Origin of the sequence: Tianweitania populi (assembly GCF_014652875.1) — a bacterium.
GTDB classification, from domain to species: domain Bacteria; phylum Pseudomonadota; class Alphaproteobacteria; order Rhizobiales; family Rhizobiaceae; genus Tianweitania; species Tianweitania populi.
This window is the reverse complement of record NZ_BMZQ01000001.1, coordinates 1,354,909-1,411,989: the sequence shown is the minus strand read 5'-3', so window position 1 is coordinate 1,411,989 and position 57,081 is coordinate 1,354,909. Positions and strand designations below refer to the sequence as shown.

The window sequence follows — 57,081 nt, the reverse complement described above, 5'->3', positions numbered from 1 at the left end:
CGCGCCCCAGCGGTCGCAGGTGAATTCGCAGGCGCGCGAATAGGCTGAGCCCAGGAACGGCATGATGCGGCCGGGCGCCGTCAGAAGCTGCCAGTTAAGATGGCCCGACCGAAGATGGCCGATTTCGTGACCGATGATCATGTCCCGCGCAGTTGTGTCGTCGCCGCAGGCTTCCAGCAGATCGGTATAAAGGGTGACGATCCTGCTGCGGAAGAACTTGGTCGCAAATGCGTTCAGCCCGCCATCGGCCTGGAACAGGTAGGCATCGGGCGTCTTCTTCAATCCAGCCTTGGCCGAAAGCTCGACCACACGATGATAGATCTCGGGAAACTGGTTGGGCCCAAGCTGGATGGCGCTGCCGCGCAGATGCATGATCAAGGCAAGATGCGCGAAGAAGAAGATCAGCCCGAAGAACAGCGCATAGATCAGGCCGATGCCCACCGTTCCGAAGATGATTGCGATCCACAAGATGATGGATACAACGAGGATCACGACGAAAAGCGGTATTTCGCTCGGCCATCGCTTGATCAGCACCGGTTGCTGATTGATCGAGACACGCTCTTGCATGCAAACCCCTCCTGCACACTGCATTAGTCATGCTGCATAGAACCAAACCTTGATGACGAACAAGCGCAGCAACGGAAAAGAAGAGCAAAGTCCTCTGCTTTTATTCCGCTTCTTCTCTGTTTTTGACCAGTTGATAAAAATTTCCGACGTGGTAGCCTCCTTCAAAAGCCAGCGTTAAAGCCAGCTACGGGGAACATCGATGGACGCACGCCTTTCAAGGGAAGGCATTGTGGGCGCACGGCTCTCGCCGGCCCAGCTTGCCGAAAATTTCGCCGATCTCCATCCGCCGCTCGACCGCCACGAAGCGCTTGTTGAAAGCGATCGTTGTTACTTCTGCTACGACGCGCCTTGCATGCAGGCGTGTCCAACGTCGATCGACATTCCGCTTTTCATCCGTGAGATCTCGACCGGCAATGCCGTGGGTGCAGCCAAGACGATCTTCGACCAGAACATCATGGGCGGCATGTGCGCCCGGGTTTGTCCGACCGAGACGCTGTGCGAAGAAGCCTGCGTACGCGAGATTGCCGAAGGCAAGCCGGTCAAGATCGGCATGTTGCAGCGCTATGCAACCGATATTGCCATGGCGCAGAACAAGCAGTTCTACAACCGCGCGCCCTCGACGGGTAAGCGGGTCGCCGTGGTCGGTGCTGGCCCGGCCGGTCTTGCCGCCGCTCACCGCCTTTCTATGCATGGCCATGATGTCACGATCTTCGAAGGTCGTCCAAAAGCCGGCGGCCTCAACGAATACGGCATCGCCACCTACAAGAGCACCAACGACTTCGCACAGGCCGAGGTGGATTATGTGCTGGGGATCGGCGGCATCGAGATCAAGCATGGGCGCATGCTCGGTCGCGATTTCTCCCTGTCGGAGCTGACAGCCGATTACGACGCGGTCTTCCTCGGCATGGGGCTGGCCGGCGTCAACGCCTTGCGAGCAGAAGGCGAAGACGCGGCGGGCACTGAGAACGCGGTCGATTTCATCGCTGCGTTGCGTCAGGCCGAAGACAAGACCGTGCTGCCGATCGGGCGGCGCGTGGTCGTGATCGGCGGCGGCATGACCGCCATCGACGCCGCCATTCAGGCCAAGTTACTCGGCGCGGATGAGGTCACCATCGCCTATCGCCGGGCTAAGGAGAACATGAACGCGTCGGAATACGAGCAGGATCTGGCGACCGCCAACGGCGTGGTGATCCGCCACTGGCTGGCACCCAAGCGCGTTCTAAACGAAGGCGGCAAGGTCGTTGGGCTGGAACTCGAATACACAATTATCGATGGCGATCGCCTGGCTGGTACGGGTGAGACGCTGGCCATTGAAGCCGACCAGGTCTTCCGCGCCATCGGCCAAAGCTTCCGCCCGGAGGTGCTCAACGGCTCCGGCGCTTCGACCGCTTTCGAAGGGGGCAAGATCCGCATCGACGCCGAAGGCCGCACTTCGCTCGCCAAGGTGTGGGCGGGCGGCGACTGCGTTTCCCTTGGCGAAGACCTAACAGTGTCCGCCACGGCTCAGGGTCGAGACGCCGCCGAGAGCATCCATAAGTCGTTGATGGGCTGAGGCATGCTGTGTTCGTTTTCCATCACGAAGAGGATCGGGGTCACCATGGCAGCTTGTGTGCTGATCGGTCTCGCGACACCTCATGCACACGCTCAGGATGCCTGGCTGCACGGCCAATGGTGTGATGCCGACAGCGGCGAGATGATGATCGTTGAAGCCGATAGCTTCGGCTTCAACGAAAACACGGTCTGCAAATGGCTCGACAAGCCTCAAGCCGGATCGAGGATCGAAGCGCGCATCAGCTGCGTCACCCATCATCCGGATGGCAGCAAGGACGACGCGTGGAGGCCTGTCCTCAGGATCGTCAATACCGGTCCGCGCTCCCTTTCGCTGCGCTTCGGCAAGGGCAACGCAGTCGCTTACGCGAAATGCTGAAGATGAGATCAGCCAAAGGAACATGACCCATGGCAGACATCCGCAATAACTTCATCGGCATCAAGTCACCCAACCCGTTCTGGCTCGCATCAGCGCCGCCCACCGATAAGGCCTATAATGTCATCCGCGCCTTCCAGGCCGGTTGGGGCGGTGTGGTTTGGAAGACGCTGGGCGAGGAGGGGCCGCCAGTCGTCAATGTGAACGGCCCGCGTTACGGAGCGATCTGGGGTGCCGATCGCCGTTTGCTCGGCTTGAACAATATCGAACTCATCACCGACCGGCAGCTGCAGCTCAATTTGCAGGAGATGAAGCAGGTCAAGAAGGCGTGGCCGGATCGCGCCTTGATTGCCTCCATCATGGTGCCCTGCGAAGAAGAAAGCTGGAAGGCCATTCTGCCGCTGGTTGAAGAAACCGAATGCGACGGCATCGAACTCAACTTCGGCTGTCCGCACGGCATGAGCGAGCGCGGCATGGGCGCAGCCGTGGGGCAGGTGCCCGAGTACATCGAAATGGTGGCGCGCTGGTGCAAGCAATACAGCCGCATGCCGGTGATCGTGAAGCTCACGCCCAACATCACCGATATCCGCTATCCCGCGCGCGCTGCCAAGCGCGGCGGTGCCGATGCGGTGTCGCTGATCAACACGATCTCGTCGATCACCTCCGTCAATCTCGACAGCTTCTCGCCCGAACCGTCCATCGACGGGCGCGGCAGCCATGGCGGCTATTGCGGCCCAGCGGTGAAGCCCATCGCGCTCAACATGGTGGCCGAAATCGCGCGCGACCCGGAAACGCACGGCCTGCCGATTTCGGGCATCGGCGGCGTCACGACCTGGCGGGATGCAGCCGAGTTCCTGGCGCTCGGTGCCGGCAACGTGCAGGTCTGCACGGCGGCGATGACCTACGGCTTCAAGATCGTCCAGGAGATGATCGAAGGTCTCAAGAACTGGATGGACGAGAAGGGCCACGCAACGCTTGATGACGTCATCGGTCGCGCCACGCCCAACGTCACCGACTGGCAATATCTCAACCTCAATTACGTCACCAAGGCGCACATCAACCAGGATCTGTGCATCAAGTGCGGCCGCTGCCACATCGCCTGTGAAGACACCTCGCACCAGGCGATCACCAACATCGTGGACGGCCTGCGCCACTTTGAGGTGATCGAGGAGGAATGCGTCGGCTGCAATCTCTGCGTCAATGTCTGCCCGGTTCAGGACTGCATCGACATGGTGCCGCTTGCCGCGGGGCAGCTGGACAAGCGTACGGAGAAGGTGGTGTCGCCGGTCTACGCCAACTGGACGCAGCACCCGAACAACCCGATGCACAAGCCCGCACCCGTGCAAGTGCCGGAGCCGGCTGAGTAGGGGTACAAAGGTCGTCGCGCCGACCGGTTCTGAACTGGAGGCAGATCAGTCCTTCGGCCGCAACCCATCCATGAACAACTGCTCCAGAAATCGCGCCGCATCCTCGTAGCGGCCGGCCGCGCCCTTGTCGGGGCCGAGCACCGCGCGCACCTGGACGTCGAAATCGGCATAATGCTGCGTGGTAGCCCAGATCGAGAAGATAAGGTGATGCGGGTCGGTGCGGGCGATCTTGCCGGCCTTCATCCAGCCGCGGATTACCAGCACCTTTTCATCCACAAGCGTCTTCAGTTCGCCGGCGATGAGCGGCATGATGCGCGGCGCACCTTCCAGAATCTCGTTGGCGAAAAGGCGACTTTCCCTGGGATAATCGCGCGACATTTCGAGCTTCCGGCGGATGTAGCCGCGTAGTTCCGTCATCGGATCGCCGATATCGTCCAGCTCGCGCAGCGGCTGCAGCCAGGTGTCGAGAAGCCGGTGCATCAAGGCAGAATAAATGTCGTCCTTCCGACGGAAATAATAAAGAAGGTTCGGCTTCGACATGCCGGCCGTTTCGGCGATGCGGTCGATGGTCGCGCCTCGAAAGCCGAAGCGGGAGAAAACATCGAGCGCGGCTTCGAGGATCAGCTCGCGCTTTTCGATCTGAATGCGCGTTCGAGGAGCAACTGCATCCACAATGATCACGAAGCTCCATCGATCTGCTTAAGCGTTGAGCCCTGGACCAATCGTCTGGCCCAGTTGATTGCCTGGAGTGGCGCGCCCGCTCCCCGTTCCGGCTCGATTAGTATTCCCTTGACCGCCCCTGCGGCAATGCTAACCTTTGTCCGTTCGGTCAAAATTGCCGGCGAAAATGGTGTGGAATCCCAAGCCATTGCCGTGGTGCGCGCACGGGGTGAGAGCAAGGAGACTGAAGCATGCTGAACCGGGTTAACGCACCCAACGACCTTTCCGCTTTCTGGATGCCATTCACATCCAACCGGCAGTTCAAGCAGTCGCCGCGCATGCTCGTGGCGGCCAAGGACATGTATTATACGACGGCCGATGGCCGCCAGGTTCTGGACGGCACCGCAGGCCTTTGGTGCGTCAATGCCGGCCACTGCCGGCCGAAGATCACTGAGGCAATCCAGCATCAGGCTGCCGAGCTCGACTACGCTCCGGCCTTCCAGATGGGGCATCCCATCGCCTTCGAATTCGCCAACCGTCTTGTCGATATGGCGCCGGATGGGCTGGACCATGTGTTCTTCACCAACTCCGGCTCCGAGTCGGTCGAGACCGCGCTGAAAATCGCGCTGGCTTATCAGCGGGTCAAAGGGCAGGGCTCGCGCACCCGTTTGATCGGCCGCGAGCGCGGCTATCACGGCGTGAACTTCGGCGGCATCTCGGTTGGCGGCATCGTCGGCAACCGCAAGATGTTCGGCACGCTACTGACCGGCGTTGACCACCTGCCGCATACGCATCTGCCGGCCAAGAACGGCTTCACCAAGGGCGTGCCGGAGCATGGCGCTGAACTCGCCGACGAGCTGGAGCGCATCGTCACGCTGCATGATGCCTCCACCATCGCGGCCGTGATCGTTGAGCCGGTTTCGGGCTCCACCGGCGTGCTCATTCCGCCAAAAACCTATCTCGAGAAGCTGCGCGCCATCTGCGACAAGCACGGCATTCTCTTGATCTTCGACGAGGTCATCACCGGCTTCGGCCGCCTCGGCACGCCGTTTGCGGTCGACTATTTCGGCGTGAAGCCGGACATCATGATCACCGCCAAGGGCGTCACCAACGGCGTCATTCCGATGGGCGCGGTGTTCGTCACCAGCGAGATCCACGACGCCTTCATGAGCGGCCCCGAGCATCTTATCGAGTTCGCCCACGGCTACACCTATTCCGGCAATCCGATTGCATGCGCGGCCGGTCTCGCGACGCTCGAGACCTACAAGGAAGAGGGTCTTCTTGAACGCGGGCCTGAGCTCGCTCCATACTGGGAGGAAGCGCTGCATTCGCTGAAGGGCGAGCCGCACGTCATCGACATCCGCAATATCGGCCTGGTCGGCGCGATCGAGCTGGAGCCGATCGCCGGCGAGCCGACGAAACGGGCTTTCTCCGCCTTCATCAAGGCCTTCGAGCGCGGCGCGCTGATCCGTACGACCGGCGACATCATCGCTCTGTCGCCGCCGCTGATCATCTCGAAGGTACAGATCGACGAGCTGATCGACCATGTCTGCGCGGTGCTGCGGGCGGTGGACTAAAGGGGACAATCGCTGCGGCGGACCATCGTGCCGCCGCAGCGATGAGACTGCAACGAAGTTGCTTTGGGGAGCAATGAATGGCCGCGCCCGGCGAGAACCTTCGCATCAATTCCGACCGGCTTTGGGACAGCCTGATGGACATGGCCAGGATCGGCCCTGGCATCGCTGGCGGCAACAACCGCCAAACGTTGACCGATGAAGACGCGGAAGGTCGCAAGCTCTTCCAGTCGTGGTGCGAGGCTGCCGGCCTTTCCATGGGCGTGGACGAGATGGGCACCATGTTCTTCCGCCGCGAAGGTACGGATGCGGATGCCCTGCCGGTCTATGTCGGCAGCCATCTCGATACGCAGCCCACCGGCGGCAAGTTCGACGGTGTACTAGGTGTGCTGGGCGGGCTCGAAGTCATCCGCTCGCTTGATGATCTCGGCATCAAGACCAGGCACCCGATCGTCATAACCAACTGGACCAACGAGGAGGGCGCCCGTTTCGCCCCGGCAATGCTCGCGTCCGGCGTGTTCGCTGGCGTGCTGGAACAGGACTATGCCTATGACCGTACCGACGCCAAGGGCAAGCGCTTCGGCGACGAGCTGGAGCGGATTGGCTGGAAGGGCGAGGAGCCGGTCGGCGCGCGCAAGATGAAGGCGTTCTTCGAGCTGCATATCGAGCAGGGCCCGATCCTCGAAGACGAAGGCCTTGACATCGGCGTCGTCACCCACGGCCAGGGTCTGAAATGGCTGCAGGTCACGCTTACCGGCAAGGAAGCGCATACCGGCTCGACCCCCATGCCCAAACGCCGCAATGCCGGCCTCGGCATGGCCCGCATCACCGAGCTCGTGCATGAGATCGCCATGGACTACCAGCCGGACGCGGTCGGCGCGATCGGCCATATGGAAGTCTATCCGAACTCCCGCAACATCATCGCAGCCAAGACCGTCTTCACGATCGACATCCGCTCGCCCGACAAGGAAACGCTGGACGAAATGGATGCCCGGATCCGTGACGGCATCGTGACCATCTGCGAGGCGCTGGAAATCACCGCCGAGGTCGAGCAGGTCGGCCATTTCGATCCGGTCACCTTCGACGAAACCTGCGTCAAAGCCGTGCGCGATGCCGCCGACCGGCTCGGCTACACCCATCGCGACATCGTTTCAGGCGCTGGCCACGACGCCTGCTGGATCAACCGCGTCGCACCAACCGCAATGATCTTCTGCCCTTGCGTGGATGGCTTGAGCCACAACGAGGCGGAGGAGATATCGAAGCAATGGGCAGGGGCGGGCTGTGATGTGCTGTTTCATGCCGTTTTGGAAACGGCGGAGATCGTGGGGTAGGGGCGGCTGATGATGTTTGGAGCTTGGCGCGAAGGAACCCCCACCCTTTATCCCTCCCCTCAAGGGGGAGGGAGGCGTCACCGTCGCGCTTCGCTGAGCAACGTCTTCGACTGGCAGTTCGACCTCCACATGGGTCATGATCATCGTCCAACGTCTCAGGGGGTAGGGCGGCTGACGATGTTTGGAGCTTGGCGTGAGGCTACCCCCACCCTTTATCCCTCCCCTCAAGGGGGAGGGAAGCGTCTCCGTCGCGCTCAGCTCGACAGTGTATTCGTCTGGCGCTTCGGCCCCAGAATCCCCCTCCCCCTTGAGGGGAGGGGTAAGGGGTGGGGGTCCCTGAAGCGCACCACCTCTCCCACCAAGGCGCAGGCATCCTGATGCCCACGGAGATAACCACCCAAGCCATCAAGCGCGCCCGGCAATTCCGCCGATCCATGACCGACGGCGAAAAGAAACTCTGGGCAGAGCTAAAACAGTTCCGCCAATGGTATGGCATCCATGCCCGCAAGCAGGTTCCGCTCGGTCCCTACACCGTTGACTTCGCCATCCACGCGCATCGACTGGTCATAGAAGTCGATGGCGAGCATCATTTTACGCCCTCCGGCCTTCGGCGTGATGCCGCGCGCGACGCCTGGCTGCGAAACGCTGGCTATCGTGTCCTGCGGTTCACAACCGGCGAGATTTCAGACGAGTTCGACGGTTGCGTGGAGCAGCTTCTATCCGAACTCGCCGTCACCAGACGCTTTTCACCTGTCTTCCAAGGTGTCGCTCACACACCAGCCAACCTCGCTCCAACCTAGCGAAAGCGACCATCTTTGACGGGCAATAAAAACACGGGGAACTCCATGTCCAAAGTCATCAAGAACGGCACGATCGTCACCGCAGACCGCACCTACAAGGCGGATGTGCTGATCGAGGGCGGCGTCATCAGCAAGATTGGCCAGAACCTGTCCGGCGACGAGAGCTTCGACGCGACCGGCTGCTATGTGATGCCCGGCGGGATCGATCCGCACACCCATCTCGAAATGCCGTTCATGGGCACCTATTCCGCCGATGATTTCGAAAGCGGCACGCGTGCCGCCCTTGCCGGCGGTACCACGATGGTGGTGGATTTCTGCTTGCCCAACCCCGGCCAGTCGCTGCTTGATGCGATCAAGATGTGGGACAACAAGTCGGTAAAAGCTGCGACCGACTACACCTTCCACATGGCGATCACCTGGTGGGGCGAGCAGGTCTTCAACGAGATGTCGCAAGTGGTCGATCGCGGCATCAACACGTTCAAGCACTTCATGGCCTATAAGGGGTCGCTGATGGTGGATGATGACGAGATGTTCTCGTCCTTCCAGCGCTGTAGCGACCTCGGCGCGCTGCCGCTGGTTCACGCCGAAAATGGCGATGTGGTCGCGGCGCTCAGCCAGAAGCTGCTTGCCGCCGGCAACAACGGGCCGGAAGCCCATGCCTATTCACGCCCGGCGGAAGTCGAGGGCGAGGCGACCAACCGCGCGATCATGATCGCCGATATGGCCAACTCGCCGCTCTATGTCGTGCATGTCTCCTGCGAGCAGAGCCACGAAGCCATTCGCCGCGCGCGCCAGAAGGGCATGCGCGTTTTCGGCGAGCCGCTGATCCAGCACCTCGTGCTCGACGAAACCGAGTACTTCAACAAAGACTGGGACCATGCCGCGCGGCGCGTGATGAGCCCGCCCTTTCGCAACAAGCAGCATCAGGATTCGCTCTGGGCCGGCCTGCAATCCGGCTCCCTGCAGGTCGTCGCGACCGATCACTGCGCCTTCACGACCGAACAGAAGCGCACCGGCCTCAACGATTTCACCAAGATCCCGAACGGCACCGGCGGCTTGGAAGACCGGCTCCCGGTTCTGTGGACACGCGGCGTCGTCACCGGGCGGCTGACCATGAACGAGTTCGTGGCGGTGACCTCCACCAACATCGCCAAGATCCTCAACATGTATCCCAAGAAGGGCGCGATCCTTGAGGGGTCGGACGCCGACATCATCGTGTGGGATCCGAAGCGCTCCAAGACGATCTCGGCCGGCAACCAGCAGTCGGTGATCGATTACAACGTCTTCGAAGGTGTCGAAGTCACCGGCCTGCCGCGCTTCGTGTTCACGAGGGGCGAGTTGGCGATCACCGAAGACAAGGTCGACGCCAAGCCCGGTCATGGCGAGTTCGTGGCGCGCGAGCCTTTCGCCGCCGTCAACCGCGCGCTGTCGACCTGGAAGGAAATCACAGCACCGCGCAAGGTCGAGCGCGCGGGCATTCCCGTGTCGGGAGTTTGACAACCCTTCATGGACATGCAGGCCAGCCAACCCAGCCACGCCACCGTCTCTGCGCCCTCCGTCATTTCGGCGGCGGGGCTTGGGCTCACCTTCCAGACCAATGACGGCCCGGTGCGCGCGCTTTCGGACGTCAATCTTACCATCAACAAGGGCGAGTTCGTTTCCTTTATCGGCCCGTCGGGCTGCGGCAAGACAACCTTCTTGCGTGTCATCGCCGATCTCGAACAGCCGACCGACGGCACGATCAGCATCAACGGCATGAGCCCGCGTGAAGCGCGCGAGCGGCGTGCTTATGGCTATGTCTTCCAGGCGGCGGCACTTTATCCCTGGCGCACGATCGAAAAGAACGTCGCGCTACCCCTGGAGATCATGGGCTTCTCGGATGCGGAAAAGCGCGAGCGTATCGCCCGCACTTTGGCGCTGGTGAACCTCACCGGCTTCGAGAAGAAGTTTCCGTGGCAGCTCTCGGGCGGCATGCAGCAGCGCGCCTCCATCGCCCGCGCTTTGTCGTTCGATGCCGATCTTCTGCTGATGGACGAACCCTTCGGCGCGCTGGACGAGATCGTGCGCGATCACCTCAACGAGCAGCTGTTGCAGCTTTGGGCGCGCACGGAAAAGACGATCTGCTTCGTGACCCACTCCATACCGGAAGCCGTTTATCTCTCAACGCGCATCGTCGTGATGTCGCCGCGACCGGGGCGCGTGACGGATGTGATCGAGTCCACCCTGCCGCGTGAGCGCCCGCTCGATATCCGCGAAACGCCAGAATTTCTCGCCATCGCCGCGCGCGTCCGCGACGGTCTGCGCGCCGGCCATTCCTATGATGATTAGGCGCGTAAAGCCATGAGCGAGGCACGCGGCAACAGGATCATCCCCGTTCTGGTCATGCTGATCGCGATCGTTGCGATCTGGTATGCCGGCACTTACTTCATGAATGCGCCGTTCCAGCGCGACCTCGACCGAAGGGCAGGGGTGACGCGCTCCAGCGGTGACTTGTTCATCGCGACCATGACGCAGCCCAAGCCGACGCTGCCCGCGCCGCATCAGGTCGCCACCAACTTCTTCGAGAACACGTTTCTTCGGAAGATCACCAGCAATCGCAGCCTGATCTATCATGCGGGCGTGACACTTTCTTCGACCCTGCTCGGCTTCGTGATCGGCACGGTGCTGGGCATCCTGATCGCCGTCGGCATCGTGCATTTCACCTCGCTCGATCGCAGCCTCATGCCCTGGATCATCGCGTCGCAGACAATCCCCATTCTGGCGTTGGCGCCCATGATCATCGTGGTTCTGGCGGCGGTGAACCTCACCGGCCTGCTGCCCAAGGCGCTGATCTCGACCTATCTGTCCTTCTTCCCCGTCGCGGTCGGCATGGTGAAGGGCTTGCGCTCGCCCGAGATCATCAATCTCGATCTCATGCACACCTATCATGCCTCGAAAGCGCAGACCTTCTGGAAGCTCCGACTGCCGGCTTCCGTGCCGTTCCTGTTTGCGTCCATGAAGGTGGCAATCGCGGCGAGTCTCGTTGGCGCCATCGTCGGCGAATTGCCCACGGGTGCGGTCGCCGGCATCGGTTCCAAGCTGCTCGCCGGCTCTTATTACAGCCAGACGATCGACATGTTCGCGGCCCTCGTTGCCGGCAGCCTCGTGGCCGTGCTTCTGGTTACCGCAGTCGATGTCGTCGGCGCCATCGTGCAACGCCGAATGGGAGCGCGACCGTCATGATGCGCGCTTTATCGTGGCAATCCCTCGTCGCCGTGCTCCTCCTTCTGGCGGCACTCTTCCAGCTGCCCTTGGCCAATGTGCCGATCGCCATGACGGCGCCGGCGGTCGCATGGACCACGCTGATCCTGGTCTACGGGTTTCTCTTAGCCGGCATCGGGGCCGATACCTTCATGCGATCGCGCTTGTGGCGTGGCATTGTTTTGTTCTTGTGCGCCCATCTCGCCACCGTCTTTCTTTTCACCCTCATTTCGGATGAAAACGGACTGGCGCGGCCGGGTTTTTATGTTGTTCTCGCGGCCTGCTGGCTGCTTGCCTGGCGCTGCGTTGAGATCTTGTCCGGCCTTCAGCCGCGCAGCCGTGCCGGGCGCATCATCCTTGCGCTGATCATCCCCGCGATCTTCGGCGCCTGGATCCTGATCATCTGGGAAGCGGTCACGCGCGGCCTCGGCATCCCCTTCATCCTCCTCCCGCCACCAAGTGCCGTATTTACTAAGCTGATATTCTCGCTATCGGTCATAGCGGCAGACGTGAACCAGACCATCTTCAAGGCGGTGCTTGCCGGCTACCTCATGGGCTGTGCATCGGGCTTCGTCGCGGCGATCCTTGCCGACCGCTTCCCGTTCATGCGGCGCGGCCTGCTGCCGATCGGCAACCTCGTTTCGGCCCTGCCCATGATCGGCATCGCGCCGATCATGGTGATGTGGTTTGGCTTCGACTGGCAGTCCAAGGCCGCCGTCGTGGTCATCATGACCTTCTTCCCCATGTTGGTGAACACGGTAGCGGGGCTCGCCGTCACCTCCACCATGGAACGCGATCTGATGCGCACCTATGCGGCTGGCTACTGGCAGACCTTGTTCAAGCTGCGCTTGCCGGCCGCCGGCCCGTTCGTTTTCAACGCGCTCAAGATCAACTCGACTCTGGCGCTGATCGGCGCGATCGTGGCTGAGTTTTTCGGCACGCCTGTGGTGGGCATGGGTTTCCGCATTTCGACCGAAGTCGGGCGCATGAATGTCGACATGGTCTGGGCGGAAATCGCAGTGGCCGCGATCATCGGCTCGCTGTTTTATGGCGGGGTGGCTTTGGTGGAGAGAGCCGTCACGTTCTGGCATCCGTCTTTCCGGAACGGGAAGGCGTAACTTCAGAGGGAACAAGAAAAATGAAGCGTCTGACGGGAATTCTGATGGCGAGCGCGCTGTCGATGGCGGCCCTGCCGGCCTTTGCGGCCGACGAGGTCACCTTGCAGCTGAAGTGGGTCACGCAGTCGCAGTTCGCGGGTTATTACGTGGCCGAGGAAAAAGGCTTCTACGACGAGGAAAACCTCGACGTCACGATCAAGCCGGGTGGGCCGGACATCGCGCCGGAACAGGTGATCGCCGGTGGCGGCGCCGATGTGATCGTGGACTGGATGGCCCCTGCACTCGCTGCGCGCGACAAGGGCGTGAAGCTGATCAACATCGCGCAGCCTTACCAGAAGTCTGGGCTGGAGATGATCTGCCCCAAGGATGGTCCGGTGAAAACCGAGGCTGACTTCAAGGGCAAGACGCTTGGCGTCTGGTTCTTCGGCAACGAGTACCCGTTCTATGGCTGGATGAACAAGCTCGGACTATCGACCGAAGGCGGGCCGGACGGCGTGACCGTTCTGAAGCAGTCCTTCGACGTGCAGCCGCTCGTCCAGAAGCAGGCCGACTGCATCTCGGTCATGACCTACAACGAATACTGGCAGGCGATCGATGCCGGCTTCAAGGCGGAAGACCTGCTCGTCTTCAACTACACCCAGCTCGGCAACGACATGCTGGAAGACGGCCTCTACGTCATGGAAGACAAGCTCTCGGACGCGGCCTTCAAGGACAAGATGGCGCGCTTCGTGAAGGCCTCCATGAAGGGCTGGAAATACGCCATGGAAAACCCGGACGAGGCTGCCGAGATCGTGGTCGACGCTGGCGGCCAGGACGAAAACCATCAGAAGCGCATGATGGGCGAAGTCGCCAAGCTGCTTGGCGACGCATCCGGCAAGCTCGATCCGGCCGCTTACGAGCGCACGGCCAAGCTGGTGGTGGACCAGAAGATCGTGAGCAAGGCGCCGGAAGGTGGCTACACCACAGAGATCTTCGACGCCGCCAGCAAATAGGCCAGTGCTTCATCAATCAAAGAAAAGGGCGGCTCCAGGCCGCCCTTTTTGCATCTTCGTGCTGTGATCCACCCGGATCAGTGCGCGGCGGCCGCGCCCGGACCGTGGATGCCAGCCCAGCCGAGATAGGTTTCAAGGAAGCCAAGCTGCTCCGGAAACTCGCCGATCGCGCCTTCAGCCAGCATCTTGATCGCGACATACAGAATAACCAGCAGGCCGAGCCAGGCGATCCAGCGATACTTGTGCAGGAGCCGCGCGACAAAGGTTGCCGCGAATCCCATCAAGGCGATTGAAAGCACCAAGCCTACGATCAGAACGGTCGGATGCTCCATCGCCGCACCAGCCACAGCCAGCACGTTGTCGAGGGACATCGAAACGTCGGCGATGACGATCTGCCATGCGGCTTGGGCGAAGGTCTTGCGCTTGCCATGTGGAATGCCGTCGTCGCGACCTTCGAGCGCCTCATGCGCTTCGTCTTCTTCCGCTGGAGAAACGCTCAGTTCGCGATACATCTTCCAGCAGACCCAGAGCAGCAAGAGACCGCCGGCAATCAGCAAGATGGGCCCGATGGCAAGCAGCCAGGACGTGATGAGCGCAAAGCCGATGCGCAAAACGGTTGCGGCAATGATGCCGACGAGAATGGCTTTCTTGCGCTGGTCTGCTGGAAGGCCAGCGGCCGCCAGGCCTATGACGATCGCATTGTCGCCTGCCAAGACCAGATCGATCGCCATGACTTGAAGCAGGGCCCAAAAGCCGGCGGCGGTAAAGATTTCCATTAGTCGCTTTCACCCCTCACGTCAGTCTCACGTGGCCTGACATCTGTGTGAGGCTTTTAACGGCGGATCGAGGCAAGTGCCAAGATCAAATGCGAAGGAAGATCTCCAAATCTTGACCCAAATTACCGCCTGTTCCGTATGTCGCTCAAGGTCCGGGTCGGCGTCAGCGCTTCTGGATCCAGCTTGATCTCGATAACTGCCGGCTTGCCGCTTGTTCTCGCCCTCTGAAAAGCCGGTGCGAAGTCGGCGGTCGTCTCGACCGTCTCGCCATGCCCGCCGTAAGCCCGCGCCAGAGCGGCGAAGTCCGGATTGTTGAGCGTCGTGCCGGAGACGCGGCCCGGATATTCCCGCTCCTGATGCATGCGGATCGTGCCGTAGATGCCGTTGTTCACGACGATCACGATGATCGGCAGGTCGTACTGGATGGCGGTAGCGAACTCCTGTCCGTTCATCAAGAAGCAGCCGTCGCCGGCAAAGGCGATCACGTCGCGTTCCGGGAACAGGCGCTTGGCGGCAACGGCGGCCGGCGTGCCGTAGCCCATCGAGCCGGATGTGGGGGCGGCTTGCGTGGCATAGCGGCGGAACTTGTGGAAGCGGTGGATCCAGGTCGCGTAGTTGCCCGCACCGTTGCACAGAATGGCGTCCTCGCCGAGCACCTCGCCGAGATGCTGCATAATCGGTCCCATCTGCACCGCGCCGGGGCCGGTCTGCGGCGGCGTCGACCAGGCGAGATAGGCTTGATTGAGCGCCTTGGTGTTCTCATTCCAAGCCGGCGCCGCCTTCGGCTTCAGCGCGGCAAAGGCTTGTGCGAAGGCCTCCGGCGAGGCGTTGATGGCGAGCGTCGGACGATACACGCGGCCAAGCTCATTGGCGTCCGCATGCACATGCACCAGCGTCTGATCGGGGTAGGGGCTTTTGATCAGCGTGTAGTCGGAAGACGGCATCTCGCCGAAGCGCCCGCCAACCAGCAGCACGAGATCGGCCTGCTTGATCGCGGCTGCCAGCTTTGGGTTCGGCCCAATGCCGACATCGCCGGCATAGTTTGGATGGCTGCTGTCGAACAGCATCTGGCGGCGGAAGGAGCAGCCGACCGGCAGGTTCCAGCTTTCCACGGCCTTGGTGAAGGCGGCAACGGAACTCTCGCTCCAGCGCGTGCCGCCGAGAATGACGAAGGGTCGCTCGGCCTTTTCGAGCAGCGCCTGCAACTCGCTCATCTGCCCCGCACCCGGCACGGTTTCCACCGGCGTATAGGGCAAGGCCGCCGGCGCCTCGACCTCGTCCAGCAGCATGTCTTCGGGCAAAGCGATGACGACCGGTCCGGGACGGCCGGAGGTGGCCACGGCAAACGCGCGCGTCACGAGTTCAGGAATGCGCGCTGCGTCTTCGATCTCGACAACCCACTTGGCCAGCGATCCGAACACCGCCTTGTAGTCGACTTCCTGAAACGCCTCACGATGCCTGATGCCACGCGCGATCTGGCCGACGAACAGGATCATCGGCACCGAATCCTGCATCGCGATGTGAATGCCGGGCGAAGCGTTGGTGGCGCCGGGGCCGCGCGTCACGAAGCAGATACCGGGCCGGCCGGTCAGTCGGCCTTCGCTGTCGGCCATCATCGCCGCGCCGCCTTCCTGGCGGCAGATGATAGTGTCGATAAGGGAATCATGCAGCGCATCAAGGACGGCGAGGTAGCTTTCGCCCGGCACGCAATAGATCTGTTTGACGCCGTTTGCCTCAAGTGCGTCGACGATAAGCTGTCCGCCGGTCTGCATGCTGGTCCCCCCACAAGCTCTGATGGTGCTTGCCTAACAAGCCTGAAGCCGGCTGTCACCGCGTTGCGGTGACGCGATCCGCCCAGGCCAGGAAATCAGCGGTGATGATGTTTCGATTCAACTCGTTGAGGGATTCGTGGCGCGTTCGCTCGTAAAGCCTTGTTTTCAGATTCGAAAAGCCGAGCTGCTCCAGCCTTTCTGCCAGAGCGCGCGTGGCCTTTCCGTCCTCGGTCGCGGGATCTTCCAGCCCGCCGACCAACTGCAGTGGCAGGGTTCTAGGCACTGACTTGAACCCGGCATCATCCGCGCCGGCAAAGATCAGCGCGAACAGGTCCTGCCATAGAGACACACTAGCGTCCCACCCGCAAAGCGGATCGGCAATGTAAGCGTCGACCTCGGAGGCATCGTGGCTCAACCAGTCGAACTCCGTGCGGGCATGCGGAATGGCCTTGCCCCAGGCGCGAAAAGTCAGCCGAGGCAGGATCTGCGAGGGCACGTCCGAGCCCATACGAAAGCGCTCCAAGCCAAGCAGGGCACGGGCGAGGCGGCCCTGCAGACCGGCTGAAAAATTGGCGTTCCAGATTGCAGCGGCCTGCATCTTTTCGGGAAAGCGCTGCACGAGGTTGAGCGCGATCAGCCCGCCCATGGAATGGCCGAAGCAGATCACCAGCAGTCCAGGATAGTCCTTGGCGGCCAGATCAAGCACGGCCGCCGCATCCTCCAGCACCAGCCGCGCGCCGTCAGTCTGCGCGAAGCGGCCGAGCGGCGCGCCAGGTGCCGTGGTCGCACCGTGTCCGCGATGATCATGCGCCAGCGTATGATAGCCGCGTTCAGCCAGCGCTTGAGCAAACCGCGCATAGCGCCCGGCATGTTCAGCAAGGCCGTGGTTGATCTGCACCACGCCGCGCGGCTCCTGCGCCTCCTTGCGATAGAGCCGCAAAGCCGCATCGGACGGCGTGTGGAACGTCTCGACCCGGTCGAAACTCATACCCGGTTCCCACAGGCGTGCCGCCATCTGCCCTTACGCATTGCCCCGATCCTCCCTTTGGCTTACATAGCGCGCAATTCACCGCACGATCAGGGATTGGAATAGCGCGCAATGGCACGCCAGTTCATCTATCATATGTCCGGCCTGTCCAAGGCCTATGGCACCAAGAAGGTGCTCGAAAACCTTCATCTGTCTTTCTACCCGGATGCCAAGATCGGTATCCTCGGCCCGAACGGCGCCGGTAAGTCGACCGTCCTGAAGATCATGGCCGGCCTCGACAAGGAGTGGACCGGCGAAGCCTGGCTCGCTGAAGGCGCGACCGTCGGCTATCTGGCGCAGGAGCCCGAGCTCGATCCGGCGCTCAACGTCAAAGGCAACGTCATGGAAGGCGTCGCCAAGAAGACGGCGATCATCGACCGCTACAACGAACTCATGATGAACTACTCGGATGAAACGGCCGACGAGGCCGCCAAGCTGCAGGACATCATCGACGCCCAAAATCTGTGGGATCTCGAACAGCAAGTCGAGATGGCGATGGAAGCGCTGCGCTGCCCGCCGTCCGATGCTGACGTGACGCAGCTTTCGGGTGGCGAACGTCGCCGCGTGGCACTGTGCCGCTTGCTTCTGCAGCAGCCGGACCTGCTCCTCCTCGACGAGCCGACCAACCATCTGGACGCCGAGACCACCGCCTGGCTGGAAAAGCACCTGCGCGCTTATCCTGGTGCGGTGATGATCATCACCCACGATCGCTACTTCCTCGACAATGTCACAGGCTGGATCCTCGAGCTCGATCGCGGCCGCGGCATTCCTTACGAGGGCAACTACACCAAGTATCTCGATGCCAAGGCCAAGCGCCTGATCCAGGAAGGCCGCGAAGACGATTCGCGCCAGAAAGCGATCTGGCGTGAGCGCGAATGGATCGCATCCAGCCCCAAGGCGCGTCAGACCAAGTCAAAGGCCCGCATCAAGGCCTATGAGGATCTGGTTGAACAGGCAGACAGCCGTCGCCCCACCGATACGCAGATCGTCATTCCGGCCGGCGAGCGTCTCGGTCAGGTCGTTATCGAGGTCACCGATCTCGACAAGAGCTTTGGCGATCGTTTGCTGATCGAGGACCTGAACTTCAAGCTGCCTCCGGGCGGCATCGTCGGCGTCATCGGTCCGAACGGCGCGGGCAAGACCACGATGTTCAAGATGATCACCGGCCAGGAAACGCCCGATGACGGCACGATCCGCGTCGGCGAGACCGTGAAGCTCGGCTATGTCGATCAGAGCCGTGACGCGCTCGACCCGAACAAAACCGTTTGGGAAGAGATTTCCGGCGGCGCCGAAGTCATCAAGCTCGGCAAGCACGAAGTGAACAGCCGCGCTTACTGCTCGTCCTTCAATTTCCGGGGCGGCGACCAGCAGCAGAAGGTCGGCAACCTGTCGGGTGGTCAGCGCAACCGCGTCCACCTCGCCAAGATGCTGAAGAACGGCGGCAACGTCCTGCTGCTCGACGAACCGACCAACGATCTCGACACCGAAACCCTCGGCGCGCTCGAAGATGCCCTGGAAGCCTATGCAGGCTGCGCGGTGATCATCAGCCACGATCGCATGTTCCTCGACCGCATGGCCACCCACATGCTCGCCTTCGAAGGCGACAGCCATGTGGAATGGTTCGAAGGCAACTTCGAGGAATACGAGAAGGACAAGGTCCGCCGCCTTGGACCGGAAGCGGTGAACCCAAGCCGCGTTACCTACAAGCGGCTGACGCGCTAAAGCGACATTGCGAGGCGCCCCTTAGCGCTATACCTGTATAGCAAATTGGAGCGCCTCTCATGTTAGCTTTGCGACTTCCAGCCGAACTGGAACAGCGTTTGGAAGATCTTGCCCGAAAGACCGGTCGGACAAAGAGCTTCTACGCGCGTGAAGCCATCGTCGAGCACATCGATGATCTGGAGGATCTGTATCTCGTTCGTGAGCGGCTGAGCGACGATCCGGAATACGTTTCCTTTGACGAGGTCGTAGAGAACCTGGGTCTTGATCCCGCCGACCTGAAGCGCAATTAGCGGTGGGCTGGAAGGTCCGCTTCGAAAAGCGCGCCGAGAAAGACCTTCGGCGTCTCGGGCACACCGCTCAGGTCCGGATTCTGCAATTCGTCCGAGAGCGCTTGGTTGAAACGGATGATCCACGCGCAGTCGGCGAAAGCCTGCATGGACCACTCGGCGAGTACTGGAAATATCGCGTGGGTGAGTATCGTTTGATCGCGGCGCTGGAAGACGACATCGTCACGATCTCGATCATTCGCGTCGGTCACCGTGGAGACGTTTACAGATGACGATGACGCGCGACTGGTCCGCTGCGCAATATCTGCTTTATGCCGATGAGCGCACGCGGCCGGCGCGCGATCTTCTGGCCCAGATCCCGGTCGACGATGCTAGGCACGTCGTCGACATCGGTTGCGGGCCGGGCAATTCCACCGAACTCCTCGTCGCCCGCTGGCCTCAAGCTGAGATCAGCGGCTTCGACACATCGCCGGCGATGCTGGCGGATGCCCGCAAGCGGTTGCCGGATGTCGCCTTCTTCGAGGGCGACGCGGCGACGTGGATGCCGGACGACGGCACTGACGTCACCTTCGCCAACGCGATCTTTCAATGGTTGCCGGATCACCAGCAGGTTCTCGCTCGCATCCTCGGCGGCATGAAACCCGGCGCTGTCCTGGCCGTGCAGATGCCTGATAATTTGGCCGAGCCCACGCACCGGCTGATGAGCGAAACCGCTCGTGCCATGCCGTTCGCCGCCAAGCTCGCGGGTGCCGCGCGCGATCCACTGCCGCCGGTTTCTACCTATTACGATGCGCTGACTGCCTGCGGTGCATCGGTCGATATCTGGCACACCATCTACAATCACCCGATGAAGGATGCGGCGGCGATCGTGGAGTGGGTGAAGAGCACGGGCTTGCGGCCCTTCCTCGCGCCGCTGAATGACGGTGAACAGGCGCTGTTCCTGCATGCCTACCAGACGGCGATCGACGCGGCCTATCCGTCGACCGCCGATGGCACGCGGCTGCTGCGCTTTCCGCGCCTGTTCATAGTCGCCCGCAAGAGCTAGCTCCGCATTGCCTGTCATGGTTAAAGCCGCTTAAATAAGCCTGACATGAATTAGCTCGCACTTGATCCCAAGCTTGTGCGAGGTCAGGAAGAACAAGCATGAAGCGCGTGGTCATCAGCGGCATCGGGGCCGAAATCCCGACGGCCTCCATCAGCAATGATGAACTGGTGGCGACCTTCAATGGCTGGGTCGAGCGGGAAAATGTTGGCCGCACAGAGCGGGGCGAGCAGCCGCTGCCGGGCTCAACCAGCGCCTTTATCGAACACGCCTCCGGCATCCGCGCTCGCCGCGTGCTTTACCCCGAAGGCGTGCTCGACATCGACCGGATGGCGCCAGTCATGCCGCGGCGCGAAGACCATGAAGTGTCCATTCAGTCTGAATTCGGTGCTGCTTCCGCACGCAAGGCGCTGGCGGATGCGGGCCGGGCGGCTGCCGATGTCGACATGGTCATTTGCGCCTCCTCGCATCTGCAGCGCATGTATCCGGCGGTCGGCATCGAGATCCAGCAGGTGCTGGGAACGTCGGGCTCGGCGATCGATCTCAGCCTTGGCTGCTCTTCGGCAGCCGGCGGTCTGCATACGGCCTTCAACCTCGTGCGCTCCGGTGCGCAGAAGTGCGTGCTGGTTTGCACGCCCGAGCTGATCACCGGCCATCTCGACTTTCGCGACCGGCAAACGCACTTCATCTTCGGCGACGCATCCGTTTCCATGGTGGTGGAAGCGCTGGAGGATGGCGAAGAGCGCGAAGGCTGTTTCGAGGTGCTGGACACCCGTCTTTGGACGCAGTTTTCCAACAATATTCGCTCCAACTTCGGCTATCTCGCCCGGCTCACCCAGGCCAACCCGTCCGTGCTCGACATGGAAGGGCTGATGATCACGCAACTCGGCAACAAGGTGTTCAAGGAAGTCACCCATGCCGGGCATGAGTTCATCATCGACTTCCTGCGCGACAATGGCCAGACGCCGGAAGATATTCGCCGCTTCTGGCTGCATCAGGCCAATGCCCGCATGAACGGCATGATCCTGCGCCTGGCTTTCGGTAGGGATGTGGACAACGACCGTGCGCCCATCGTCCTGGGCGATCTCGGCAACACCGCTGCGGCTGGTGTTATCGTGGCGCTGGATATGCATCATCGCGACATGCAGCGCGGCGATTATGGCCTGATCTGCGCGTTCGGCGCTGGTTATTCGATCGGCGGTGCGCTGTTGCGCAGACTGTGATCCACATAACGAGCTGATGGGTCATTCAGCGCAATTGGCTGGACAGTCAAGTGCTGTCGCTTCATGGATGAAGCTCGCTCAACCGGACCGCTCCCGATGCACGATCTGTTTCCGCGCACGCTCGACGACTTCAAGATCATGCCTGGCAAGCAGCTGAAAGGCCGCGTCGCCGGCCTGTTCGTGGCGCCGGATCGCGACTTCGTCACGCAAGCCGTCGACAGCCTCGACCTCACCTTCGAAGGCATTCCCGGCGATTACCATGAGGGCTTTACCCGCCGCTCGGGCGGGCGCGAGCCGTGGTATCCGCGCAAGACCACGATGCGCAACGAGCGCCAGTTGTCCCTCGTCGCGCCCGATGAGCTGGCCGAGATCGCCCGCCGCATGGATCTGCCGGAAGTGCGCTCCGAATGGGTCGGCGCCAACCTCCTGATCGACGGCGTGCCGCATTTGTCCATGCTGCCGGCCGGCACGCTGATGTTCTTCAAGAACGGCGTGACGCTGAAGATCGACGCGCAGAACGGTCCGTGCAGGGATGCCGGTCGTGCCGTGGGTGAGGGCGCCGGCGTGGCTGATGTGCAGGGTGCTGCGCTGCTCTTCCCGAAGGTCGCAAAGCGTTTGCGCGGCATTGTTGCCTGGGTGGAAAAGCCCGGCACGATCCAAACAGGCGAAACGGTTTCGCTTCGCCTGCCCGAACAGTGGATCTATTGAGCTTCAAGCCTTGCGGTTGCTGCCCGCACCCTGGGCGAGAACCGCGACGTGGTCCCATTCCTCCCAAAGCGCGATGCGCTTGGCATATTCCTGCTTGATCATTGGCAAACCGACATCGCCGAAGAACACGCGCAGCGGCGGTTCGGCCGCATCTACAACCTTGAGGATCGCCTCAGCCGTCGCTTCAGGATCGCCTGCCGCCGTGTTGCCACGACGCGCCTTGCTGTTTTCGCGCACGCTGTCATAGGCGGCAATCGACTCGGAGTGCTTGGCCGAGGGACCGCCCCAGTCCGTCGAGAAGCCCGACGGCTCGACCAGCGTTACATGGATGCCGAACCCTGCCACTTCCTGTGACAGCGTCTGGCTGAAGCCTTCCAGCGCCCACTTCGAGGCGTGGTAGAGGCCGACGTTCTGGAAGGCGTTGACGCCGCCGATCGAGGACACCTGGATGATGTGGCCCGCCTTCTGTTCGCGCATGATCGGCAGGGCTGCCTGCGTCACCCACAAGGCGCCGAACACATTGGTCTCGATCTGCGCACGCGCGTCTTCTTCCGACACTTCTTCAACCGCGCCAAACAGGCCGTAGCCCGCATTGTTGACGACGATGTCGAGCCGACCGAAGTTGGCTTGCGCCTCGGCGATGGTGGCGTTGACCTGCGCTTTGTCGGTCACGTCCAGTGTGAGCGCCAGGACGCTGTCGCCATACTGGTCGACCAGCGGCTGTAAGGTCGAAGCGTCGCGTGCCGTGGCGGCAACCTTGTCGCCGCGTGCGAGAGCGGCTTCCGCCCAGATGCGGCCGAAGCCCTTGGATGATCCCGTGATGAACCAGACTTTCGATGCCATGATGAAAGGCCTTTCTGAAAGTCGCGCCTGAAAAAAGGCGCGTGAGGAATGAATGATGTGAAAAGCGGTTTTTGGCCGCAGTCCGTAGATGCGACCTCAGCGCAGCGGTTCAAGGGGCAGGGTGCGAACCGGCGTCAATCGCTCTCATCGGCATCGAGCAGCCGCGTTGCGCGCCACGTCGTCAGCACCTCGTTGACATTATCCAGCACGAAGAAGCGCGCCGCGTCCCGATCGTAGCCCTCATCCATCAGGGCATCATACTCGGTGTGCTGATGGCGCACATGAGCAAGCGTGGTCAGCCACACGGCGATCGACGGCGGCAGATCGGCCATGCGCCGCTGACTTGCCTCAAAACGGATCGCCTCGATATCGGCATAAGGCGCGCCGGGCAGAAGCAGCGTCAGTGCCTTGGCGATCGCCTTGTGCCGGCCGGTGGCAAAGCGCACCATCAGCCCTCAAGATCCGGTCGGTCGCTCGACGCGAAGTAAGGCTTGATGTCGATCACCGGCGTGCCGTCCAGTACATCAAGCGCTTCCAGAACGAGCCGGCCCTCCGCCATATCAACCGAAACCAGCCGTGCCACATGCAGCCCGATCGGGTTGGGCCGAACCGGCGAGCGCAAGGCGAAGGTGCCACGCGGTTCTTCGGCATGGCGCGGCTGCTGCACGATCAGATCGCGCGCGCTGCGATGCAGCCAGGTTAGGATGATGACGTGGCTATGAGCCTCAAGCCCGAGCAACCCCTCCCGATAATCCTCATCGACCAGCACCTGTGCCTGCACGTTGCGCTCTCGGGCTTGTCCCATGTTTTTCGGGCAATCTCCGCGTTGCGTCCACGCTGTCTCCGCCTTGCCGATGAACACCAGATGCGCATCGGGCGCACGCGTGCCGGGATCGAACGGCAAAGCGCGTTCGCCCGCGCGGATCGTCGTCAGCACGGCGGTGTCAGGATCGTCAGTCATTTTCTGCCTTCACTGCGACATAGCCATTGCAACTCACCATGACATGACATAAACATATCTTTATGTCTCTTACTCATTCGGGAGATCGTTGATGTCAGACAAGCTCGAACTGCTGACCCTTGTAGATACGTTGAAGGCAGCGGCCGAATCCAGCCGTTTGCGGATTCTGTTTCTGCTGGCGTCCGGCGATCTCACCGTCAGCGATCTGACCGCGATCCTCAACCAGTCGCAGCCGCGCGTGTCCCGCCATCTCAAGCTCCTGCAGGAAGCGGGCCTTGTCGATCGCTACCAGGAGGGCTCCTGGGCCTTCTTCCGGCTGGCGGAATCCGATGGTGCGCGCGAACTGATCCTCGGCCTGCTCGCCCGCATCGCCGATGACGATCCGCTGGTGGAGCGCGACATCGAGCGCCTATTCGGCGTGCGCCAGAAGCGGCAGGAAAAAGCGACGCATTATTTCCGGTCCAACGCATCGAGCTGGGATGAAATCCGCTCTTTGCATGTGCCGGACAAGGCCGTTGAGGCCGCTCTGCTCGATCTCGTCGGCACGCGGCCCTTCCAGTCGATGGTCGATCTCGGCACCGGCACCGGCCGTCTGCTCGAACTGTTCGCGCCGCTGTATCGCCGTGCCGTTGGCATCGATATGTCGCGCGAAATGCTCGCCGTCGCCCGCGCCAATCTGGAACGCGCTGGCATCACCAATGCACAGGTGCGCCAGGGCGACGTTTATGCCCCGCCGGTGGACCGCGACGCTTTCGACCTCGTGACCGTCCATCAGGTGCTGCATTATCTTGATGATCCCGCTTCCGTTGTGAAGGAAGCCGCCAAGCTGCTCCGTCCGTCCGGCCGTCTCGTCATCGTCGACTTCGCGCCGCACAGCCATGAGTTCCTGCGCGAAGAGCACGCCCACGCCCGTCTCGGCTTTGCTGATCGGCAGATCGAGGACTGGCTGACCGAAGCCGGCCTTGAACTGGAAGACACGCTCACCTTTGCACCCGACAACGGCAATCAGGGCCTCACGGTCAAGCTCTGGCTCGGTCGCGACCGCCGCCTGCTGATCGCCGACACCGCCGCCGCACAGTCAGCACGTCACCCCCAAGCAAGCGAGACGGTTTGATGAACCAGCCCAGCTTTTCCCGCCGTCCGGATATCGGTGAGCGCGTCCGCGTTTCCTTCGAGTTCTTCCCGCCGAAGACGGCCGAGATGGAGACCCGCCTTTGGGATACGGTGAAGCGGCTTGAGCCCCTGCAGCCGCATTTCGTATCCGTGACCTATGGCGCCGGTGGCTCGACCCGCGAGCGCACGCTGCGGATCGTCCGGCGCATCATCGCCGAAACCGGTCTGGCACCAGCGGCGCATCTCACCTGCGTGGATGCATCGCGCGCCGAAGTCGATGAGGTCATCGCCAGTTTCCTTCAGGCTGGTGTTACACGCTTCGTGGCGTTGCGCGGCGATCCGAGCGCCGGCGTCGGCGCGACCTATGAACCGCATCCCGGCGGCTACACCAACGGTGCGGAACTCACCGCCGCTCTCCAGCGTCAGGGTGCAACCGACATCTCCGTGTCCGCCTATCCGGAAAAGCATCCGGAAAGCCCGGACTTCGCGACCGATATCGATATGCTGAAGCGCAAGGTCGATGCGGGCGCGACGCGTGCCATCACGCAGTTCTTCTTCGAAAACGACGATTACGAGCGCTATGTTGAGCGGGCGCGCCGGGCTGGCATCTATATCCCGATCGTGCCAGGCATCCTGCCGATCGAGAATTTTCGCCAGGTCGCGAACTTCGCCGGCCGCACAGGTGCGACGATCCCTGCCTGGGTTGCGCAGCGCTTCGAGGGGCTGGAAGAGGATCGGCAAACGCATGCGCTGGTCTCGGCTGCCGTTGCCGCCGAGCAGGTGCTGGATCTTGTCGAACGTGGCGTGGAAGACTTCCACTTCTACACAATGAACCGCGCCGAACTCTCCTTCGCCATCTGCCATCTGATCGGCGTTCGTCCCGTCGAAGCAGCGGCGGTTCAGCCGGCGGCAGCAGCTGCCTAAGCCGGCTAGTCGGCAAAACAGGGTCGACGCTTCTCCCCAGCGCTTTATGTTCACCCGAACGAAAGCCCGGAATGAAGCAAGGACGACCCTGATCTGATGCAGCGTTTCAACACCGCACGGGATGCCGCTATGAAGCTGCGTCCCGACGATCCCATCTACTGCTTCCATCCCGAAGTCCTGAAGGCAGACACCAGGCGGTTCATGGGGTTCTTCCCCGGCAAGACCGCTTATGCTGTAAAGACCAACGGCGAAGAACTGGTGTTGAAGACGCTGGCGGAAGCAGGCGTCCAGACTTTCGATGTCGCGTCACCGGCCGAGTTCAAGGCGGTCCGGAACGTCGCACCGGATGCTGAGATGCTCTACATGCATCCGATCAAGGCGCAGTCCGACATCCGCCTCGCGCTGGAAACCTACGGCATCCGCGTCACGGTGGTCGATCATGAAGACGAGATAACCAAGCTGACCCGCGTGGTCCGCGCGCTCGACATTGACCCTGGCCAGATGACCGTGTTCGTGCGGCTACAGACCAAGGGCCATGCGGCCTATGAATTGTCGAAGAAGTTCGGGGCAGGGCCGGCTCATGCGGTGGAACTGCTGCAGCGTCTGTCGCGCACCGGCTACAAGGTCGGTCTGTGCTTCCATGTCGGTAGCCAGATCGAAGACCCGGACACCTATGAGCGCGCGCTGGCTTCCGCCGACTGGGTCCGCAACCGCGCCGGGGTGCCGATTGTCGAGCTTGATGTCGGCGGCGGCTTTCCCGCCGAATACGGTCACGATCCCAACCGCAAGACGCCGAACCTGCCATCGCTCGACGAGCTGATGGCGCAGCTGCGCGGCGACATCACCGAATGGGGTTTTGGCGACATGCCGCTGGTGGCCGAACCCGGCCGCGTCATCGTCGCCCGCGCTTTCTCCCTGATCGTGCGCGTCCTCCTGCGCAAGGGTCGCCGGCTCTACATCAATGACGGTATCTGGGCGTCGCTGTCGGACAGCTGGACCGGCAAGATCACGCTGCCCGCCCGCTTCATCCCCGATCCGGCCATCCGTCAGCGCAATGGCGATGAAACCAAGATCGTGCCCTTCAAGGTCTGCGGCGCGACCTGCGATTCCGTCGACATCCTGTCGCGGCCCTTCTGGCTGCCGGAAACCGTCGACACCGGCGACTGGATCGAAATCGGCCACATCGGCGCCTATTCCCTGTCGCTGCGCACCCGCTTCAACGGCTTCTACCCCGACACCTTCGTGCAGGTCGACACCCCCTTCCACGAAGGAGACGCCCCTCAAGGGTTCGCGAGCCTGGAGACGATGGCGGACTGAGCCTCAGTCCGCGTTCCGGCGCTTCAAGGCCGAGACCGCTCGGGAGCCGTAAACCTCGCGGCGATGCGCGAGGTAGATCACGAGCACAGTCTGACCGTCCTGCTCACGAAGAGACGTGACGAGGCGGTAGTCACCGACGCGGAGCTTCCAGTATCCAGCCAGCTCAGCGCGATAGGGGATGAGCTTCGTTCTGACATCGTCCATCGCTTCGAGCGACGTCAGCACGCGCTGGATGCGCGTCTGGACTGCGCGGTCTAGTTCCGCAAACTGCTCGAAGGCACGTGGGTGCCATTGAACGACGGCCATTCAGTGATCGAGCCGCAGCCTGCGCATGACCTCGACATTGGAGATCGGCTCGAAGCTTTCTTCTGCAAGACCTTTGACGACCGGCGCATCGTCGATTTCTTCGATCCGGTCGAGCAGCGCCTCGCGCACTAGCTGCGATGCGCTGACAGATGACGATGACAGCACCTTGTTGAGAAGCGCTTCTGTCGCGTCGTCGAGATCGATGGTGATGCTGGCCATGCCGATGCTCCCTAGAACAACAGTTTAGCACGGCCGCTAAAACTAAGGAAAGCGCCGGCCGCTTCCCTCAGCTCGTGTGCTTGGCGACCCAGGCGCGCCATTCGTTTTGCGTGCCGTTGAAGACGTTGATGTCGGCGTCACCCTTGATGCCCGGCACCTTGCCCGTGCCCGTATATTGCCAGAACAGGAAGTCCTTGGTGCCGTAGCGGATATGCGGATGCGCCGATACCGAGCGCAGCCACCAGTCATAGCCGGTGAACAGGTCGAGGCGGTTGTCTTCGTAGAAGTCGATCGACGTGTAGATGATCGGCTTCTTGCCGTAATGCTTGGTGAGGCGCTCGAGGAAGATCTTCATTTCCGCGCGCACGACAGATGCCGGCGGCCGCTTCTTGCAAGTCGGCGACATGTGGTTCCATTCCATGTCGAGCACTGGCGGCAGGGAGTTCTTCTCCTTTGGCACGTTGCGGATATACCAGTCGGCCTGGTCCTGCGCCGTGCGGCAGAAGTAATAGAAATGATAGGCCGCGCGCGGAATGCCTGAGGCTTTGGCCTCCTGCCAGTGCGTGGCGAACATGTCGTCGACGCGGTCGCCGCCCTCGGTGGCCTTGATGAAGGCGAAGGACACGCCGCTTTCGCGCGCGATGCCCCAGTCAACCGAACCCTGATATTTCGAGACGTCCGTGCCGTGGATGGCGTAGGAGGTCGGCGCCAGTGCCTTGTCCCACGGATGCGGCTTGCGGTCGTTGAAACGGGGATAGGCAAGCCCGGTCTGGAACGAGGTCGTGGTGGTGCGTGTTGCCGTCGGCTTCACATCCGCGAAATCGTAGCTCGTGGTCGAGCAGGCCGCGACCGAACCCAACATGGCGAGACCAAGGAGGCTGCGCAGGATCGAAAGTTTCAAAGCCACACCAGCTTCCCTTGTTGAACTCAGGCCATCAATGCCGCGAGATGGTAACCAAAGTCTTGCCCGTTTGCACCTTCGTTGCACGGGAAAGCTGCTTCTATCTTGCAGCACGGTCTCCGATAGCTGATTTTTCCGTGATCATGGCGCAGAGCGTCACAGCAACCTTTTCCGCAGTGCGATCAACTTTATTTGTGATTTGCTAATATAAGGAAGGTTAAGAAGCGGCGGGGTCAGCATCGCCATCGGAATGACAGCATGAATACCACCTATGCCGGCCTTGCCGAGGGTGATCGGGTCTCGCTCGCGGTTGCCGAGATGAGCCGCGTGCGCGTATGGCGGGCCGAGGCGGATGGCACCCTGCGCAATGGTTTCGGCTGGAAGACAGCCGATGGGAAAGTCGCAACCGCCGACGACTGGGCTTCGTCCATCCACCCGCAGGACCTGGAAACGATCACCGGGATCTGGTTCGACGCCTTCCGCAAGGGTTCGCCCTTCGAGCTTCTATTTCGCGGCCAGCAGGCTGACAAGACCTATCATTGGTACAAGTCAAACGGCCTCCCGCTGCGGGGTGCGAACGGGGACATCGAGGAATGGATCGGGGTCGTCCAGGACATCCAGGATGATCTCGACGCGGCCGACACCGCCCGCGTCAGCGAGGAACGTCTCCGTTTGGCGCTGGAAAGCGGCAATTACGGCGTTTGGGATCACGACCTGCAAACCGGCGAACTCTGGGGCGCCAATGCGGTTGCCCGGTTCATCGATCTGCCAAGCCCGATCGCCAATCTGGAAGACCTGCTGGAGATCGTTCATCCGGACGACCGGCACCTCATCCTGAGCCGGGTTTCCGCTCAAGGTGCGAGTGAAAACCCACACTTCCGCAATGAATTCAGGATCATCGATCCGAAGACGCAAAGTATTCGCTGGATCGAAGCCATCGGAACGCTCATCGCGAATGGCGATAATCCGCCCACCCGCAGCCTCGGCCTCATCCGCGAGATTACGGGCGAAAAGATCCAGCGCCAGCGTCTGGAATATGAAGCGCGGCACGATCCGCTCACCGGCCTGCCGAACTGGCGATCCGTGGCGGCTGAACTGCTGGCGCTTTCCATGGCGAAGCGCTCGGCTGCCCTGATCCTGGTGTGGATCGAAGGTCTTCGCGAAGCCAGCGAGCTTTATGCGCGCAACACCGGCTGGAGCCTGCTGCGCGAAGTGGCGGATCGCTTTCGCAGCGTGTTGCCGAACGGTGAAATGATCGCGCGCACCTCGACGGAACTGGCCGTCGTCGTGCCGGATGCCTCCAGCCAAACGATCGGAGCCGTTGCCGAGCGTCTTCAGGACATGTTGGAACTGCCCTTCGAGGTCGGCGAAGCGCAGGTCGCGCTCAGCGCCCATATGGGCATCGCCCTTTTGCCGGATGATGGCATGATCGGTTCCGAACTGCTTCTTTCGGCGGATCTGGCACTTGCAAAGGCGAAATCCGGCATGGTGGGTACGACGTGCCTGTTCACGCCCGCTTTGCGCAATGATGCGCGCCAGGAACATGCGCTCAGCGCGGAATTGCGCCAGGCCGTGCGCGGCGGTGAGTTCGAGCTGTTTTATCAGCCGCAGGTGCGCATGGATGATCATCGCATCATCGGGCTGGAAGCGCTTTTACGGTGGCACCACCCGCAAAAGGGCATGTTGGCTCCAGCCGCGTTCCTGCCCGTGCTGAAGAAGAGCCCGATGGCCAATCATCTCGGCAAGTGGGTGATCGAGCAGGCTGCGAGAGACATTGCTGCTCTCAATCGCACCAGAAGCGTCAGCGAGAAGATCCGCGTCGCCGTCAACCTTTTCTCGCGCCAGTTCGCCACGGGCGATGTTGCCGGCCAGATCGCCGATGCGTTGGCGAGCCACGAGGTCGCGCCGGATCTATTCGAGATCGAAGTCACCGAACGCGTTATCCTGAGAAACGACGACGGCACGATCCGCTCCACGCTGACCAGGCTGCGCGATCTTGGCTGCCCCGTGGCGTTCGATGATTTCGGCACCGGCTATGCCTCGCTCAGCATGCTCAAGAAGTTCCCAATCACGCGACTGAAAATCGATCGCGAATTCGTGGAGAACCTGGAGCGCTCGCCCGAGGACGGCGCGATCGTGGATGCGGTTCTGTTTCTTGGCCGCACCTTCGGCTTGTCGATCACGGCGGAAGGCATCGAGTGCAAGACGCAAGCTGCCATCCTTCAGGAGCGGGGCTGCGAGGAAGGGCAGGGCTATCTTTTCGGCCGCCCCATGCCGTTGAACGAGGTGAGAACGCTGCTCGGCGCGCATTGAGCTTAGTTAAGACGCAGTCTTCCGAGATCCCCTACATTCATCATCAGCTGTTTCCCCGGCGCTTACCAACGCATGGAAGGTTTGCGCTGCGCGGGCCCTCCCGATCTTCCGGTCGGGAGTTGTTTCCGTTAGAGGTCAAGCATGGATTCGGTCTGGTCTCGTCTCGGCGCCGCTTTGTTGAGCCTTCCGGCACGCGGTGCGTCCGGCATCGGTTCGCTGCTTGAGGCGATCCGCACCATGTTTGTGGGCGATCCCGCGCTGAGACGCCAGGTCGGCTTTTCCGTCGCGATGATCGCATTGTCCGCCAAGATGGCGCGCGCCGATGGCGTGGTGACGCAGGACGAGGTCCGCGCCTTTCACAGGATCTTCGAGATCCCGCCCGACGAGATGCGCAACGTGCAGCGCCTTTACAATCTGGCGCAGGCTGATACGGCCGGCTTCGAGACCTATGCCTATCAGTTGGCCAATCTGTGCGGCAGCGGCGACGACAATTGCCTGCTTCTGCAGGATATCTTAGACGGCCTATTCTATATCGCAGAAGCCGACGGCATCGTGCATGAGCGCGAAGTGGCGTTTCTCCGCCGCGTTTCGGAAATCTTCCGCATCGATGCATTGCATTTCGAGCGGCTGCTCGCGCGCCACGCCCGTCCGATGGGGGCTGATCCCTATGCCGTGCTCGACCTTCCGATCAACACGGAGTTCGGCGCCGTGCGCAAGCGCTACCGCACGCTAGTTGCCGAGAACCATCCCGATCGCCTGATCGCGCGCGGCATGCCGGCCGACTTCATCGCCATCGCCACGAACCGGCTCGCTGCCATCAACAGCGCCTATGAAATGATCGAAAGAAGCCAGGTTCCGGCGTGAGCGCGTTCCCGCCCGACTTTGCACGGGCAATGGTGCGGCCATCGCCGAATTTCGGACTGCGCCGCGATTGCGAGCGGCCGAGCCTCATTATTCTTCATTACACCGGCATGATCACGGGGCAGGCGGCCGAGGACTGGCTGTGCACGCCTGAAAGCGAGGTGTCTTCGCATTACCTCGTTCATGAAGATGGTTCTGTCGTGCAGATGGTGCGCGAAGCGGGCCGTGCCTGGCACGCCGGGCGCAGCATTTGGGGCGGAAATGCGGACATAAATTCGCATTCCGTGGGCATTGAGATCGTCAATCCCGGTCATTTTCTCTGCTACACGCCGTATCCGGATGATCAGATCGCTGCCGTGATCGACCTGTGCCGCGACATTGCGACACGTCACGGGATGCTTCCCGAAGGCATCCTGGCGCATTCCGATGTGGCTCCTGGACGCAAGATCGATCCGGGTGAACTCTTCCCCTGGGCCGTGCTTTACGAAGCCGGGATCGGCCACTTTGTGCGGCCTGAACCGGTCGGCGATGACCTCCCGTTCGGCCTCGGTGCAACGTCGCCTGCCGTGGCTGAAACCCAGCAAATGCTAGCCGACTACGGTTATGGCATCCAGGTCAGCGGCGTGCTGGATGAGGCGTCGCGCATCGTTGTGGAAGCCTTCCAGCGGCACTTCCGACCGGAACGTGTTGATGGCCTGATCGACCGCTCGACCCGTCTCACTCTCAGCCGATTGCTTAGAAACCTACCTATACCACCGTTGGCCTGAGCGATCACGCAATATTACATAAAAGCGATCAACGTTACTTTCTGCACCATTTTTGATGCAACTTTTCCCGGCATCTCACAACTCATCCGACGCCGGGCTGGGTTCTGACCCCCTCGGCCAGTGCAGCGTAGACCGGCAGCGTCCGGCAGTCAGATCAGTACAGGGTTCAATGACAAGCAGGACCGTTTTTGCGGTGGCCGTGGCCGCCGGTGTGTCGACTTTTGCCTTCTCTTACTCCGCTCAAGCCGAAGGTGGACGCGCCTTCAATCCTAGAAACGTCGATACGATGACAACAGGCTCGATCGGCAAGGAAGCCAAGGGGAAGGATGTTGCCGAAACGGTTACCACGACGACCTCTTCCAAGGGCTATGCCAACGCACACCGTCCCGCACTCACGGCTGTGGAACGCTCCAGCCAGAAGAAGTTCTCCGCATTGCCAGGCGTGAAGCCCCTGTCCCTAGAAGATGGCGACGTGCCGGTTGCCGAAAAGGCGGTGGTGAACGGGCGCAAATATTCCACGATCGTGTCACGCTACGCTTCGGCCTATGGCGTGCCCGCCAACCTGGCTCATGCCGTGATCAGCGTTGAAAGCAATTACAACGAGGCCGCTCGTGGCAGCGCCGGTGAAATCGGCCTCATGCAGATCAAGCCGGCAACGGCGCGCATGCTCGGCTACACCGGCAGCGCCAAGGGGCTCTACGATCCCGACACCAACATCAAGTGGGGTATGAAATATCTCGCCATGGCCCATGATCTGGGCGGCGGCACCACCTGCGGCACGATCCTGAAATACAATGCCGGCCATGCCGCAACCCGCATGAATCCGATCTCGGCAGCTTACTGCGCCAAGGTGAAGCGCAAGCTCGGCAGCGCCTGAGTTCACGGGGAAGGCTTGCTTTTCGCTGGCGGTCAGCCTTTAAGGCACTGCCAGCCGGCCGGGCGGCCGCAGCCGCAAGCACCGAAAGGTCGCGGCTGAGGAAAGTCCGGGCTCCGGGAAACACGGTTCCGGCTAACGGCCGGCGGGGGCGACCCCAGGGAAAGTGCCACAGAAAGCAAACCACCTCGGCACCGGCCGCAAGGCCGTTCCTGCCGGGGTAAGGGTGAAAGGGTGGGGTAAGAGCCCACCGCGAGCCTGGCAACAGGATCGGCACGGTAAACCCAACCGGGAGCAAGACCGAATAGGGATGGCGCGAAGGGCAACCTTCGGGGCGGTTTCCAGCCTTGTCATCCGGGTAGGTTGCGTGAGGCGCATGGCAACATGTGTCCAAGAAGAATGGCCGCCACGTTTCTGCCTTTGCGGGCAGGGGCCATACAAAACCCGGCTTATAGGCCGGCTGGCACTTCCATCTCCCTCATCCTCAAAGCCGCGCATCCTCCGCTGGGGGATGCTCCCGCGCGCCGTTCTTTCATCGAAGCAGCCGCCGCCTTTTCTGCTGATCGCAACACTTTGTTAGCCTTAACGGCGGATAAACGGGGTCCGCCTGCTTCAACGGAGACGCGCGTCCAGACTCAGCCTCGCACCAGCCACAAAGCCCCGTTCCCATTGACGCCCATAGGGCCCCATGGTATCCCAAATGCAGTTTCGTTTGTTGTCCCAGTATCCTCAGGAAGCGAAGGCGATCCGGTTGCCGCACAGGCCGCTGGAGGGTCGAGCCGCGTCTGAAATGTGGTCTAAAACAAGCGGTTGCGGGAAGGTTGGCTGCAGCGTCGACGCAATGACGGGCAGCCTCAGGAGAATGGTTTCGGCGCGGCATGCAGCGGTTTCTGTCCAGCGCGGTAAACAAGATCGACGCGAAAAATCGCGTGTCGGTGCCCGCGCATTTCCGACAGATCATCCAAAGCCGCGGTTACGCGGAACTCTACGCGCTGCGCTCGCTGGATACGCCGGCGCTGGATGTCGGTGGGCCGGACCTGCTCGACCAGTTCGAAGCGCGTATCGCGCAGGAAGATCCGCTGCTGCAAACGGCGGACGATCTTTCCTTCTTTTATCATGGGGACGGCGCCTTCCTGCGCTTCGACAGCGAGGGGCGCATCAGCGTGACGGATTTCATGCGCGACCATACCGGCATCACGACGGACGTGGCCTTTGTGGGTCGTGGCAACTGGTTCCAGATCTGGGAACCGGCACAGCTGGCAAGCCATGCCGCCACCGTTCGCGCCCGGCTTCTGGCGCGCAAGCGCCGCGCGGACGTATCTGGCAATCAGGATGCTTCTGCATGAGCGCGGATCACGGTTCCCTCGAGGCCGACCACATCAGACACGTTCCGGTTCTGCTTCAGGAAGTTCTGGCAGCGCTCCAACCCGCGGCCGGCAAGACCTTCATCGACGGCACTTTCGGCGCGGGCGGTTATACGACGGCGCTGCTGAATGCCGGCGCTGATGTCATCGCTATCGACCGCGACCCTGACGCCATTGCGGCTGGCCAAGCGCTGGTCGAGCGCGCGAACGGCCGTCTTCGTCTCGTGCAGGACGTCTTCTCCAACCTCGACGCCCATGCCAGCGGCTCCGTAGATGGCGTGGTGCTGGATGTCGGCGTATCCTCCATGCAGCTCGATCAGGCAGAGCGCGGCTTTTCCTTCCGCGGTGATGGTCCGCTCGATATGCGTATGGCGCAGACCGGCAACACGGCTGCCGATGTCGTCAACACATACAAGACCACCGATCTCATCCGCATCTTCGGCATTCTCGGCGAAGAAAAGCAGGCAAGCCGCATTGCGCGCATGATCGAACAGCGCCGCGCCGTGCAGCCGTTCGAGCGCACGCGTGATCTCGCAAATGCCATCGAAACGCTGGTGGTCCGCAATCCCAAGGTGAAGATCCATCCGGCGACCCGTGTATTCCAGGGCCTGCGCATCTTCGTCAACGACGAGCTCGGCGAACTCGCCAAGGCGCTGTTTGCAGCCGAGCGCGTGTTGAAGCCGGGCGGCGTGCTGGCCGTGGTCAGCTTCCATTCCCTGGAAGACCGCATCGTCAAGCGCTTCCTGGCCGACCGCTCCACGCAATCCGGCGGCTCGCGCCATTTGCCGGCCGTTGGTTTGCAGACGCTGACCTTCGAGCGCCCGGCACCGGCCGTTGCGCCGTCGGAAACGGAAGAAGACACCAATCCGCGTGCGCGTTCGGCGCGGCTGCGCAGCGCGCGCCGCAGCGATGCCGCTCCACGCGATGCCGATTTCTCATTGTTCGGCCTGCCCAGGCTGCCCGACATTCAGGTCGAGAGGGACCGCTGACATGATGTTCCGCACCACCGACATGGTAATGATCGGCTTGATGGTGGCGGCTGCGGCCTTCACCTACAAGACCAAGCACGAGGCCGAGAACCAGTTCGATCTTCTGGCCAAGACCGAAAGCCAGATCCGCTACGAGGAAGACACGATCTCGATCCTCAAGGCCGACTGGAGCTTGCTGACCCAGCCCGCGCGTCTCCAGCGCCTGACCGAATCCTACGCCGACGACCTGAAACTGGGCACCGTCGAGCCGGAGCAGATCGTTACCCCCGACGCCATTCCGCAGCGCCCGCCGGAAGTGCCGGATCCGAATATCGATACGATCGCCGAGATGCTCAAGCGCATCGACAAGACCTCGACAGGAGCCATCAAACCATGATCGGGAAATGGCGTAAGCGCTTTGAAGGCACGGCACTGGGCAGCGGCATCGTGGTGGATGGCGAGCGTAAGGCGTTCGGCAGCCGCGCACGGCCGCGCCTGATGATGACCATGGCCGTCTTCCTCGGCCTCTACGCAGCCCTGTCCGGCCGCATGATCCACCTCGCCATGACCGACCCGGAAGTGGGTGCTGGCCCTGCGTCGCGCGTCACCGCTTCGCGCCCCGACATCATCGACCGCAACGGCGAGGTGCTGGCGACCGACATCAAGACGGCCTCGTTGTTCGCTGAGCCGCGCCGCATCGTGGATGCCGACGAGGCCATCGAAAAGCTCGCCACGATCCTGCCCGACATCAATTACGAGCAGACCTACAACAAGCTGAAAAGCGGCGCCGGCTTCGTTTGGCTGCGCCGTCAGCTGACGCCTAAGCAGCAGTCCGACATCATGAATCTCGGCGTGCCGGGCTTCGGCTTCCGCACGGAAAAGCGCCGCTTCTATCCCGGCGGTTCCACCGCTGCCCACATCGTCGGCCTGGTCAATGTCGACAACCAGGGCATTTCCGGCATCGAGAAATATATCGACGATCAGGGCCTCGCCGACCTGCAGGCCAGCGGTCTGGCGCAGCCCAAGGATCTCGCGCCCTTCCAGCTGTCGATCGATCTGCGCGTCCAGCACATCGTGCATGACGAGATCACCCAGGCGCTCACCCGCTATCATGCGATCGCGGCTGGTGCCGTGGTGCTTAACGCCAAGACCGGCGAAGTCGTGGCAATGGCGTCGGTGCCGGATTTCGATCCGAACAACCCGTTCAACGCGCATGAAAAAGACCGTCTGAACCGCATGTCGGCAGGCACCTACGAGATGGGCTCGACCATCAAGAGCTTCACAACGGCGATGGCCTTGGATTCGGGCAAGATGAACCTGAATTCCACCGTTGACGCCAGCAAGCCCTTCCGCTTCGGCAACCAGACCATCCGCGACTTTCACGGCAAGAACCGCGTTCTCACGCTGCCGGAAGTGTTCATCTTCTCGTCCAACATCGGTTCCGGCCACGAGGCCGATATCGTCGGTCTCGAAGGCCATCGCGAATTCATTCACCGCATGGGCCTGCTCGACCGCATGAAGACGGAGCTTCCGGAAGTGGCGCGGCCAACCGAGCCAAAGGTCTGGAAGAAGGTGCATTCCATGACCATCGCCTTCGGTCACGGCATGTCCACGACGCCGCTGCAAACGGCGGTGGGCGTGGTGGCGCTGATGAATGGCGGCTTCCTGATGAACCCGACCTTCCTGCCGCGCACGCGGGACGCCGCGCTGGAAAGCGCCACGCGTGTCGTCAGCCAGCAGACCAGCGACGAGATGCGTTATCTCTACAAGCTGAACGCCACCAAGGGTACGGGCGGCTCGGCCACCCGCGCCACCGTTCCCGGCTATCGCATCGGCGGCAAGACCGGCACGGCGGAAAAGGTCGTGCATGGACGCTATTCGAAAGATGTCCGCTTCAACGCCTTTGTCGGCGCGTTCCCGATCGACGATCCGCAATATGTCGTTCTTTCGATCGTGGATGAACCAAAGCCGGAGAAACCCGGTCAGGCGGCGACCGCCGGTCTGAATGCGGGACCTTTGTTTTCCAACATCATCCGCCGTTCCGCACCGCTGCTCGGCGTCCAGCCGGATTTCCGCCTCGAAGAGAAGCCATTGCTGGTATCCTCGCAGTGATTCTGAAGCGGTGAACCGCATTGGACATTGTGCAACCTGAAGTGATGGGACTGCGATGAAGCTCTCGGATTTCGCCGATATCCTGCCGTTGAAGGGCGAGGGTGCCTCCGCAGTGGATGTCAGTGCCCTGACCGCAGACTCCCGCCAGGCCACGCCGGGCACGGTGTTCTTCGCTTTCTCAGGCAGCAAGACGGATGGCGGCCGCTTCGCCGCCGACGCCGCGCAAAAGGGCGCCAGCGCGATTGTGGCCGGTGAGGGCGCTTCCGTTGGCGACCTCTCCATCCCCGTCATCCGCGTCGCCGATCCGCGCCGCGCCTTGTCCTTGGCCGCCGCGCGCTTCTTTGGCGCCCAGCCTGAAACCATGGTTGCCGTCACCGGCACCTCCGGCAAGACTTCCGTGGCCTCCTTCACGCGCCAAGTCTGGGATTTCGGCGGCTATCAATCCGCCAGCATCGGCACCACCGGCGTCGTCGCGCCCGGCCGCAATGATTACGGCTCGCTGACCACGCCCGACCCGGTCGCCCTGCATCATCTTCTCGCCGACCTCGCCAAGGCCGGCGTCACCCATGCGGCCATGGAAGCCTCCAGCCATGGCCTCGATCAGCGCCGTTTGGATGGCGTCCAGCTCAAGGCAGCGGCCTTCACCAATCTCGGTCGCGACCACATGGATTATCATCCAACGGTTGAAGACTATCTCGACGCCAAGCTTCGTCTGTTTCGCGACCTCCTGCCCAAGGATGCGCCGGCCGTGATCTTTGCTGACGATCCGTGGTCGGAGCAGGCGATCAAGGCTTCGCAGGATACAGGCCTGCGCACGCTTACCGTCGGCCGCAAGGGCGCGCTGCTGACCCTCAAGCGGGTCGAACACGAGCGTTACCGCCAGCGCGCGGAGATCGAAGCGGAAGGCCGTATCTTCGAGATTGACCTGCCGCTGGCCGGCGACTTCCAGATCGCCAACGCCCTTGTATCCGCCGGTCTCGCCATCGCCACCGGCATGCCGATCGAGCTTTCGCTGGCTGCCCTCGAAAAGCTGAAGGGTGCGCCCGGTCGTCTCGATCTTGTCGGCTCCAAGAGTAACGGCGCACCGGTTTACGTCGATTATGCCCATAAGCCCGATGCGCTGGAAAACGTGCTGGCCTCCGTGCGCCCCTTCACCACCGGCCGCGTCGTGGTGGTGTTCGGCTGCGGCGGGGATCGTGACCGCGGCAAGCGTCCGATCATGGGCGAGATCGCCACGCGCCTAGCCGATGTGGTGATCGTCACTGACGACAATCCGCGCTCCGAAGTGCCGGCGGAAATCCGTGCCGCCATTCTGGAAGCCGCTCCCAACGCAACCGAGATCGCAGACCGTCGCCAGGCCATCCACGAAGCGATTGCCATGCTGCAATCCGGCGACACGCTGATCATCGCCGGCAAGGGGCATGAAGAGGGCCAGACGATCGGGGCCGAAACGCTGCCTTTCTCCGACCATGCCGAAGCGCGTGCGGCGCTGACGGAGCGTGCGGCATGAGCCCCTTATGGACCGGCGATGCCATGACGGCGGCGATGAATGGCCGCTCCTTCGGCACTCTTCCCTCCGAGATCAGCGGCATCTCCATCGACAGCCGCACCTTGCAACGCGGCGATGCCTTTTTCGCCATCGCCGGCGACCAGTTCGACGGCCATGATTTTGCGACCGCCGCGATCAAGGCCGGCGCGTCGGTTCTGGTTGTGTCGGAAGGCAAGCTGCCGGCGCTTGGCCGATTGACCACGCCCAAGATCGTGGTGCCGGATGTGCTGGCAGCGCTCGGCAAGCTCGGCCAGGCCGCGCGCGCCCGCACCAATGCCCGCATCATCGCGGTCACCGGATCCAACGGCAAGACTTCCACCAAGGAAGCGCTGCGCCATGTTCTGGCCGCTTCCGGCAAGGTGCATGCAGCCGACAAGAGCTTCAACAATCACTGGGGCGTGCCGCTGACCTTGGCGCGCATGCCCGAAGATGTCGATTTCGGCGTGTTCGAGATCGGCATGAACCATCCCGGCGAAATTCGTACGCTGGTGAAGATGGTTCGTCCCCACATCGCCATCATCACCATGGTAGGTGCCGCCCATCTCGGCTTCTTCCGCGACCTCGACGAAATCGCCGAAGCCAAGGCCGAGATTTTCGAGGGGCTGGAAATGGAAGGCGCGGTGCTCGTCAATCGCGACGATCCGCGCTTCAGCCTGCTTGCCAATCTCGCGCGCGCCAAGGGCCACGGCAACATCAAGAGCTTCGGCGAGAACCCCCAATCCGACATCCGCTTGCGCGATGCCGAACTGTTTGGCGACCGCTCGGATATCGCTGTCTCGGTCAATGGCCGTGACGTTGTGGCGACGGTCGGCGCGCCGGGACGGCACATCGTCCAGAACGTGCTCGCCGTACTCGGTGCCGCCGATCTGGCCGGTGCTGATCTCGAAAAGGCAGCGGCGGCACTTGCCAGCCTCAAGGCGGAGCAGGGACGTGGACGCCGCCATGTCCTGCCGGTGGATGATGGCACAGCCGTTCTGATCGACGAGAGCTTCAACGCCAATCCCGCATCGATGCAGGCAGCCTTGTCCTTGCTCGGCACAACGCAGCCCGGCACCGGCGGTCGGCGCATTGCCGTGCTCGGTGACATGCTGGAACTGGGCGAACAATCGCCCGAGCTTCATGCCGCTCTCGCCGAACAGATTGCGGCAGCCCGTGCCGATGCCGTCTTCCTGGGCGGACCCGACATGCGCCGCCTTGCCGAAGCGCTTCCGGCTGAGTTCCCGAAGGTTTACGCCGAAAGTGCTGCGGAATTGACGCCGCTCATTCTGGATGCGATCCGGTCCGGCGATGTCGTCATGGTCAAGTCATCCAAGGGCATCGGCTTCTCGAAGATCGTCGACGCAATGCTGGCACAATTTTCGTCCGCCAAAGCTGACGGTATGACGGCTTGACGCCGTCGCAGAGAGGTCTCCATTCATGTTCGTTTTGCTCGTCCAGTTCGCTGACGACCTCTCCATCTTCAACGTTTTCCGTTACATCACCTTTCGGACCGGCGGCGCGTTGATCACCTCGGCGCTGATCGTCTTCATGTTCGGCCCCTCGATCATCGATTCGCTGCGCATCCGTCAGGGCCGCGGCCAGCCGATCCGCGCCGATGGTCCGCAGACCCACTTCAAGAAGGCCGGTACGCCCACGATGGGCGGTCTGATGATCATGTCGGGCATCCTCGGCTCGTCTCTGTTGTGGGCAAACCTGTCCAGCCTCTATGTCTGGGCGGTGCTGTTCGTGACGATCGGCTTCGGCGCGATCGGTTTCTACGACGACTACACAAAGGTCACGAAACAGAGCCATCTTGGCGTCTCGGGCAAGGTCCGGCTACTTTTGGAGTTCCTGATCGCCGCCGTTGCAGCCGGCCTCATCATGTATGCCGGCAAGGAGCCGTTCTCGTCCTCGCTGACCTTCCCCTTCTTCAAGGATGTGCTGCTCCATCTCGGGCTGTTCTTCATCCCCGTTGCCTGTTTCGTGATCGTCGGCGCCGGTAATGCGGTGAACCTCACCGATGGTCTCGATGGTCTGGCCATCGGCCCGGTGATGATCGCCGCCGGTTCGTTCGGCATCATCTCCTACCTGGCCGGTAATGCCGTCTTCGCCGACTATCTCCAGATCCACTGGACCCCCGGCACCGGCGAGCTCTGCGTGCTGCTCGGCGCGGTCATGGGCGCCGGCCTCGGCTTCCTCTGGTTCAACGCACCGCCCGCCGCCATCTTCATGGGTGACACCGGTTCTCTGGCGCTCGGCGGCCTGATAGGTACGGTAGCCGTCGCCACCAAGCACGAGATCGTTCTCGCCATCATCGGCGGTCTGTTCGTGCTGGAAGCGCTGTCCGTTATCATTCAGGTCGGCTTCTTCAAGATGACCGGCCGACGCGTCTTCCTGATGGCGCCGATCCACCACCATTTCGAAAAGCTCGGCTGGACCGAAAGCCAGGTCGTGATCCGCTTCTGGATCATCGCCATCATCCTGGCTCTGATCGGCCTGTCCACCCTCAAGCTGCGGTAAACATCATGATCTCCGCTCAGTCCTTTTCGGGGAAGGCGGTCGCTCTCTTCGGACTAGGCGGCTCCGGCATCGCAACGGCGCAGGCTCTCGTCGCAGGCGGCGCTGATGTTCAAGCCTGGGACGACAATCCCGAAAGTGTCGCCAAGGCCGAAGCGGCCGGCATCCCGGTTGTCGATCTGCGCACGATCGATTGGTCGCGTCTGTCATCCTTCGTTTTGTCGCCCGGCGTGCCGCTCACCCATCCCAAGCCGCATTGGACAGTCGATCTCGCGCGCGGTGCAGGCGTCGAAATCATCGGCGACATCGAGATCTTCGTTAGGGAGCGCAAGCGTCTCGCTCCCGACGCTCGTCTCGTCGCGATCACCGGCACCAACGGCAAGTCCACCACCACGGCCCTGATCGCGCACATCCTCCAATCGGCCGGACGCGATACCCAGATGGGCGGCAATATCGGCCGTGCCGTTCTGACCCTCGATCCGCCCGAAGCTGGCCGTCACTATGTCGTCGAGTGCTCGTCCTACCAGATCGATCTCGCCCCTTCGCTGAACCCGACCGTCGGCATCCTCCTCAACGTCACGCCCGATCATCTCGACCGCCACGGCACCATCCAGCACTATGCCGACATAAAGGCGCGGCTCGTCGCTGGAAGCGAAACTGCGGTGATCGGCGTCGATGACAGCTTCTGTGTCGAGATTGCCGACCGGTTGGAGCGGGCTGGCCCGAAAGTGGTGCGGATTTCCGGAAGATTGCCGCTGAAAAGCGGATATTTTGCCGAAGAAAGCGAACTTTTCCGGGGAGCTACTCCGGAAAATCGGGCGCTTTTTTCGCTTAACGGCATCGGTTCGCTGCGCGGCCGGCACAACGCCCAGAACGCCCTTGCAGCCGTTTCAACCTGCCTCGAGCTCGGCCTGTCCGAAACCGAAATTCAGAATGGTTTGAACACCTTCCCAGGTCTCGTTCACCGCATGGAACAAGTCGCGCGGCGAGGCAAAGTGCTGTTCGTCAACGATTCCAAGGCAACCAACGCCGAAGCCGCAGCACCCGCTTTGTCGAGCTTCCCCAGGATCCGCTGGATTGCCGGTGGACTGCCAAAAGCCGGGGGAATTGAAGCACTTAGGCCTTTCTTCCCCCGCATCACCAAGGCCTATCTCATCGGCGAAGCTGCGCCCGCCTTTGCGGCAACTCTGGGTGAAACGGTTCCTTATGAAATTTCAGGGACTTTATCATCAGCCGTTAACCATGCCGCCCGGGATGCCGAGGCTGATGGGGAAGCGGTGGTCCTGCTCTCGCCTGCATGCGCGAGCTTCGATCAGTTCAAGAATTTCGAGTTGCGCGGCGAGGCATTTCGCCAGGCAGTTCAAGCACTTGCCGGGATTGAGCCGGTTTAAGGGGTAGGGTTTATGCTGAGCAGATTGGATCGCAGTCCTGTCTCGAACTGGTGGTGGACCATCGATCGCTGGTTCCTCTCTGCCTTCGTCATGCTGATGGTGCTGGGCATCGTCCTGTCCTTCGCCGCCAGCCCAGCCGTGGCCGAGCGCATCGGTCTCGACAGCTTCCATTTCGCCACCCGCCAGATCATTTTTATGATCCCGGCCTCCATCGTCATGATCGGCGTGTCCTTCCTCGACGCCCGCCAAGTCCGGCGTTTGGCCGTTATTTTGCTGGCTGTCATGGTCGTGCTGATGGTGGCCGTGCTTTATGTCGGCGTTGAAGTGAAAGGCGCGCGGCGCTGGATTTCCTTTGCCGGCCTGTCCGTCCAGCCCTCCGAGTTCCTGAAGCCCGCTTTCGTCGTCATCACGGCCTGGCTGTTCGCCGAACACGCCCGCCAGCCTGACATTCCAGGCAATCTGTTCGCGATGATCCTGCTTGGCCTCGTGGTCGCCTTGCTCGTCGCGCAGCCTGATTTCGGCCAGACCATGCTGACGCTTGCCACCTGGGGCGTGATGTTCTTCGTGGCCGGCATGGCCTGGTTCTGGATCATCGCGCTGGGTGCCGTCGGTATCACCGGCGTTTTCGCCGCCTATACGCTCCTGCCGCACGTCGCGGGACGTATCGATCGCTTCCTCACGGGCGAAGGCGATACGTATCAGGTTGATATGGCCATGCAGGCCTTGCTCAATGGCGGCTGGCTCGGCAAAGGCCCGGGCGAAGGCACGGTCAAGCGCGTGATCCCGGACAGCCATGCCGACTTCGTGTTCTCCGTGGCCGGTGAAGAATTCGGCATCGTCTTCTGCTTCCTCATCATGGGCATCTTCGCCTTCATTCTGCTGCGCGGCCTTTCGACGGCGCTGAAGGAGCATGACGATTTCGCGCGCTATGCCGTGACCGGCCTGGTGACGCTGCTCGGGCTGCAATCCTTCATCAATATGGGCGTGAACGTGCAGCTTCTGCCTGCAAAGGGCATGACGTTGCCGTTCATTTCCTATGGCGGCTCGTCAGCCATCGCGATTGCCATTTCGATGGGCATGATCCTGGCGCTGACCCGCAAACGCCCTGAAAAGCGCTCGCAGATCCATTATTCCATGGAACGCGCGCGCTCGCTGGCAGCGGCCGAATAGCATGCCGGGCCGTTCAGCCCTCAAGGGCACCATCCTTCTTGCCGCTGGCGGGACCGGCGGCCATCTATTTCCAGCCGAAGCCCTGGCGCATGAACTCGGCGCGCGCGGTTGGGATGTCCATCTCGTCACCGATACGCGGGCGGGTCGCTATTCCGGCACGTTTCCGGCGGTTGCGACGCATCAGGTCTCCGCATCAACCTTCGGCTCGAAGAACCCGATAGCTCTCAGTCGTGCAATTTGGACGATCTGGAGCGGCGTCAGGCAATCGACAGTTCTGATCAACAAGCTCAAGCCGAAAGCGGTGATCGGCTTCGGCGGTTATCCCACCTTGCCGCCGCTTTACGCCGCGAGCCGACGTGGCGTTCCCACGCTGGTTCATGAGCAAAATGCGGTCATGGGAAGGGCAAATAAGGGGCTGGCCGCCCGGGTTTCCGGCATTGCAGGGGGCTTTTTGCCCGAAAATTCCGGCGTTCATGCCGGAAAAACCGTTGTAACCGGGAATCCTGTCCGGCCTGCGGTCATCACAGCAGCCGCCCGGCCGTTCAATCTACCTGGCTTGGAAGATCCATTCCGGCTGCTGGTGTTTGGTGGCAGTCAGGGGGCGCAGTTCTTTTCCGACGCCGTTCCAGCCGCCGTGGCGCTTCTGCCGGAAGCACTCCGCAAGCGCTTGAGCGTCGTGCAGCAGGCGCGGGCGGAAGATGAAGATCGGGTGCGTGATGCCTATGACAAACTCGGCATGACGGTTGAGGTGTCGCCCTTCTTCAACGACATGGCAGAGCGGATCGCCGACGCCCATCTGGTGATTTCGCGCTCCGGGGCGTCGACTGTTTCAGAGGTTGCGGTGATCGGACGACCCGCAATCCTGGTACCGTATCCGCATGCGCTTGATCATGATCAGGCGGCGAATGCTGCAGCGCTTGCCGCGTCCGGTGGGGCGGAGGTGCATCAGCAGGCGACGCTGACGCCGCAGCGGATCGCAGATCTCATTGCTGCCCGTATGCAGGACCCGCAGGCATTAGCCGCGATGGCTTCCGCTGCGCGTTCTGCAGGCAAGCCGAACGCGGCGAGCTTGCTCGCTGATTTCGCAGAAGCTATTGCATCCGGCCAAACCGCAGCACAGTTCAAACAAGGAGTGCGGCCATGAAGATGTCGACCACAATCGGCCTCGTGCATTTCATCGGGATCGGCGGCATCGGCATGAGCGGCATTGCCGAGGTGCTCAAGAATCTCGGCTATGAGGTGCAGGGCTCTGACCAGGCCGAAGGCGCGAACCTTCAACGTCTGCGCGACAAGGGCATTACCTGCTTCGTCGGACATAAAGCGGAGAACCTAGGCAAGGCCGAGGTCGTGGTCGTCTCCACCGCGATCAAGAAGACGAATCCCGAGCTGGTTGCCGCGCGCGAAAAGCTGCTGCCGATCGTGCGCCGCGCCGAGATGCTGGCCGAGTTGATGCGCTTCCGCCAGGCGGTTGCGATCGGCGGCACGCATGGCAAGACGACCACGACGTCGATGGTTGCCTCGCTGCTTGAAGCGGGTGGGCTGGACCCGACGGTCATTAATGGCGGCATCATCAATGCGCTCGGCACCAATGCCCGTATGGGCGAGGGCGAGTGGATGGTGGTTGAGGCCGACGAAAGCGATGGCACGTTCCTGAAGCTGCCGGCGGAAATCGCGGTTGTCACCAACATCGACCCGGAACATCTCGATCATTACGGCAGCTTCGACAATGTCCGCGCTGCCTTCCGCCAGTTCGTGGAAAACGTGCCGTTTTACGGGTTCGGCGTCATGTGCATCGACCATCCGGAGGTGCAGGCGCTGGTCGGCCGCATCGAGGATCGCCGCGTCGTGACTTACGGCGAGAACCCGCAGGCTGACATGCGCTTCGCCAATCAGCGTTACGAAAATGCGTCTTCCGTGTTCGACGTCGTGATCCGCGATCGCAAGACCGGTGCGCTGGTTGAGATGAAGGACCTGAGGCTACCGATGCCTGGCCGGCACAATGTGTCGAACGCCACGGCCGCCATTGCCGTGGCTTATGAGCTTGGCCTTCGTGAACCAGCGATCCGGCGCGGCCTCGCTGCCTTCAGCGGCGTGAAGCGCAGGTTTACACATACCGGAAGCTGGAACGGCGTCGAAGTGTTCGACGATTACGGCCACCATCCGGTGGAAATCCGCGCCGTGCTCAAGGCCGCGCGTGAATCCACCAAGGGCCGCGTGATTGCCATTGCTCAGCCGCATCGCTTCACACGGTTGCGCGACCTGTTCAGCGATTTCGCATCCTGCTTCAACGATGCGGACACCGTGCTGCTTGCGCCGGTTTATACCGCCGGTGAAGATCCGATCGAAGGTGTGACCTCCGAAGCTCTCGCTGTTGCGGCGCGTTCGGCGGGCCATCGCGATGCGCGCTATATCGAGGGTCCGCAGGTGATTGCCTCGGCTATCCGTGAGCTTGCCAAACCCGGCGATTATGTCGTGTTCCTTGGCGCGGGCAACATCACACAGTGGGCCTACGCACTTCCCGGTGAACTCAACGGCGGCGCAGTGGCGGCGGCATGACGGCAGGCAGCGATCTTCTTGCCCGGCTGGGTGACCGCTTAAGCGGGTTGCGCGGCCGGCTGACGCCGGAATCATCCATGGAAAAGATCACCTGGTTTCGCGCGGGCGGGCCGGCCGATGTGCTTTTCCAGCCTGCGGACGAAGAGGATCTTGCTGCATTCCTGAAGGCCGTGCCGGAAGAGATCCCGGTGATGGTAGTGGGCATCGGCTCCAACCTGCTGGTTCGCGAAGGCGGCCTAAGGGGTTTCGTCGTTAGGCTTTCCGCAAAGGGGTTCGGAACGGCCACGGCGATTTCGGACACGCGCATCGAAGCGGGTGCTGCGACGCCGGACAAGCATGTGTCGGGTGTTGCCTATGATGCTGCCATCGGCGGCTTCCATTTCTTCCACGGCATTCCGGGCGGCATCGGCGGCGCGTTGCGTATGAACGCCGGCGCGAACGGGTTCGAGACGCGCGAGCGTGTTATCGAGGTGCGGGCGCTGACCCGTTCCGGCGAGCGGATCGTGCTGTCGAATGCAGATATGGGCTACGCCTATCGTCATTCCTCGGCACCCAACGACCTGATCTTCACCTCGGCGATCTTCGAAGGCTATCCCGACGATCCCGCGACGATCCGCGCCAACATGGACGCGGTGCGCGATCATCGTGAAGCCGTGCAGCCGATCCGTGAGAAGACCGGCGGCTCGACCTTCAAGAATCCCGAAGGCACTTCGGCTTGGAAGGAAGTCGACCGCGCAGGCTGCCGTGGGCTGATGATCGGCGGCGCGCAGATGTCGCCGATGCATTGCAACTTCATGATCAACACCGGCAACGCTTCGCCCTATGATCTTGAAACGCTTGGCGAAACCGTGCGTGCCCGTGTGCTTGCAACCTCCGGCATAAAGCTGGAATGGGAGATCAAGCGCATCGGCAGCTTCAGGGACGGACGCGAGGTGAAGCCGTTTCTTGGAGAAGCGGTCTGACCACTGTTCGGATTGCACCGATCGTTAAGTGTCGCTATATTCCCAATGTGGGAACATGAATGCAGGTGATCGCGCTTCGCACGTTGCGATTGTTCTGGGAACGAGAAGCTCGGGCTGAGGTGCCGCTCAGGACATGGTACTCGATTGTGTCCCGTGCCTCATGGTCGTCACCGGCGGACGTGAAGCGGATGTTCGGGTCCACGGTTGATTTCGTTGCCGACAACCGGCTTATCTTTGACATAGGCGGCAACAAGTACCGGCTGATCGTGCGTGTTTCCTACGAGTACCAACGCGTGCTGGTAAAGTTTGTCGGGACGCATAAAGAGTATGACAGGATCAACCCGGTAGTGATCTGATGGACATTCGAGCACTCAGAACCGAAGACGATTACGACTGGGCCTTGGCCGAGATCGAGCGATACTTCGACCATGAGCCCGAAAAGGGAAGCGCGGAGGCGGAGCGGTTCGACGTCCTGGCGGCGCTGATCGCCGCCTATGAGCAGCAGCATTGGGCTATAAAAGCGCCAGATCCGATTGCGGCTATTTCCGCCTTTATGGAGATGCGCGGCTTGAAGCAGACCGATTTGGCGGATGTCTTGGGCTCGCGATCGCGCGCCTCGGAAATCCTCAATCGCAGACGTGCGCTCAACATCGAGATGGTGCATCGGATCCATACTTCTTGGCACGTGCCGGCTGATCTCCTTGTTCAACCTTACCGCCTCGAGCCCCGATCGGCCTGAGTCCATTTTGCCATAGCAGCCCCCGTTTTGCGGACTTCCTGACATTCTGGCTTGTCACAGAATCCAAGCTCTGATTCCTAAGGGCCAAGCGTTTCCTGGTTTGAGTCGTGCAACCCGTGCGGCGGGTTTTCAGCTGGCAGAGCTCTCTGCCCGCAAGGCTCAAGCCATGTTCGAGCGCTAATGTTGGAATCGGGATAACTGCAGGGGCGCAGGGGCGCAGGGGCGGATGGCAAAGAAGCATGTGGCAGTGCTGATGGGTGGGGTCTCTTCGGAGCGGCCCGTCAGCCTATCCAGCGGTAAGGCCTGTGCGGATGCGCTTGAGGCTGAGGGTTATCCTGTTACCCGGATCGATGTCGGTCACAATGTTGGCGCGGTTCTTGCCGAGTTGCGGCCCGATGTTGCCTTTAATGCGCTGCATGGACCTTACGGCGAAGACGGTAAGATCCAGGGCGTCCTTGAATATCTGCAAATCCCCTACACCCATTCCGGCGTGCTCGCTTCGGCGCTCGCCATGAACAAAAAGCTCGCCAAGCGCATCGCTGCAGCAGCAGGTATTCCCGTGGCCGAATCGCGGGTGATGAATCGCCACGCGATCGGCAACAAGCATCCGCTGAAGCCGCCTTACGTCGTGAAGCCGGTGTCTGAAGGTTCGAGCTTCGGCGTGGTGATCGTCAAGGAAGACCAGACCCATCCGCCGCAGCGCCTGAGCGCGGCCGACTGGCCATATGGCGATATTGTCATGGTGGAGCGCTACGTCTACGGACGTGAGTTCACATGCGCCGTGATGGGTGACGTTGCGCTCGGCGTTTGCGAGATCCTGCCGACCGGCCACAGCTTCTATGATTACGATGCGAAGTATGCGCCGGGTGGTTCGAAACACGAGATCCCGGCAAAACTTTCACCAAATATTTACCAAACTATACAGAAACTGTCTCTCAAGGCGCATCAAGCCATGGGGTGTCGGGGCGTTTCCCGATCCGACTTCCGCTACGACGACCGGTTCTCCGAAAACGGGGAGGTCATCTGGCTGGAGGTCAATACCCAACCTGGAATGACGCCGACATCGCTGGTGCCTGAAATCGCCCTCGAGGCGGGACATTCGTTCGGCGAACTCTTGAGTTGGATGGTGGAGGACGCGTCGTGTTCGCGTTAAGGTCGACAACCGGCGGTCGTCACAAGGGCTATGCGCCCCGTGAAGGCTTGTCCGAGACCATGGTGGTGCCGCGCTTCCTGCGTCGGCCGATGCGGATGCTGTCGCGTCTCGAAGAGGTCGAGACGCGCATTCCGCGCTTCGCGGCAACGAGCCTGACGGTGCTGCTGCTGGGTGCGTCCAGCGCCTATGGTGCTTATCTCGGCGGCCATATGCCTGCGGTGATGCAGGCGGTGACGGCGCGTACGGGTTTTGCTGTCACCGACATCCGCATTTCCGGCGACAAACAGACGTCGGAGATCGACGTTCTGGATCAGTTGCAACTCAATGGCTGGACGGCTCTGGTCGGCTTCAGCGCCGATGCGGCGCGCGAGCGTTTGCTGACGCTGCCCTGGGTGGAGAGCGCGACCGTCCGCAAGATTTATCCTGACGCGATCGAAGTCGCACTGGTCGAGCGCAAGCCGTTTGCGATCTGGCAGCATGGCGACGAGCTGACCGTCATTGAAAGCGATGGCCGGCCGATCGCACCGTTCGACGGTCGCAATGCGCGCGATCTGCCGCTGGTGATCGGCATGGGCGCGCCGGAGCGGGCTGCCAGCTTCGTGGCCGAGATGAGCGCTTACCCGGCACTTGCTTCCCAAGTGAAGGCCTATGTCCGCGTCGCTAACCGGCGCTGGGACGTGCATCTGGCCAGTGGCGTGCAGATCAAGCTGCCGGAAGGTGATGTCGACGGCGCGATCAAGGAATTGCTGGCGCTGGATCAAAGCCAGGGCCTGCTGTCGCGCGATATCGCTGCGGTCGATCTGCGCTTTGCCGAGCGTTTCATTGTTCAACTGACGCCGGGTGCCGTTGAGCGTCGCACGGCTCAGCTTGAAGCCGAAAAGAAGGCCGCCAAGAAAGCGGGTCGACAGATATGAGCTGGCTCGGCGGAAATTCGGATAGTGGTGCAAAGCGGTCCGGCATCGTTTCGGTGCTGGATATCGGCTCGCACAAGATCTGCTGCATCATCGCAAAGCTGAAGCCGCGCGAAGAAAGCCAGCTGCTGCGTGGTCGCACCCATCGCATTCAGGTGATCGGTATCGGCCACCAGAAGTCACGCGGCGTGAAGTCTGGCGTGATCGTGGATCTCGACCGTGCCGAGCAGGCAATCCGCCTCGCAGTGGATGCAGCCGAGCGCATGGCTGGGCTGACGATCGATTCGCTGATCGTCAACGTTTCGGCCGGCCGCTTGAAGAGCGATGCTGCGACCGCGACGGTCAATCTTGGCGGTCACGAAACCGATGAAGCGGATGTGCGCCGCGTTCTGGAAGCCGGTGCCCGTCAGGCGCTGCGCCATGAGCGCCAGGTTGTGCATACGCTGCCGGTCGGCTTTTTGCTCGACACCGAGCGTGGCATCCAGGATCCGCGCGGCATGGTTGGCGACGTTCTCGGCGTCGACATGCATGTGCTGACGGCCGACGCTGCACCGCTGCGCAATCTCGAACTCTGCATCAACCGGGCACATTTGTCGGTCGAGCGCATGGTAGCGACGCCTTATGCGAGTGGCCTGTCGGCTCTGGTCGACGACGAGGGCGAGATGGGCGCGGCCTGCATCGATATCGGGGCCGGCACGACCAGCATGTCGGTCTTCTTCTCCGGCAAGATGGTTTACGCCTCCTCGATCCCGATCGGCGGCGCGCATGTGACCATGGATCTGGCGCGTGGCCTTTCCACCGCGATGGACGATGCCGAGCGCATGAAGGTGATGCATGGCACGGTGATGCCGGCAGCGGGCGACGATCGCGATTTGGTGACCGTTCAGCCGATCGGCAGCGAAGCCGATGACGGTGGCATGCAGGTTCCGCGCGCTGCGATGAACCGCATTATCCGGGCACGCGTCGAGGAAACGCTGGAGATCGTGCGCGACCGGCTGAGCCAGTCGGGCAGCGGCCATCTGGCAGGCAAGCGCGTGGTTCTGACCGGCGGCGGCGCTCAGCTGCAAGGCCTGGCTGAAGCCGCACGACGCATTCTCGGGCGCAATGTTCGCATTGGCCGGCCGCTTGGCGTGGCAGGCCTTCCAGAAGCAGCAAAAGGACCGGCCTTCGCAACGGCGGTCGGCCTGATGATCTACCCGCAGGTGGCAGAGTTCGAAGTAGGCCAGGTGGCGGGCGGTGTTTCCCATAGACTGACCGGCACAGGCGGACGGTTCGGTCGCGTGGGTCAGTGGTTGCGACAGAGTTTCTAGAGTTCAGAGGGGTTTAGGCCCTGTTTCTTGAGTTTAGCGAGGGCTTAGGCCCTCAAGGCAGCCGCGGCGGCGAAGCGGCAGGAAAAGACGAAAAGGACGACAAACATGACCATCAACCTTTCACGGCCGGACATCACCGAGCTGAAGCCGCGCATCACGGTGTTCGGCGTGGGCGGTGGCGGCGGTAATGCCGTTAACAACATGATCACGGCCGGTCTTCGCGGCGTCGACTTCGTTGTCGCAAACACCGACGCGCAGGCGTTGACGATGTCCAAGGCCGAGCGTCTGATCCAGCTCGGCGCCAATGTCACCGAAGGTCTAGGCGCGGGTTCGCAGCCTGAAGTCGGTCGCGCTGCCGCTGAAGAGTGCATCGACGAGATCGTCGATCACCTCTCCAACACGCATATGTGCTTCGTCACCGCCGGCATGGGCGGCGGCACGGGCACGGGTGCAGCGCCGGTTGTCGCCCGCGCTGCCCGCGAAAAGGGCATCCTCACGGTTGGCGTCGTCACCAAGCCGTTCCACTTCGAAGGCGGCCGCCGCATGAAGACGGCCGATACCGGTATCGAAGAACTGCAGAAATGCGTCGATACGCTGATCGTCATTCCGAACCAGAACCTGTTCCGGATCGCCAACGACAAGACCACCTTTGCTGACGCCTTCTCCATGGCAGATCAGGTGCTGTATTCGGGCGTTGCCTGCATCACCGACCTGATGGTCAAGGAAGGCCTCATCAACCTCGACTTCGCTGACGTTCGTTCGGTGATGCGCGAGATGGGTAAGGCCATGATGGGCACGGGCGAAGCTTCGGGCGAGGGCCGCGCGATGGCTGCTGCCGAGGCTGCGATTGCCAATCCGCTGCTCGACGAAAGCTCGATGAAGGGCGCCCGCGGCCTCCTGATCTCGATCACCGGTGGTCGCGACCTGACCCTGTTCGAAGTCGACGAAGCGGCGACCCGCATTCGCGAAGAAGTCGATCAGGACGCGAACATCATCCTCGGCGCGACCTTCGACGAAGAGCTGGAAGGCGTGATCCGCGTGTCCGTGGTTGCCACCGGCATCGACAAGGCTGCCAGCGATTTCGTGACGCCGCCAATCACCATCCGCCAGCCGATGAAGCCGACCGCGCAGCAGAAGCCACAGGTCGCCGCTCCGCAGCAGCCGGTTCAGCAGCAGGCGCCTGAGCAGCAGCCGGTTCGCGCTGCCGTTGACCCAGTCAACGAAGCGCTGCGTATGGCCGACATGCATCAGGAAGCCGTGCGCCAGCAGGAGGCCGCCCACCCGGCGGACGACTTTCGGCCGGTAAGCAAGCTGTTCCCGGCAGCCCAGCCGGAAATGCGCCCGGCTGCACCACAGCCGATGCAGCAGGCTCCGCTTGCTCCTGCACCTCAGCCGCAGCCGGCTCAGACTGCGGTTCGCATGCCGCGCGTCGAAGACTTCCCGCCGGTTGTTCGCGCCGAGATGGACCATGCATCCCGCGCCGGCGAAGCCGAAGATCGTGGTCCGATGGGCCTGTTGAAGCGCCTGACCACCGGTTTGTCGCGTCGCGAAGAAGAGCCTGCCCGTCTTCAGCCTGCTCAGCCGCGTGAGCCGCGCTTGCGTGAAGCGCAGCCGCAGCCGCGTTCGGCAGGTCAGGACGCCGGTCTTTATGCACCCCGCCGTGGCCAGCTCGACGATCATGGCCGTCAGGCACCGCAGCCGCGCGCTGTGCAGGAAGAGGATCAGCTGGAAATCCCGGCCTTCCTTCGCCGCCAGTCGAACTAAGCAGCTTCACAGCTGACGAGACTTGTAACGGGCGGGCGCTTGGGCGCTCGCCCGTTTCTACAAACGGCATTCATTTACAATGGCTTAACACTTTGCCGGGGCAACTTACCTCGTAACAACGGGTAAGAATTGGTGATTTTGTTGAAGCGCCCTCGGGCACTATCTTGCAGCCAAATCAAAGCCGCAAATGGCGCGATTCCGCGAAGGCTGTTTCTGCCTGCGGTTTGCTAGACGAACGCATGACTGGACGAGATATGGGTGCACCAACGCTGGATTGTCAGACGACGCTGAAGTCACGCGTGTCCCTGTCGGGCGTCGGCGTGCACAGCGGCAAGCCGGTCTCGATGCATTTCAGCCCTGCGGATCCCGATACGGGAATCACCTTCGTTGTTTCCAGATCAGGCGAGCAAACCGGCGAAATTAGGGCACTGTTCTCCGAGGTCGGTTCGACCGATCTGTGCACGGTGCTGGGTGATCCGGCCGGCCTGCATGTCGCAACCGTCGAGCATGTCATGGCTGCGCTTTATGCGATGGGCGTCGACAACGTTATGATCGAGATGGACGGCAATGAAGCGCCGATCCTCGACGGCAGTGCCGAGCCGTTCGTGGACGCCTTCGAACAGGTCGGGCTCGAGAAGCAATCGGTTTCGCGCCGTTATATCCGCGTTCTGAAACCGATCCGCGTCGAGAATGGTGCGTCCTGGGCGGAATTCCGGCCGTTTGCCGGCACCAAGTTCGAGGTCGAGATTGATTTTGCCGACAAGGCGATCGGCCGTCAGGCATTTTCTGCACCGCTGGAAGCCGACTTCTTCCGCACGGAAATTTCGCGCGCCCGCACCTTCGGCTTCATGAAGGACGTGGAGCGTTTGTGGGCTGCCGGCTACGCCTTGGGCTCCTCGCTGGAAAACTCGGTTGTGATCGGCGAAGACGGCCGCATCATCAATCTTGAAGGCCTGCGTTATTCCAACGAGTTCGTGCGCCACAAGATGCTGGACGCAATGGGCGACTTGGCTCTGGCTGGCGCGCGCTTCCTTGGCTCGTTCCATTCGTATCGCGGCGGCCACAAGCTCAATGCTGCCGCCTTGCACGCATTACTGTCGGATCGCTCGGCTTTTGAGATCGTGGAAACCACGCGTCGCGAGCGTGGCCGGTCGATCGAGATGGTTGCCGTGAACGCGCCTGTGTTCGCGCCCTGGAACATCTGATCGGTCTTGGCGATCGGTGGGGCTTGCCCGGCTGTGGGCAAGCTGCCTGAACATGGCTTGCTGCCACAAAATTGCACCAATGCGTGAACATAGCGTTGCTCCTCATGGGCGATGTGGTCTATGGCGGGGCGACGAGATCCGCATGCAGCTAAGTGCGGAGAGGGGTGTTTGATGGCCGTTTCGACCTTTCGAACGATGACAGCGCGCAAGATCGCGCTTCTGAGTGGACTGGCAATTCTGCCGTTGAGCCTGGGCGCTTGCGCGTCCAATGACGACATCGATCTGGCCACGTATGTCGAGCAGACCGAGCCGGCCGATCAGCTTTACAATCAGGGCCTCGCGAACCTGAACGCCGGTCGCCTCAACGAGGCGAGCAAGAAGTTCGAAGCGGTGGACCGCCAGCATCCCTATTCGGAATATGCCCGCAAATCGATGGTGATGGGTGCCTTCACCAATTACCGGCAGGGCAAATACGAGGAAGCGATCAACCAGGGTAAGCGCTATGTGCAGCTTTACCCGTCCTCGGAAGACGCGGCTTACGCCCAGTACATCGTCGGCCTGGCTTACTTCCGCCAGATCAAGGACGTGACGCAGGACCAGAAGGAATCGCGCCGCGCCATCGAGGCGATGGAAGAGGTTGCTCAGCGCTGGCCCGACTCGGAATATGTCGAGGATGCGCAGGCCAAGATCCGCTTCGCCCGCGACCAGCTTGCCGGCAAGGAAATGCAGGTTGGCCGCTATTACCTCGAGCGCCGCGAATATATCGCTGCCGCGAAGCGTTTCCGCTACGTGGTGGAAGTTTACGGCAATACGCGTCACGTCGAAGAGGCGCTTGCACGCTTGACGGAAACCTATCTTGCGATGGGTCTGGCGACGGAAGCACAGTCGGCCGCCGCGGCTCTGGGGCAGAATTACCCGGACAGCCAGTGGTACAAGGATTCCTACACGTTGCTGCAGTCCGGCGGGCTTGAGCCGCGTGCCAATCCCGGCTCGTGGCTGTCCAAGGTCGGATCTGCAATCGCCGGCACGTAATCATCGCGCCTGATGCTCACGCATCTTTCGATCCGCGATATCGTCCTGATTGAACGTCTTGAGATCGACCTTTCGGCCGGTCTCTCCGTGCTGACCGGCGAAACAGGCGCCGGCAAGTCGATCCTGCTCGACTCACTTTCGCTGGCGCTCGGTGCGCGTGGCGACGGCGCTTTGGTACGCCATGGCGCGACGCAGGGCCAAGTCACCGCCAGTTTCGATGTTCCGCTCGACCATGCCGCGCGCGGGTTCCTGCGGGAAAATGCCATCGAGGATGAAAGCGGCGATCTCATTCTGCGCCGGATCCAGACGTCGGATGGCCGGACGCGCGGCTTTATCAACGATCAGCCCGTCAGCGCCGGCTTGATGCGCCAGTTCGGCCGCCTGCTGGTGGAGATCCATGGCCAGCATGACGAGCGCGCGCTCGTGGAGCCTGCTGCGCATCGCACGACGCTCGATTCGTTTGGCGGGCACAATGGTGCTGTGGTTTCCGTCGAGAAGGCTTGGCGTGGCTGGAAAGGTGCGGAACAGGCGCTTGCAAGCCATCGCGCCAGGGTCGAAGCCGCTGAGCGGGAAGGGGATTATCTCCGCAGTTCGGCCAAGGAATTGAGCGACCTCGATCCGCAGCCGGGCGAAGAAGAACAGCTTGCCGCAACGCGCACCGCGATGATGCAGGCCGAAAAGATCGCGTCTGAAATTTCGGATGCGGAGGAGGTTCTGTCGGGTTCAAGTTCGCCCGTGCCGCAGCTTTCCAGCCTGTTGCGCCGTTTGCAACGCAAGGCGCCGGAAGTGCCGGGTTTGCTGGACGAGATCATCACCTCGCTGGACGAAGCCTTGCTGTCGCTCGATGGCGCGCAATCATCAGTTCAAGCC

General features: G+C 61.9%; 56 protein-coding genes and 1 other RNA gene (2 of these 57 cut by a window edge). 46 read left to right on the top strand and 11 right to left on the bottom strand.

Annotated features, from left to right (window positions below; genetic code table 11):
- Positions 1-567: the start of a M48 family metallopeptidase gene (locus IE166_RS07000; RefSeq protein WP_189502734.1), read on the bottom strand. The gene continues 693 nt to the left of window position 1, outside the view; only the first 567 of its 1,260 coding nucleotides appear in the window; the start codon lies at positions 565-567; its stop codon lies off the left edge, out of view.
- A gap of 199 nt (positions 568-766) precedes the next feature.
- Between IE166_RS07000 and IE166_RS06995 the strand changes: the two genes are divergently transcribed.
- The 3 genes from IE166_RS06995 to preA are packed head-to-tail and all read left to right on the top strand — an operon-like array spanning position 767 to position 3,858.
- On the top strand, positions 767-2,119 hold the full coding sequence (locus tag IE166_RS06995) for an NAD(P)-dependent oxidoreductase (protein WP_189502733.1): 1,353 nt from the start codon (positions 767-769) through the stop codon (positions 2,117-2,119).
- Positions 2,120-2,164: 45 nt separating this feature from the next.
- A complete protein-coding gene (locus IE166_RS06990) occupies positions 2,165-2,494 on the top strand; it encodes a hypothetical protein (RefSeq protein WP_189502732.1) in 330 nt (109 codons plus the stop codon).
- 29 nt (positions 2,495-2,523) lie between these two features.
- Complete coding sequence (gene preA, locus IE166_RS06985) at positions 2,524-3,858, top strand: NAD-dependent dihydropyrimidine dehydrogenase subunit PreA (RefSeq protein WP_189502731.1); 1,335 nt, start codon at positions 2,524-2,526, stop codon at positions 3,856-3,858.
- 45 nt (positions 3,859-3,903) lie between these two features.
- Here preA and IE166_RS06980 read toward each other — a convergent pair whose 3' ends face one another.
- Positions 3,904-4,536 carry a TetR family transcriptional regulator C-terminal domain-containing protein gene (locus tag IE166_RS06980; protein ID WP_385965129.1) on the bottom strand — a complete coding sequence of 211 codons (633 nt, stop codon included), beginning with the start codon at positions 4,534-4,536 and terminating at the stop codon, positions 3,904-3,906.
- A gap of 233 nt (positions 4,537-4,769) precedes the next feature.
- Between IE166_RS06980 and IE166_RS06975 the strand changes: the two genes are divergently transcribed.
- The 8 genes from IE166_RS06975 (at position 4,770) to IE166_RS06940 (ending at position 13,573) form a co-directional block, all read left to right on the top strand.
- The gene (locus tag IE166_RS06975) at positions 4,770-6,095 is read left to right on the top strand and encodes an aspartate aminotransferase family protein (RefSeq protein ID WP_189502730.1); all 1,326 of its coding nucleotides are present in this window, start codon (positions 4,770-4,772) and stop codon (positions 6,093-6,095) included.
- A 77-nt stretch (positions 6,096-6,172) separates the two neighbouring features.
- Positions 6,173-7,423, top strand: a complete 1,251-nt coding sequence (locus IE166_RS06970; protein WP_189502729.1) for a Zn-dependent hydrolase — start codon at positions 6,173-6,175, stop codon at positions 7,421-7,423.
- 377 nt (positions 7,424-7,800) lie between these two features.
- Positions 7,801-8,223 carry an endonuclease domain-containing protein gene (locus IE166_RS06965; RefSeq protein ID WP_189502728.1) on the top strand — a complete coding sequence of 141 codons (423 nt, stop codon included), beginning with the start codon at positions 7,801-7,803 and terminating at the stop codon, positions 8,221-8,223.
- A 45-nt stretch (positions 8,224-8,268) separates the two neighbouring features.
- Complete coding sequence (hydA, locus tag IE166_RS06960; protein WP_189502727.1) at positions 8,269-9,720, top strand: dihydropyrimidinase; 1,452 nt, start codon at positions 8,269-8,271, stop codon at positions 9,718-9,720.
- A gap of 15 nt (positions 9,721-9,735) precedes the next feature.
- A complete protein-coding gene (locus IE166_RS06955) occupies positions 9,736-10,551 on the top strand; it encodes an ABC transporter ATP-binding protein (protein WP_189503278.1) in 816 nt (271 codons plus the stop codon).
- Between the two features lie 54 nt (positions 10,552-10,605).
- Positions 10,606-11,445, top strand: coding sequence for an ABC transporter permease (locus tag IE166_RS06950; RefSeq protein ID WP_385965126.1), 840 nt, complete (start codon positions 10,606-10,608; stop codon positions 11,443-11,445).
- A complete protein-coding gene (locus IE166_RS06945) occupies positions 11,445-12,581 on the top strand; it encodes an ABC transporter permease (RefSeq protein ID WP_189503277.1) in 1,137 nt (378 codons plus the stop codon). The genes IE166_RS06950 and IE166_RS06945 overlap by 1 nt, the downstream gene beginning before the upstream one ends.
- Before the next feature lie 20 nt (positions 12,582-12,601).
- Positions 12,602-13,573 (top strand): ABC transporter substrate-binding protein, encoded by a 972-nt coding sequence (locus IE166_RS06940; RefSeq protein WP_189502725.1) that lies wholly within the window; start codon positions 12,602-12,604, stop codon positions 13,571-13,573.
- A gap of 77 nt (positions 13,574-13,650) precedes the next feature.
- Here the strand turns inward: IE166_RS06940 and IE166_RS06935 are convergent, their stop codons facing one another.
- From IE166_RS06935 to IE166_RS06925, 3 genes are all read right to left on the bottom strand, one after another.
- Positions 13,651-14,349 (bottom strand): TerC family protein, encoded by a 699-nt coding sequence (locus tag IE166_RS06935; RefSeq protein ID WP_189502724.1) that lies wholly within the window; start codon positions 14,347-14,349, stop codon positions 13,651-13,653.
- Positions 14,350-14,471: 122 nt separating this feature from the next.
- Positions 14,472-16,121, bottom strand: a complete 1,650-nt coding sequence (locus IE166_RS06930; RefSeq protein ID WP_189502723.1) for a thiamine pyrophosphate-binding protein — start codon at positions 16,119-16,121, stop codon at positions 14,472-14,474.
- Positions 16,122-16,176: 55 nt separating this feature from the next.
- Positions 16,177-17,109 (bottom strand): alpha/beta fold hydrolase, encoded by a 933-nt coding sequence (locus IE166_RS06925; protein WP_189502722.1) that lies wholly within the window; start codon positions 17,107-17,109, stop codon positions 16,177-16,179.
- 111 nt (positions 17,110-17,220) lie between these two features.
- On the opposite strand from IE166_RS06925, the gene ettA reads away from it, so the two are divergent.
- The 6 genes from ettA to IE166_RS06895 all read left to right on the top strand — a co-directional run bounded on the left by ettA (position 17,221) and on the right by IE166_RS06895 (position 22,130).
- Complete coding sequence (gene ettA / locus IE166_RS06920; protein WP_189502721.1) at positions 17,221-18,870, top strand: energy-dependent translational throttle protein EttA; 1,650 nt, start codon at positions 17,221-17,223, stop codon at positions 18,868-18,870.
- A gap of 59 nt (positions 18,871-18,929) precedes the next feature.
- Positions 18,930-19,160 (top strand): type II toxin-antitoxin system RelB family antitoxin, encoded by a 231-nt coding sequence (gene relB / locus IE166_RS06915; RefSeq protein ID WP_189502720.1) that lies wholly within the window; start codon positions 18,930-18,932, stop codon positions 19,158-19,160.
- A 2-nt stretch (positions 19,161-19,162) separates the two neighbouring features.
- Positions 19,163-19,429 (top strand): type II toxin-antitoxin system RelE family toxin, encoded by a 267-nt coding sequence (locus IE166_RS06910; protein ID WP_189502719.1) that lies wholly within the window; start codon positions 19,163-19,165, stop codon positions 19,427-19,429.
- Positions 19,426-20,202, top strand: coding sequence for a trans-aconitate 2-methyltransferase (gene tam, locus IE166_RS06905; protein ID WP_244641348.1), 777 nt, complete (start codon positions 19,426-19,428; stop codon positions 20,200-20,202). Before IE166_RS06910 ends, tam begins: the two co-directional genes overlap by 4 nt.
- A gap of 98 nt (positions 20,203-20,300) precedes the next feature.
- A complete protein-coding gene (locus IE166_RS06900; protein ID WP_189502718.1) occupies positions 20,301-21,422 on the top strand; it encodes a beta-ketoacyl-ACP synthase III in 1,122 nt (373 codons plus the stop codon).
- A gap of 96 nt (positions 21,423-21,518) precedes the next feature.
- A complete protein-coding gene (locus tag IE166_RS06895; RefSeq protein WP_189502717.1) occupies positions 21,519-22,130 on the top strand; it encodes an MOSC domain-containing protein in 612 nt (203 codons plus the stop codon).
- Between the two features lie 3 nt (positions 22,131-22,133).
- Here IE166_RS06895 and IE166_RS06890 read toward each other — a convergent pair whose 3' ends face one another.
- From IE166_RS06890 to tsaA, 3 genes are all read right to left on the bottom strand, one after another.
- Complete coding sequence (locus tag IE166_RS06890) at positions 22,134-22,973, bottom strand: SDR family oxidoreductase (protein ID WP_189502716.1); 840 nt, start codon at positions 22,971-22,973, stop codon at positions 22,134-22,136.
- 134 nt (positions 22,974-23,107) lie between these two features.
- Positions 23,108-23,422: a DUF2293 domain-containing protein gene (locus IE166_RS06885; RefSeq protein ID WP_385964789.1), complete on the bottom strand. Its 315-nt coding sequence runs from the start codon at positions 23,420-23,422 to the stop codon at positions 23,108-23,110.
- Entirely contained in the window at positions 23,422-23,934 is a 513-nt protein-coding gene (gene tsaA / locus IE166_RS06880; RefSeq protein WP_189502715.1) for a tRNA (N6-threonylcarbamoyladenosine(37)-N6)-methyltransferase TrmO, read from the bottom strand. The genes IE166_RS06885 and tsaA overlap by 1 nt, the downstream gene beginning before the upstream one ends.
- Before the next feature lie 91 nt (positions 23,935-24,025).
- Between tsaA and IE166_RS06875 the strand changes: the two genes are divergently transcribed.
- The 3 genes from IE166_RS06875 (at position 24,026) to IE166_RS06865 (ending at position 27,288) form a co-directional block, all read left to right on the top strand.
- The gene (locus IE166_RS06875; RefSeq protein WP_189502714.1) at positions 24,026-25,048 is read left to right on the top strand and encodes an ArsR/SmtB family transcription factor; all 1,023 of its coding nucleotides are present in this window, start codon (positions 24,026-24,028) and stop codon (positions 25,046-25,048) included.
- Positions 25,048-25,971, top strand: coding sequence for a methylenetetrahydrofolate reductase [NAD(P)H] (metF, locus tag IE166_RS06870; protein ID WP_189502713.1), 924 nt, complete (start codon positions 25,048-25,050; stop codon positions 25,969-25,971). The genes IE166_RS06875 and metF overlap by 1 nt, the downstream gene beginning before the upstream one ends.
- Before the next feature lie 96 nt (positions 25,972-26,067).
- Positions 26,068-27,288, top strand: coding sequence for an alanine racemase (locus tag IE166_RS06865; protein ID WP_189502712.1), 1,221 nt, complete (start codon positions 26,068-26,070; stop codon positions 27,286-27,288).
- Positions 27,289-27,291: 3 nt separating this feature from the next.
- Here the strand turns inward: IE166_RS06865 and IE166_RS06860 are convergent, their stop codons facing one another.
- The 3 genes from IE166_RS06860 to IE166_RS06850 form a co-directional block, all read right to left on the bottom strand.
- On the bottom strand, positions 27,292-27,594 hold the full coding sequence (locus IE166_RS06860; RefSeq protein ID WP_189502711.1) for a type II toxin-antitoxin system RelE family toxin: 303 nt from the start codon (positions 27,592-27,594) through the stop codon (positions 27,292-27,294).
- Positions 27,595-27,813: a DUF6290 family protein gene (locus tag IE166_RS06855; RefSeq protein WP_189502710.1), complete on the bottom strand. Its 219-nt coding sequence runs from the start codon at positions 27,811-27,813 to the stop codon at positions 27,595-27,597.
- A gap of 67 nt (positions 27,814-27,880) precedes the next feature.
- Positions 27,881-28,699, bottom strand: coding sequence for a glycoside hydrolase family 25 protein (locus IE166_RS06850; RefSeq protein ID WP_244641412.1), 819 nt, complete (start codon positions 28,697-28,699; stop codon positions 27,881-27,883).
- Positions 28,700-28,972: 273 nt separating this feature from the next.
- Between IE166_RS06850 and IE166_RS06845 the strand changes: the two genes are divergently transcribed.
- The 26 genes from IE166_RS06845 to recN form a co-directional block, all read left to right on the top strand.
- Positions 28,973-31,027 (top strand): putative bifunctional diguanylate cyclase/phosphodiesterase, encoded by a 2,055-nt coding sequence (locus IE166_RS06845; protein ID WP_189502709.1) that lies wholly within the window; start codon positions 28,973-28,975, stop codon positions 31,025-31,027.
- Positions 31,028-31,168: 141 nt separating this feature from the next.
- On the top strand, positions 31,169-31,891 hold the full coding sequence (locus IE166_RS06840) for a J domain-containing protein (protein WP_189502708.1): 723 nt from the start codon (positions 31,169-31,171) through the stop codon (positions 31,889-31,891).
- A complete protein-coding gene (locus tag IE166_RS06835) occupies positions 31,888-32,655 on the top strand; it encodes an N-acetylmuramoyl-L-alanine amidase (RefSeq protein WP_189502707.1) in 768 nt (255 codons plus the stop codon). The genes IE166_RS06840 and IE166_RS06835 overlap by 4 nt, the downstream gene beginning before the upstream one ends.
- Before the next feature lie 169 nt (positions 32,656-32,824).
- Positions 32,825-33,532 carry a lytic transglycosylase domain-containing protein gene (locus IE166_RS06830; RefSeq protein WP_189502706.1) on the top strand — a complete coding sequence of 236 codons (708 nt, stop codon included), beginning with the start codon at positions 32,825-32,827 and terminating at the stop codon, positions 33,530-33,532.
- A gap of 50 nt (positions 33,533-33,582) precedes the next feature.
- Positions 33,583-33,997, top strand: an RNA gene (gene rnpB / locus IE166_RS06825) — RNase P RNA component class A.
- 410 nt (positions 33,998-34,407) lie between these two features.
- Positions 34,408-34,875 (top strand): division/cell wall cluster transcriptional repressor MraZ, encoded by a 468-nt coding sequence (gene mraZ, locus IE166_RS20625; protein ID WP_244641347.1) that lies wholly within the window; start codon positions 34,408-34,410, stop codon positions 34,873-34,875.
- Positions 34,872-35,882 (top strand): 16S rRNA (cytosine(1402)-N(4))-methyltransferase RsmH, encoded by a 1,011-nt coding sequence (rsmH, locus tag IE166_RS06820; protein ID WP_244641346.1) that lies wholly within the window; start codon positions 34,872-34,874, stop codon positions 35,880-35,882. The genes mraZ and rsmH overlap by 4 nt, the downstream gene beginning before the upstream one ends.
- Before the next feature lies 1 nt (position 35,883).
- Entirely contained in the window at positions 35,884-36,258 is a 375-nt protein-coding gene (gene ftsL, locus IE166_RS06815) for a cell division protein FtsL (protein WP_385964780.1), read from the top strand.
- Positions 36,255-37,973 (top strand): peptidoglycan D,D-transpeptidase FtsI family protein, encoded by a 1,719-nt coding sequence (locus tag IE166_RS06810; protein ID WP_189502704.1) that lies wholly within the window; start codon positions 36,255-36,257, stop codon positions 37,971-37,973. The genes ftsL and IE166_RS06810 overlap by 4 nt, the downstream gene beginning before the upstream one ends.
- Before the next feature lie 55 nt (positions 37,974-38,028).
- The gene (locus tag IE166_RS06805; protein WP_189502703.1) at positions 38,029-39,483 is read left to right on the top strand and encodes a UDP-N-acetylmuramoyl-L-alanyl-D-glutamate--2,6-diaminopimelate ligase; all 1,455 of its coding nucleotides are present in this window, start codon (positions 38,029-38,031) and stop codon (positions 39,481-39,483) included.
- Positions 39,480-40,913, top strand: a complete 1,434-nt coding sequence (locus IE166_RS06800) for a UDP-N-acetylmuramoylalanyl-D-glutamyl-2,6-diaminopimelate--D-alanyl-D-alanine ligase (protein WP_189502702.1) — start codon at positions 39,480-39,482, stop codon at positions 40,911-40,913. The genes IE166_RS06805 and IE166_RS06800 overlap by 4 nt, the downstream gene beginning before the upstream one ends.
- Positions 40,914-40,938: 25 nt before the next feature.
- A complete protein-coding gene (mraY, locus tag IE166_RS06795; protein WP_189502701.1) occupies positions 40,939-42,021 on the top strand; it encodes a phospho-N-acetylmuramoyl-pentapeptide-transferase in 1,083 nt (360 codons plus the stop codon).
- Between the two features lie 5 nt (positions 42,022-42,026).
- A complete protein-coding gene (gene murD / locus IE166_RS06790) occupies positions 42,027-43,409 on the top strand; it encodes a UDP-N-acetylmuramoyl-L-alanine--D-glutamate ligase (RefSeq protein WP_189502700.1) in 1,383 nt (460 codons plus the stop codon).
- Positions 43,410-43,421: 12 nt separating this feature from the next.
- Positions 43,422-44,579, top strand: a complete 1,158-nt coding sequence (gene ftsW / locus IE166_RS06785) for a putative lipid II flippase FtsW (RefSeq protein ID WP_189502699.1) — start codon at positions 43,422-43,424, stop codon at positions 44,577-44,579.
- A 1-nt stretch (position 44,580) separates the two neighbouring features.
- A complete protein-coding gene (murG, locus tag IE166_RS06780; RefSeq protein WP_189502698.1) occupies positions 44,581-45,723 on the top strand; it encodes an undecaprenyldiphospho-muramoylpentapeptide beta-N-acetylglucosaminyltransferase in 1,143 nt (380 codons plus the stop codon).
- Positions 45,720-47,135 carry a UDP-N-acetylmuramate--L-alanine ligase gene (gene murC / locus IE166_RS06775; protein ID WP_189502697.1) on the top strand — a complete coding sequence of 472 codons (1,416 nt, stop codon included), beginning with the start codon at positions 45,720-45,722 and terminating at the stop codon, positions 47,133-47,135. The genes murG and murC overlap by 4 nt, the downstream gene beginning before the upstream one ends.
- On the top strand, positions 47,132-48,097 hold the full coding sequence (gene murB, locus IE166_RS06770) for a UDP-N-acetylmuramate dehydrogenase (protein ID WP_189502696.1): 966 nt from the start codon (positions 47,132-47,134) through the stop codon (positions 48,095-48,097). Before murC ends, murB begins: the two co-directional genes overlap by 4 nt.
- Positions 48,098-48,156: 59 nt before the next feature.
- Positions 48,157-48,453, top strand: a complete 297-nt coding sequence (locus IE166_RS06765) for a type II toxin-antitoxin system HigB family toxin (protein WP_189502695.1) — start codon at positions 48,157-48,159, stop codon at positions 48,451-48,453.
- Positions 48,450-48,836, top strand: a complete 387-nt coding sequence (locus tag IE166_RS06760; protein ID WP_189503272.1) for a helix-turn-helix domain-containing protein — start codon at positions 48,450-48,452, stop codon at positions 48,834-48,836. The genes IE166_RS06765 and IE166_RS06760 overlap by 4 nt, the downstream gene beginning before the upstream one ends.
- A gap of 226 nt (positions 48,837-49,062) precedes the next feature.
- On the top strand, positions 49,063-49,989 hold the full coding sequence (locus IE166_RS06755) for a D-alanine--D-alanine ligase (RefSeq protein WP_189502694.1): 927 nt from the start codon (positions 49,063-49,065) through the stop codon (positions 49,987-49,989).
- Positions 49,977-50,903 (top strand): cell division protein FtsQ/DivIB, encoded by a 927-nt coding sequence (locus IE166_RS06750; protein WP_244641345.1) that lies wholly within the window; start codon positions 49,977-49,979, stop codon positions 50,901-50,903. Before IE166_RS06755 ends, IE166_RS06750 begins: the two co-directional genes overlap by 13 nt.
- Entirely contained in the window at positions 50,900-52,210 is a 1,311-nt protein-coding gene (gene ftsA, locus IE166_RS06745) for a cell division protein FtsA (protein WP_189502693.1), read from the top strand. Before IE166_RS06750 ends, ftsA begins: the two co-directional genes overlap by 4 nt.
- 105 nt (positions 52,211-52,315) lie before the next feature.
- Complete coding sequence (gene ftsZ / locus IE166_RS06740; protein ID WP_189502692.1) at positions 52,316-53,974, top strand: cell division protein FtsZ; 1,659 nt, start codon at positions 52,316-52,318, stop codon at positions 53,972-53,974.
- Between the two features lie 254 nt (positions 53,975-54,228).
- On the top strand, positions 54,229-55,179 hold the full coding sequence (gene lpxC, locus IE166_RS06735) for a UDP-3-O-acyl-N-acetylglucosamine deacetylase (protein WP_189503270.1): 951 nt from the start codon (positions 54,229-54,231) through the stop codon (positions 55,177-55,179).
- Between the two features lie 195 nt (positions 55,180-55,374).
- Positions 55,375-56,211, top strand: coding sequence for an outer membrane protein assembly factor BamD (locus IE166_RS06730; protein ID WP_244641344.1), 837 nt, complete (start codon positions 55,375-55,377; stop codon positions 56,209-56,211).
- 12 nt (positions 56,212-56,223) lie between these two features.
- Positions 56,224-57,081: the 5' portion of a DNA repair protein RecN gene (recN, locus tag IE166_RS06725; protein WP_189502690.1), read on the top strand. The gene runs 819 nt beyond the window's last position; the window shows 858 of its 1,677 coding nt (coding positions 1-858); its start codon is at positions 56,224-56,226; its stop codon lies off the right edge, out of view.

Coding starts and splice junctions, on each gene's coding strand:
- IE166_RS06925 (WP_189502722.1), bottom strand. CDS start 17,109: ATGAGTTTCGACCGGGTCGAGACGTTCCACACGCCGTCCGATGCGGCT.
- IE166_RS06765 (WP_189502695.1), top strand. CDS start 48,157: ATGCAGGTGATCGCGCTTCGCACGTTGCGATTGTTCTGGGAACGAGAA.
- IE166_RS06965 (WP_189502728.1), top strand. CDS start 7,801: ATGCCCACGGAGATAACCACCCAAGCCATCAAGCGCGCCCGGCAATTC.
- ftsW (WP_189502699.1), top strand. CDS start 43,422: ATGCTGAGCAGATTGGATCGCAGTCCTGTCTCGAACTGGTGGTGGACC.
- IE166_RS06995 (WP_189502733.1), top strand. CDS start 767: ATGGACGCACGCCTTTCAAGGGAAGGCATTGTGGGCGCACGGCTCTCG.
- IE166_RS06755 (WP_189502694.1), top strand. CDS start 49,063: ATGGCAAAGAAGCATGTGGCAGTGCTGATGGGTGGGGTCTCTTCGGAG.
- mraZ (WP_244641347.1), top strand. CDS start 34,408: ATGCAGCGGTTTCTGTCCAGCGCGGTAAACAAGATCGACGCGAAAAAT.
- murB (WP_189502696.1), top strand. CDS start 47,132: ATGACGGCAGGCAGCGATCTTCTTGCCCGGCTGGGTGACCGCTTAAGC.
- IE166_RS06730 (WP_244641344.1), top strand. CDS start 55,375: ATGACAGCGCGCAAGATCGCGCTTCTGAGTGGACTGGCAATTCTGCCG.
- lpxC (WP_189503270.1), top strand. CDS start 54,229: ATGGGTGCACCAACGCTGGATTGTCAGACGACGCTGAAGTCACGCGTG.
- IE166_RS06875 (WP_189502714.1), top strand. CDS start 24,026: ATGTCAGACAAGCTCGAACTGCTGACCCTTGTAGATACGTTGAAGGCA.
- relB (WP_189502720.1), top strand. CDS start 18,930: ATGTTAGCTTTGCGACTTCCAGCCGAACTGGAACAGCGTTTGGAAGAT.
- IE166_RS06865 (WP_189502712.1), top strand. CDS start 26,068: ATGCAGCGTTTCAACACCGCACGGGATGCCGCTATGAAGCTGCGTCCC.
- ftsL (WP_385964780.1), top strand. CDS start 35,884: ATGATGTTCCGCACCACCGACATGGTAATGATCGGCTTGATGGTGGCG.
- IE166_RS06805 (WP_189502703.1), top strand. CDS start 38,029: ATGAAGCTCTCGGATTTCGCCGATATCCTGCCGTTGAAGGGCGAGGGT.
- mraY (WP_189502701.1), top strand. CDS start 40,939: ATGTTCGTTTTGCTCGTCCAGTTCGCTGACGACCTCTCCATCTTCAAC.
- IE166_RS06975 (WP_189502730.1), top strand. CDS start 4,770: ATGCTGAACCGGGTTAACGCACCCAACGACCTTTCCGCTTTCTGGATG.
- IE166_RS06840 (WP_189502708.1), top strand. CDS start 31,169: ATGGATTCGGTCTGGTCTCGTCTCGGCGCCGCTTTGTTGAGCCTTCCG.
- murD (WP_189502700.1), top strand. CDS start 42,027: ATGATCTCCGCTCAGTCCTTTTCGGGGAAGGCGGTCGCTCTCTTCGGA.
- preA (WP_189502731.1), top strand. CDS start 2,524: ATGGCAGACATCCGCAATAACTTCATCGGCATCAAGTCACCCAACCCG.
- murC (WP_189502697.1), top strand. CDS start 45,720: ATGAAGATGTCGACCACAATCGGCCTCGTGCATTTCATCGGGATCGGC.
- IE166_RS06885 (WP_385964789.1), bottom strand. CDS start 23,422: ATGGTGCGCTTTGCCACCGGCCGGCACAAGGCGATCGCCAAGGCACTG.
- IE166_RS06945 (WP_189503277.1), top strand. CDS start 11,445: ATGCGCGCTTTATCGTGGCAATCCCTCGTCGCCGTGCTCCTCCTTCTG.
- tam (WP_244641348.1), top strand. CDS start 19,426: ATGACGATGACGCGCGACTGGTCCGCTGCGCAATATCTGCTTTATGCC.
- IE166_RS06830 (WP_189502706.1), top strand. CDS start 32,825: ATGACAAGCAGGACCGTTTTTGCGGTGGCCGTGGCCGCCGGTGTGTCG.
- IE166_RS06810 (WP_189502704.1), top strand. CDS start 36,255: ATGATCGGGAAATGGCGTAAGCGCTTTGAAGGCACGGCACTGGGCAGC.
- hydA (WP_189502727.1), top strand. CDS start 8,269: ATGTCCAAAGTCATCAAGAACGGCACGATCGTCACCGCAGACCGCACC.
- IE166_RS06990 (WP_189502732.1), top strand. CDS start 2,165: ATGGCAGCTTGTGTGCTGATCGGTCTCGCGACACCTCATGCACACGCT.
- IE166_RS06955 (WP_189503278.1), top strand. CDS start 9,736: ATGCAGGCCAGCCAACCCAGCCACGCCACCGTCTCTGCGCCCTCCGTC.
- IE166_RS06900 (WP_189502718.1), top strand. CDS start 20,301: ATGAAGCGCGTGGTCATCAGCGGCATCGGGGCCGAAATCCCGACGGCC.
- ftsZ (WP_189502692.1), top strand. CDS start 52,316: ATGACCATCAACCTTTCACGGCCGGACATCACCGAGCTGAAGCCGCGC.
- IE166_RS06940 (WP_189502725.1), top strand. CDS start 12,602: ATGAAGCGTCTGACGGGAATTCTGATGGCGAGCGCGCTGTCGATGGCG.
- murG (WP_189502698.1), top strand. CDS start 44,581: ATGCCGGGCCGTTCAGCCCTCAAGGGCACCATCCTTCTTGCCGCTGGC.
- IE166_RS06895 (WP_189502717.1), top strand. CDS start 21,519: ATGCACGATCTGTTTCCGCGCACGCTCGACGACTTCAAGATCATGCCT.
- IE166_RS06890 (WP_189502716.1), bottom strand. CDS start 22,973: ATGGCATCGAAAGTCTGGTTCATCACGGGATCATCCAAGGGCTTCGGC.
- IE166_RS06800 (WP_189502702.1), top strand. CDS start 39,480: ATGAGCCCCTTATGGACCGGCGATGCCATGACGGCGGCGATGAATGGC.
- tsaA (WP_189502715.1), bottom strand. CDS start 23,934: ATGACTGACGATCCTGACACCGCCGTGCTGACGACGATCCGCGCGGGC.
- ettA (WP_189502721.1), top strand. CDS start 17,221: ATGGCACGCCAGTTCATCTATCATATGTCCGGCCTGTCCAAGGCCTAT.
- IE166_RS06970 (WP_189502729.1), top strand. CDS start 6,173: ATGGCCGCGCCCGGCGAGAACCTTCGCATCAATTCCGACCGGCTTTGG.
- IE166_RS06930 (WP_189502723.1), bottom strand. CDS start 16,121: ATGCAGACCGGCGGACAGCTTATCGTCGACGCACTTGAGGCAAACGGC.
- IE166_RS06935 (WP_189502724.1), bottom strand. CDS start 14,349: ATGGAAATCTTTACCGCCGCCGGCTTTTGGGCCCTGCTTCAAGTCATG.
- IE166_RS06845 (WP_189502709.1), top strand. CDS start 28,973: ATGAATACCACCTATGCCGGCCTTGCCGAGGGTGATCGGGTCTCGCTC.
- metF (WP_189502713.1), top strand. CDS start 25,048: ATGAACCAGCCCAGCTTTTCCCGCCGTCCGGATATCGGTGAGCGCGTC.
- IE166_RS06860 (WP_189502711.1), bottom strand. CDS start 27,594: ATGGCCGTCGTTCAATGGCACCCACGTGCCTTCGAGCAGTTTGCGGAA.
- IE166_RS06855 (WP_189502710.1), bottom strand. CDS start 27,813: ATGGCCAGCATCACCATCGATCTCGACGACGCGACAGAAGCGCTTCTC.
- ftsA (WP_189502693.1), top strand. CDS start 50,900: ATGAGCTGGCTCGGCGGAAATTCGGATAGTGGTGCAAAGCGGTCCGGC.
- rsmH (WP_244641346.1), top strand. CDS start 34,872: ATGAGCGCGGATCACGGTTCCCTCGAGGCCGACCACATCAGACACGTT.
- IE166_RS06950 (WP_385965126.1), top strand. CDS start 10,606: ATGCTGATCGCGATCGTTGCGATCTGGTATGCCGGCACTTACTTCATG.